We start from the raw sequence: 57671 nt of genomic DNA, 5'->3' as shown, positions 1-57671 counted from the left end.
CGGCCCCACCGCTCACCCGGGTGTGCTTCCAGCTGCAGGTCAAGCCAGAGCGCATGGCCGAGTACCGCGAACGCCATGCGGCCGTGTGGCCGGACATGCTCCGCGCGCTCAAGCGCACCGGATGGAACAACTACTCGCTCTTCCTCCGCGACGACGGCCTGCTCATCGGGTACGTCGAGACCCCGTCGATCCACGACGCGCAGGCCGCCATGGCCGAGACCGAGGTGAACGCCCGCTGGCAGGCCGAGATGGGCGAGTTCTTCGTCGACCTCGACGTGCCGCCCGACGAGGGCTTCGTGCGCCTCACCGAGGTGTTCCACCTCGAAGACCAGCTTGCGGCGCTCGACGCCGCGCCCGCGGCATCCGTCACGCAGACCACCACCGACCACGCGGCATCCGTCGCCCCCACCGCAGAAAGCAGCAACTCGTGAGCATCTTCACCGCAGACCAGCTCGCCCGGCTCGAGCAGCAGGCCATCGAACTCCCCAGCTGGGCGTTCGGCAACTCGGGCACCCGCTTCAAGGTGTTCGCCACGCCCGGCACGCCGCGCGATCCCTACGAGAAGATCGCGGATGCCGCGCAGGTGCACGCGCACACCGCGCTCGCGCCGACCGTCGCCCTGCACATCCCGTGGGACAAGGTCGACTCGTACGACGACCTGCGCCGCCACGCCGAAGACCTGGGCGTGCAGCTCGGCACCATCAACTCGAACACCTTCCAGGACGACGACTACAAGTTCGGCGCCCTCACCCACGAGGACGCGGCGGTGCGCCGCAAGGCGATCGACCACCACCTCGAGTGCATCGACATCATGCACGCCACCGGCTCGCGCGACCTCAAGATCTGGCTCGCCGAGGGTTCGAACTATCCCGGCCAGGCCGACCTGCGCGGCCGCCAGGACCGCCTGCACGAGTCGCTCGCCGAGATCTACGCGCGCCTCGGCGACGAGCAGCGCCTCGTGCTCGAGTACAAGTTCTTCGAGCCCGCGTTCTACCACACCGACGTTCCCGACTGGGGCACGAGCTACGCCCAGGTGGCCGCGCTCGGCGACAAGGCCATGGTCTGCCTCGACACGGGCCACCACGCGCCCGGCACGAACATCGAGTTCATCGTCATGCAGCTGCTGCGGCTCGGCAAGCTCGGCTCGTTCGACTTCAACTCGCGCTTCTATGCCGACGACGACCTCATCGTGGGCGCGGCCGACCCGTTCCAGCTGTTCCGCATCATCTACGAGGTGATCCGCGGCGGCGGCCTGAACAACCCGGATGTCGCGTTCATGCTCGACCAGTGCCACAACGTCGAGGACAAGGTGCCCGGCCAGATCCGGTCGGTGCTCAACGTGCAGGAGATGACGGCTCGCGCCCTGCTCGTCGACGGCGAGGCGCTGGTCGCCGCGCAGCGCTCCGGCGACGTGCTCGAGGCCAACCGCATCTTCATGGACGCCTTCTACACCGACGTGCGCCCCGCCCTCGCCGAATGGCGCGAGTCGCGCGGGCTGCCCGCCGACCCGATGCGCGCGTTCGCGGCATCCGGATACCTCGCGAAGATCGCCGCCGACCGCGTCGGCGGCGTGCAGGCCGGATGGGGTGCGTGATCATGACGAACCCCACCGCAGCCGACCTCATCGCGCGGTCGAACCGCCTCGGCGCCGACCCCAAGAACACGAACTACGCCGGCGGCAACACGTCGGCCAAGGGCACCGAGACCGACCCGGTCACGGGCGAGCCCGTCGAGCTCATGTGGGTCAAGGGCTCGGGCGGCGACCTCGGCACGCTCACCGAGCCGGGACTCGCGGTGCTGCGGCTCGACCGGCTGCGCGCGCTCGTCGACGTGTACCCGGGCCTCGAGCGCGAAGACGAGATGGTCGCCGCGTTCGACTACACCCTGCACGGCAAGGGCGGTGCGGCGCCCTCGATCGACACGGCCATGCACGGCCTCGTCGACGCGGCGCACGTCGACCACCTGCACCCCGACTCCGGCATCGCGATCGCGACCGCGGCCGACGGCGAGGAGCTGACCCGCAAGATCTTCTGCGACACGGTGGTGTGGGTGCCGTGGCGCCGCCCCGGATTCCAGCTGGGGCTCGACATCGCCGCGATCAAGGCCGCGAACCCGCAGGCCATCGGCTGCATCCTCGGCGGGCACGGCATCACCGCGTGGGGCGACACCTCGGACGAGGCCGAGGCGAACTCGCTGCGCATCATCGACACGGCCGCCGCGTACATCGCCGAGCACGGAGCGGCCGAGCCGTTCGGACCCGTGGTCGACGGCTTCGAGCCGCTCGAGCCCGGCGAGCGCCGGGCGAAGGCGGCGGCCCTCGCCGCGACGATCCGCGGGATCGCCTCGCACGACCGGCCCATGGTCGGTCACTTCACCGACGCTCCCGAGGTGCTCGACTTCCTCTCCCGCGCGAAGTCGGGCGAGCTCGCAGCCCTCGGTACGAGCTGCCCCGACCACTTCCTGCGCACCAAGGTCAAGCCCATGCTGCTCGACCTGCCCGCCTCGGCGTCGATCGAGGAGTCCGTGGCCCGCCTGGCCGAGCTGCACGAGGCCTACCGCGCCGACTACCGCGCCTACTACGACGCGCACGCGACGCCCGAGAGCCCCGCGATCCGCGGCGCCGACCCGCTCATCGTGCTCGTGCCGGGCGTCGGCATGTTCAGCTACGGCGCGAACAAGCAGACCGCGCGCGTCGCCGGCGAGTTCTACGTCAACGCGATCAACGTCATGCGCGGCGCCGAGGCGCTCTCGACCTACTCCCCCATCAGCGACGCCGAGAAGTTCGCGATCGAGTACTGGGCGCTCGAGGAGGCCAAGCTGCAGCGCATGCCGAAGCCCAAGCCGCACGCGGGCCGCATCGCGCTCGTGACCGGCGCGGCCTCCGGCATCGGCAAGGCCATCGCGACCCGGCTGGCTGCCGAGGGCGCGTGCGTCGTCATCGCCGATCTCGACCTCGACAAGGCCCAGGCGGCCGCTGCAGAACTCGGCGGCACGGATGTCGCGATCGGCGTGCAGGCGAACGTCACCGACGGTGCCGCGATCCAGCGCGCGATCGACGACGCCGTGCTCGCCTTCGGCGGCCTCGACCTGGTCGTGAACAACGCCGGGCTCAGCCTCTCGAAGCCGCTGCTCGAGACCACCGAGGCCGACTGGGACCTGCAGCACGACGTCATGGCCAAGGGCTCGTTCCTCGTGTCGAAGGCCGCCGCGCGCGTGCTCATCGACCAGGGCCTGGGCGGCGACATCATCTACATCTCCTCGAAGAACTCGGTCTTCGCGGGCCCCAACAACATCGCCTACTCGGCGACGAAGGCCGATCAGGCCCACCAGGTGCGCCTGCTCGCGGTCGAGCTCGGCGAGTACGGCATCAAGGTCAACGGCATCAACCCCGACGGCGTCGTGCGCGGCTCGGGCATCTTCGCTTCGGGATGGGGTGCGAACCGCGCCAAGACCTACGGCATCGAGGAGGAGGACCTCGGCAAGTTCTACGCGCAGCGCACGATCCTCAAGCGCGAGGTGCTGCCCGAGCACGTCGCGAACGCCGTCATCGTGCTCACCGGACCCGAGCTCAGCCACACCACGGGCCTGCACATCCCCGTCGACGCGGGCGTCGCGGCGGCCTTCCTGCGATGAGCACCGGTTCGGGAACCGTCGCGGCCGTCGACCTCGGTGCGACGAGCGGGCGCGTGATCCTCGGACGGGTCGACGGCCGCGCCGGCACGCTCGAGCTCGACCACGTCGCCCGGTTCCCGAACGGGCCGGTGCGGCTCGCCTCCGGACTGCACTGGGACGTCACCGGCCTCTACCGCGACCTCACGGCGGGCCTCGCCGAGGCGTTCCGGCGCGACCGCGCGGTCAGCTCGATCGGCATCGACTCGTGGGCCGTCGACTACGGGCTGCTGCGCGGAGAGCGCCTGCTCGGCGAGCCGTTCCACTACCGCGACGACCGCAACGCCGCCGCGGTCGACGGCGTGCACGCGGTCGTGCCGTTCGCCGAGCTCTACCGTCGCAACGGCCTGCAGTTCCTCCCGTTCAACACCCTGTACCAGTTGGCCGCCGAGCAGTCCGCGGCAGACGACGGCGTCGTCGGCGGCTGGCTCGGGCTCGCCGACTCGCTGCTGCTCGTGCCCGACCTCATCGCGTACCAGCTCACGGGACGCCGCGTCGCCGAGCGGACCAACGCCTCGACGACCGGGCTCGTCGGCGTGCGCACCGGGGAATGGGACGACGAGCTCATCGAGCAGCTCGGCCTGCCGGCTTCGGTCTTCGCCCCGATCGTGGCCCCCGGGGACTCGCTCGGGGAGCTGCGTCCCTCGGTCGCCGAGCAGCTGGGCGCGCCCGCGGGCGTCGAGGTCGTTGCGGTCGGTTCGCACGACACCGCCTCGGCGGTCGCCGCCGTGCCCATGCGCGCCCAGTCGGCGGCGTACATCTCGTGCGGCACGTGGGGGCTCGTGGGCGTCGAGCTCGAGCATCCCGTGACGACGGATGCCGCGCGCGAGGCGAACTTCACGAACGAGGCCGGGGTCGACGGGCGGGTGCGGTTCCTGCACAACGTCATGGGCCTCTGGCTGCTCTCGGAGTCGGTGCGGTGGTGGGAGCGGGACGGCACGGACATCGACCTCGCCGAGCTGCTCGCCGCCGCGGCATCCGTCACCGTGCCGGTCGCCGTCTTCGACGTGAACGACGCGCGCTTCAGCCCGCCAGGCGACCTGCCCAGCCGCATCGCGGAATGGTGCGCCGAGCACGGCGTGCCCGCACCGCAGAGCCGCGCCGAGTTCGCCCGGTCGATCATCGAATCGCTGGCCGAGGCCTTCGCGGGCGCGGTGCGGCAGGCGTCGGTGCTCTCGGGCGTCGACGTCGACACGATCCACGTCGTCGGCGGCGGCGCGCTGAACGAACTGCTCTGCCGGCGCACCGCCGACCGCTCGGGGCTGCCGGTGCTCGCCGGCCCCGTCGAGGCCACCGCGATCGGCAACGTGCTGGTGCAGGCGCGGGCGCAGGGCTTCGTCGGGGGCGACCTGGAATCGATGCGGGCGCTCGTCGCGAGGGCGTTCGCCCCGCGGCGGTACGAGCCCCGCACTCGGTGAGGCACACGGACCCGGCGCGCGCTGAGGGGCGGAATCATCCTCCGACCCGGCTCGGAGTTCAAGACTGTCTTGTCTCGCAGGTGATTCATAGACTCATGGGCATCGCCGGATCCGGCGTGTTGCATCACCCCACAAGAGGCTGAGGCGCCACCACCAGTGACGGGCTCGTGAGCTGCCTCAAATGCTGCACCGCCGCCGCCCTCAGCGGCTCCGGCACTCCTCCTGGAGGTATACGTGCGCAAGATGCTGTTGGGGGCCGCGACCGCGGCGCTCCTCACTGCGAGCATGATCGGGGCTCCGGCCGCGTTCGCAGCCCCACCCGCCGACGAACCCTCGGCGGTCGTTCCAAGCGACAACCTGCCCAACCCGCTCGAGGAGAAGCGCACCGCGCTCCGCGAGTCGGCGATCACGGGCGTGCTCAACGGAGAGCTCACGACCGAGCAGCGCGGTGACAGCACCGTCGTCAAGGTCGGCACCGACACCTCCGGCCCCGCGGCGGGCAGCAGCAGCCGCTACGGCAAGCCGGGCAAGGCGAAGGACCAGTACGTCGAGCTTGCGCGCGAGACGACGGACCGCGTCTTCGCGATCCTCGTCGAGTTCGGCGACGACGCGTCGCCGTACCCGCCCGCAGCCAACGCGCAGCGCACCACGGGTCCGCTGCACAACCAGATCCCCGCTCCCGACCGCACGGTCGACAACAGCACGGTCTGGCGTTCGGACTACTCGCAGAGCTACTTCCAGGACCTCTACTTCGGCAACGACGAATCGCTGCGCACCTACTACGAGAGCCAGTCCTCCGGCCGCTACAGCATCGGCGGCGAGGTCACCGACTGGGTAAAGGTGAACTACACCGAAGGACGTTACGGCGCGAACTACTGCGGATCGAACGTCTGCAACAACGCCAAGGCGCTCGTGCGCGATGCGGCGAACGTCTGGTACGCCGACCAGATCGCGAAGGGCCGCACGCCCGCCGAAGTGAAGGCCGAGCTGGCCACGTTCGACGTCTGGGACCGCTACGACCTCGACGGGGACGGCAACTTCAACGAGCCCGACGGCTTCATCGACCACTTCCAGATCGTGCACGCGGGCGGCGACGAGGCCGATGGCGACCCGATCTACGGTTCGGACGCCATCTGGAGCCACCGCTGGTACGCCAACCTCGCGTACGTGCCCGGCACCGGCAACTCGATCACCGGCACCCAGATCGGCGACTCGGGCATGTGGATCGGCGACTACACGATGCAGCCCGAGAACGGCGGTCGCAGCGTGTTCTACCACGAGTACGGACACGACCTCGGCCTGCCCGACGACTACAACGTGCTCTCCGGCGGTGACAACAACAACGAGCACTGGACCCTCATGGCGCAGAGCCGGCTCGGCGCCAAGTCCGACCAGGGCATCGGCGAGCGCGGCGGCGACCTCGGCGCGTGGAACAAGCTGCAGCTCGGATGGCTCGACTACACGCTCGTGGAGCCGGGCAAGAAGAAGATCGTGAACCTCGGCCCCGCCGAGTACAACTCGAAGAAGGCGCAGGCCATCGTCGTGCCGCTGCCGAAGAAGGAGGTCGTCTCCGAACTCGGCGCACCCGCCTCGGGCGCGAAGCAGTGGTACAGCGGCACGGGCGACGACCTCGACGTCTCGCTGAGCCGTCAGGTGACCGTGCCCGCCGGCGCGCAGCTGACCTTCAAGACCAGGTACGACATCGAGGCCGGGTACGACTACGCGTTCGTCGAGGTCGACACGGGCTCGGGGTACCTGCCGATCACCGGCAGCCTGCCGTTCGATCCCGCCACCAACGGAACCGACGGGTCGCAGGCCGACTGGGTGCAGGCCTCCTACGACCTGGGCGCCTATGCGGGCCAGACGGTCGGCCTCCGCATCCGGTACCTGACCGACGGCGGTGTCGCCGGCAACGGCGGCGACCTGATCCCGGGCCTCTTCGTCGACGACATCGCGATCGCCGGCGTGTTCGAGGACGGTGCCGAGTCGGGCGACAACGGCTGGACGGTCGACGGCTTCACGGCGGTCGGCGCGCAGACGACGAACCTGTTCGACAACTACTACATCGCTGCGAACCGCTCCTACGTGTCGTACGACAAGTACCTGCAGACGGGTCCGTACTTCTTCGGGTACAACCCGACGTACGTCGACAAGGTCGACCACTACGCCTACCAGCAGGGTCTGCTCATCTCGTACTGGGACACCTCGTATGGTGACAACGACACGTTCGCCCACCCGGGCAGCGGTCGCAACCTGTACGTCGACGCGCACCCGAAGCTGCTGAAGGACGTCAACGGCAACTACTGGCGTTCGCGGGTGCAGGTGTTCGACGCACCGTTCGGCCTGAAGCCGACCGACAAGACGGTGCTCCATGTGGGCGGCGTGCAGAGCGTCATCAAGGCGCAGCTGCCCAACCCGCTGTTCGACGACACGAAGACCTACTGGTACCCCGAGCTGCCGAACCACGGCGTCAAGCTCCCGGCCGTCGGGGTCAGGATGGCGGTGCTGAACCAGCAGGGCACGTCGATGACGGTCGCGGTCTTCTGACCTCGGCTCGACGCACGACGCACGACGGGCGGCGCCCGGGAGTTCCGACTCCCGGGCGCCGTCCCGCTTCCGGCGGACGCAGTGCCGGAGGAGAATGTGCCACGGCGATCGCGCCGAGGGACGCTCGGAAGGAAGCACGCATGCAGAAGATCCTGGGCCTCGCACTCGCGGCCGTCACCGTCGGGCTGCTCGCCGGCTGCGCGCCCGCGAGCCGGAATGCGGGCGGGCCCTCGGCATCCGGAGCCGCCGACTCGCCGTCGAGTTCGCCGACGCTGTCGTCGACGGACCTGCCGACGCTGAAGCCGCCCACGGCTCCGCCGACCGACCCGACCGACGTGCTGCCGAACGGCACGGTCGCCGGGCGGGTGTCCGCGACATCCGAAGGCTGCATCGACGTGACGACCGACGACGGCGACGTCTGGTCGCTCACGGGCGCGGTCGACGTCGTGATCGCCGTCGGCGACACGGTGCTCGCGAAGGTCGAGCCGCTCCCGACGGACGTCGACTCGTGCGGGTCGGGTGCGCCGGCGCGGATCGTCTCGATCAGCCTGGTCGGCTGAGCCGGAACGTCGCGCGCAACGGCGACGACGGCGACGGCGACGGCCCGATCAGTGCCCGTGCGCCGCGAGCTGGATGAGGATCACGCTGAGGCCGACCGCCATCAGGATGGCGAGCGCCGCGAGCTGCTTCCACCAGGGCGCGTTGGTCCGGCGGACGCCCAGGTAGGCGATCACGCCGAGCGTGACGAGGTACACCAGCGAGCCGAGGCGGAGCGCGGGCTCCAACTCCATGACGCCGAACGCGGCGAGCAGCAGCAGCAGCACCGGCACGCCGGCCGACGCGATCGCCGAGGCGGCGATGCGCAGCATGACGCGCACCTCGTGGGCGCGCGGGAATCGGCTGTGCACCGAGACGAACGAGATGACGTCGGCGGCGAGGCCTGCGGCGCTGATCGCGAGGATGCCGACCGCCAACTCGGCGGCCGTGCGGCCTGCGACGAGGTGGTCGACGTTCTGCAGCTGCACGAGCACGATCGCGAGCCCGGTGAACGTCGCGTAGACGCGCTCCTTCAGGGCTTCGCCGCGCACCTGCTCGGGTCGCACGCGGTCGTCGCCGACCACGGCGCCGACCGCACCCTGGCGCTCATCGCCCTGGTCGTTCGCCTGCTCGGATCCCGTGCCCCCGCCATCCATGAGCGCAACGGTACCAGCCTGCAGGCACCACGCTCAGGCGGTGACGGATGCCGCGCGCACGCGCCCTGCGGCCGCCTCGGTGTCGCGCATGCCGAGCGCCGAGACGCCGACGCCGTACGTGACGAAGTCGCCCCGCGGGCGCACGCTGACGCCGATGACGTGACCGTGGTCGCCACCGTCGGAGACGTCGATGTCGTCGAGCAGCGCGCTGCGCACGTGCTCGGGCATCTCGGCGACGGGCACGATCTCGGCGTCGCCCGAGAAGGTGACGGTCGCCGCCGGGATCTTGATCCACGGCATGAGCGGCACGCGCTTGGCGACGGGCACGGTGATCGACACGTTGCGGTTGGCCGAGATGTGCCTCGTCTTCCAGGCGAGGTCGTGCGAGGTGAACCAGATGCGCTCGTCGTGCACGGCGTGCATGACCCCGGCCGTGCGCGACTCGCCGCGCGCGGTCACCATGCCGATGACCATGAAGTTCTCTGCGGAGATCGCCTTCCAGACCTCTCCGTTCGTGACGTCGACCATGTTCCCGCTCCAATCGCTTTACAATGTAAAGCACACGGTACGCGCGCCCGCTTTACATTGTCAAGCGCTTGCCCGGAGCCGACGATGCGCCCACCATGGAAGTCACGATGCCAGACACGATCCCGACCGTTCCCGCCGCCGAACCAGTGGCGCCCGTCGCACCACTGGCGCCCGCCGCGGCCGGCAAGCCCGTCGCTTCCGCCGCCCCCGGCGCCCCCGGCCGCGCCGCGTTGCTGCGAGCCATGGAGGAGCTGGCCCGCGAGCACGGCGTGAACAGCGTCGGGCTCCGCGAGGTCGCCCGACGGGCCGGCCTCTCGCACGCAGCGCCCACCCACTTCTTCGGCAGCCGCGAGGGCATGATCCGCGCACTCGCCCTCGAGGGCCTGGCGCTGCTCGACGACGAGCTCTGCACCGCGCAGGAACGGGCGGCCCATCTGCCCGGACGCGAGCGGCTCGTCGCCGACTCGCTCGAATTCGTCGCGTTCGCCCAGCGCAACCCCGCGCACTTCGACGCGATGTTCCGCACCCCGAGCATCGCCCGCGGCGATGAGACGCTCGACCGCGCCAGGCTCGCCGCGCTCGGCGGCCTGCGCGCCCTCGTCGTCGAGGTGCACGCGAACGGCGACATCACCGGCGACGTCGAGAGCACGTTCCTCCAGCTCTGCGCCATGAGCCACGGCATCGCCTCGCTCGCGGTCGACGGCGTGCTGCACGGCTTCGACGAGATCGCGCCGAGCGACGAAGCCATGGGAGTGGCGGAACGCATCATCCGGGCCCAGGTCGAGCAGCTGCCGTGACCCGGGCCGCGGCCTCGACCGCGCCGAGCCGGGTCGAGCGGATGCCGCGCCGCGCTGCCGACCGGCACCTCGCCCCTGAGAGGATCGACGCATGACCGACCGCCTGCTCGTCTCCCTGCCCGATGCGGCCCTGCGCGACGCGATCGGGCAGCTGCCCGAAGGCGTCGACGTGGTGCTGTGGGATCTGGCCGACCCGGCCCCTGCCGCGCACCTCGACCTCGTCGTGCCGCCGTACATGGGCTCGGCCGAGCGGCTCGGTGCGCTCGGGGGCGTGTCGACGCGCCTCGTGCAGTCGCAGTCGATCGGCTACGACGACGTCGAGGCGGCCCTGCCGCCCGGGCACGTCTACGCGAACGCGGCATCCGTGCACGAGACCTCGACGGCCGAGCTGACGCTGGCCCTCGTACTGGCGGCCCAGCGCGGCATCGCCGACTTCGTGCGCGCCGCGGGCGAGGGCCGCTGGGCGCCGGCCATGCACACCAGCCTCGCCGACCGCCGCGTGCTGCTCGTCGGCTACGGAGGAGTCGGGCAGGCGATCGAGGCGCGCCTGCTGCCGTTCGAGGTCGAGCTCACGCGCGTCGCGAGCCGCCCGCGCGACGACGAGCGCGGCCGTGTCCACGGCATCGACGAACTGCCCGATCTGCTGCCGCTCGCCGAGATCGTCATCGTCGGCGTTCCGCTGACGGAGGCCACGACCGGCCTCGTCGACGCGGCGTTCCTGTCGGCGTTGCCCGACGGCGCCCTCGTCGTGAACATCGCCCGCGGCAAGGTGGCCGACACCGACGCGATCCTGTCCGAGGCGGCATCCGGTCGCCTCCGCTTCGCGCTCGACGTCACCGACCCCGAGCCGCTGCCCGCCGGGCACGCGCTGTTCGCCCTGCCGAACGTGCTCGTCTCGCCGCACGTCGGAGGTGCGTCGACCGCGATGACGCCGCGCATGGCGCGGCTCGTGCGCGATCAGGTCGAGCGGATGCTCCGGGGCGACGAGCCCCGCAACGTCGTGCTGCGCAGCTGAACCCGCCCTGCCCGCCACTCCGAGAGGACTGCGATGCCGCACTTCGACCACGCCTTCGACTGGGCACGTGACCACGTCGAGTCCGGACGCCTGCCGACCGCGGTGCTCGGCGTCGCGAGCGCCGACGGCGTCGTCGCACTCGACGCGTTCGGTGCGACCGGGTCGCACGAGGCATCCGTCGACGACCGCTACCCGCTGTTCTCGATCACGAAGCCGATCGTCGGACTGGCCGCGATGCACCTCATCGAGCAGGGCCGGCTGACGCTCGAGACGCCGCTGACCGCGGCGGTGCCCGAGTTCGGGGCCGGCCGCGACGACGTCGTGCGCCTGCGGCACCTCGTGAGCCACACCTCGGGAATCGTCGAGCCGGCGATGGATGCAGTCGAAGGGTTGCGTGCCGGGCTGCTCGCCCCGGGCCGCGACTTCGCCGCAGGCACCACGAGCCGGTACTCGACGATCGCCTACTCGGGCGTCGCCGCGCTCATCGAGCACGCGAGCGGCGAGCCGTGGGAGCGACGGGTCCTCGCCGTCGGCGAGCGCGTGGGGGCGAACGGCTTCACGTTCGACGCCGACAGCCCGCATGCGCCGATCGACGCCGCCGAGAACGGCCTCGACTTCGAACGCTTCGCCTCGATGCGCCACCCGGGTGCCGGGCTGTTCGGCCGCGCCCGCGACCTGCTCGCGGTCGGCAGCGCGCTGCTGCGCGACGACGGATCGCTGCTCTCGCCCATCGGCCTCGAGGCCATGCTGCGACCGCTCACCGCGGGACTTCCGAGACTCGATCCCTATCCCGCGTCGCGCGGCCAGGACTGGGGCGTCACGTGGAACCTGCGCAACGCGGCGCCCGCACTGCTCACGCGCGACACCTACGGGCACGGCGGATGGGCGGGCACCCAGTTCTGGGTGACCCCGTCGCTCGGGGTGTGCTTCGTGCTGCTCACCAACCGGGCCGACGCGCCGGGCGTCGACGGCGACCTGCTGCACAACGCGGTGGCCTCGGCCGCGTAGCCGCGCCATCGGTCACCACCCGATCAACACCCGATCATCGCGCGATCATCGCGCGATCATCGCGCGATGAAGCACCATCATCGCGTCCAGGTGCCGAGGCCGTTCGTGTCGAAGAACTGCAGCGTCATCGTGTCGGCACCGCCGCCGACCGCGAACGTCGCCGACGACTTCGAGCCCCACGGCGCGTTCTCACCGGTCGGCACGAACGCGAACTCGTCGCCGTCCCACGGTTCGAGCTCGAACTCGTAGCCGCCGTCGGGGCCGAGCCGGGCGACGAGCGAGTCGCCCTCCACGGTCACCACGGCATCGCCGTAGTACGGGTTCGACCACGTGCCCGAGTACTCCTGGAGCGGGCCGGGCGCCGTGGCATCCGCCGGCTGCTCCTCGTTCGCGAGATCGCCGGCGGGCTCGTAGTAGTGGGCGAACGCCTGCCCGTAGTCGGCGAGCCAGTCGCGGTGCACCTCGCCGAACTGCACCCGGTCGAGGAAGGTGCTGACGATCGCCTCGGGCACGCCGATCGGCCCGCCGTTCGTCAGCGCGACGACGCCGAGGCCGAGGCTCGGCACGATCTGGAAGTTCGTCGCCGCACCGAGGCAGAACGCGCCGGAGTGCGACGCGGTCGTGTGCCCCGACGGGTCGGTGCCGGTGTTGAAGCCGTACCCGTAGAACCCCGCGCGGAGGTCGGATGCGCCGGCCTGCCCCGACACGATCTCGGGCGTCATCGCGGGCACGAGCTCTGCCGCCGGCACGATCTCCTCGCCCGCGAAGGTGCCCTCGTCGAGCAGCAGCGACATCCACTTCGCCAGGTCGAGCACGTTCGAGCTGACCCCGCCGGCCGGGGTCTGCGCGTCGGCATCCCGCTCGTAGAGCGGCTGGAACTCGCCGTCCTCGAGCGCGTGCAGCGTGGCCCGGTCGTCCTGCGCGAGGAAGTCCTCGTAGCGCGAGCTCGTGGAGTCCATGCCGAGCGGCTCGTACAGGGCCTGCTCCGACAGGGTCTCCCAGTCGGTGCCGACGGCGTTCGCGACCGCCTCTGCGCCCGCGGTGAGCCCGAAGTTGGCGTAGTTGTACGTCGACCTGAACGGGTCGAGCGGCACCTGGTCGAGGTGCTCGAGGATGTAGTCGCGGTCGTACCCGATGTCCTCGAGCGAGTCGCCGGCGGCCATCAGCAGCCCCGACCGGTGCGCGAAGAGGTCGCCGACCGTGACGTGCTCGGTGACCCACGGGTCGGCGAGCCCGAACCCGGGCAGGTACTGCGCAGCCGGGGTGTCCCACGTGAGTCCGTCGCCCAGCTGCGAGGCCACCACGGTCGCTGCGATCGGCTTGGACATCGAGGCGATCTGGAACACCGTCTCCTCGTCGACCGGCTCGTCCTCACCGACCTCGCGAACGCCGAACCCCTTGGCGAAGAGCAGCTCGTCGCCGTGCACGACCGCGACGGCTGCGCCGGGCACGCCCGATTCGTCGAGGATCCCCTGGATGTCGCCCTCCAGCGCTTCGAGCGCGCCGTCGAGGCCGCCCTCCGCCACCTCGACCGCGTCACCGGGCGGCGGGCCGTCGGCCGAGACGCGTGGCGCGTACGGCTCGGGTTCGGGCGCGCAGCCTGCGAGCGTCACGAGCAGGATCACGGCCGCCGAGACGGCAGCACCCTTCACAATGCGCACGGCATTCCTCCCCCATCGCCCGGCTCGTCGGAGCCACGGCTCCCCCTCGAGCCGACGACCGAAGCCTAGCGTCCGTCGCGGGGCGGGGGCACGACCCCCGAACGCCCGGGCTCCTGCTTCGGGCGCGGCGCCGCTACTCGCTCACGCTGCCGACCGGCTGCACCTCCGCGTAGCCCTCGAGCACGCTCTGGACCCGCGCGAGCGCAGCGGCATCCAGTCCGCCGTCGCCCGTGACCGCCTGCCATCCGTCGAGCATGATGTCGCCGTAGTTGTGGCCGTAGCTGGCGGGCACGCCCGCGCTCACGAACATGTCGATCGCGACCTGGAGCGCGGTCACGGCCGGGATCCAACGCATCGAGTCGCTGACGTCGTCGGAACGCTCTTCGGGGGTCAGCCAGTCGGGCTCGGCCCAGATCAGCTCGAGTCCGAGCCACGTGACCGGGTCCGTCGCGTGCTGCAGGTAGGCGACCCGCGGCGCCTCCCATCCCGGGCCGAGTGCCTCGAAGTCGCCGGGCACCGACTGCCAGCGCACCTCGCGCCCGTCGTCGACGACCGGGAGCCATTGCGGGCTCCCCTCCTCGCGCGCCGCCGTGAGGGTGCGCCACATGGTCGAACCGTTCGGGCTGCCGACCAGGAGCGCCCCCTCGGTGCGGGCGCGCATCTCGTCGAGGCCGCCGAACGCCTCCTGCGTTCCGTGCGCGCCGAGGCTCAGCCCGTACACGACGAGCTGCGGTCGGGAGTCCTCCGGCAAGGTCTCCCATTTCGCGTGCACGGCATCGAACAGGGCGACGGATGACGCGACCGGGGCATCGGGGTCGAAGAGGAACGACACCCAGCTCGGCGTGTACGCGTACTGCGTCGACACGATCGCCGTGTCGCCGCCGTGCAGGTACTCGACGGCGTCGACGGCCTGCGGCTCGAGCCAGCCCGAACCGGTCGTCGTGGCGACCACGAGCAGGTCGCGGTCGAACGCGCCGGTGCGCTCGAGCTCGCGCACGGCGATCTCGGCGCGTTCCTCGACGGTCGGGGCGTTCGCCTGGCCGACGTAGACGCGAATCGGTTCGAGCGCGGGTCGCCCCGTGAGCTCCTCGATGTCCACGGCCTTCGGACCGCCGCCGAGGAAGGCGGTGCCATGGCGGCCGACCAGGTCCCACTCGACCTCGGAGTCGGGGCCGGCCGAGCGGAAGGCGCTCATCGGCTCGGTGACCCAGGGCGCCGCCGGGCCGTTGTTCGCCAGGTACAGCCGGTCGAGTCCGAACATCACGACGGAGACGACCGCAACGGTCGAGGCGACGATGATTGCCACGGTCGCGGTCACGCCCCACGCGCGCCCGAGGCGGGCCGAGAGCCGGATCCCCAGCCGTCGTTCGGCACGGGCGAGGGCGATGCCGATGAGCACCACCGGCACGAATCCGACGACGAAGAGCAGTCCGTCGAAGCCGTCGGTCTCGGGGAGCTCGACGGTGCGACGCACCTCGTTCTGCCATCCGACCGAGGCGATCGACAGCACGATCGCGAGCACCACGGCGGCCCCGAGGTACACCCACCAGGCGATGCGGCGCCACTTCTCCGTCGGGCGCCAGCGGACGAAGCGACGCACCAGCCACCACAGGAACGCCCCGATGCCGTAGCCGATGAGGAACGCGAACGCGGTGATGACGCCCTGGAGCAGCGCCGGGCGGGGCAGCAGCGACGGGGTCATCGAGAGTGCGGCCGCGAGCAGCCCGATCAGGGCTCCCCCGGGGTCGAGCCTCCACCAGCGAGCGCGCACACCGACCCCCTTCGACGTCGCCCCGGGCTGCGGCGTCACCGCATCATGGCACGACGCCCGCGCCGAACCGCGGCGACACGGGCATCCGGAGTCCGTGCCGCCGCGCGAGGGTCAGGCGGATGCCGCGGCGAGCGCGGCGAGCTCCTCGGCCGTCAGCTCCAGCTCGAGCGAGGCGAGCAGGTCGCCCAGCTGTTCGACGCTGCGCGCGCTCGCGATCGGGGCGACGACGGTCGGCTGCTGCCTGAGCCACGCGAGCGAGACCGAGGCGACGGATGCCGCGTGGGCGGCCGCGACCTCGTCGAGCACCGCGAGCACGCGGTCGCCGCGTTCGCCCACGTACGGTGCCGCGCCGCCGGCACGGACGCTCGCGCCGGCGGCGGTGACATCCGCCTCGGTGCGGTACTTGCCGGCGAGGAAGCCCTTCGCGAGCGAGAAGTACGGGAAGACCGCGAGCCCCTCGCGCTCGGCGCGCTCGCGCAGCCCGTTCGTCTCGAAGTCGCGCTCGACGAGGTTGTAGTGCGGCTGGAGGGCGACCGCGCGGTGCAGACCGTTCGCCTCGGTCACCCGGAACCACTCGTCGATGCGCTCCGGCGAGTAGTTCGAGATGCCGATCGCCCGGATCTTCCCGGCGTCAACGAGCTCCGAGAGGGCGCCGATCGTCTCGTCGAGCGGAACCTCGGCGTCGTCGAAGTGCGCGTAGTAGAGGTCGATGACGTCGGTGCCGAGGCGCTGGAGCGAAGCATCCGCCGCCGCCCGGATGTTCGCAGCCGAGAGGCCCGTGAAGTCGGGGTGGGTGCTCACCTTCGTCGCGATCACGACGTCGTCGCGCGGACCGCGCGAGGCGACCCACTCGCCGATCAGGCGCTCGCTGTCGCCGCCCGTGTTGCCCGGCACCCAGGCCGAGTAGCCGTCGGCAGTATCGAGGAAGTCGCCGCCGCCCGCGGTGAACGCGTCGAGCACGGCGAACGTCGCGTCGCGGTCGGCGGTCCAGCCGAACACGTTGGTGCCGAGCGACAGCGGCGTGATCTCGAGGTCGGATGCGCCGATGCGCACGCGGTCGGCGGTCTGGACGGATTCGGTCATGCTGGCTCCTCGCAGGGGTCGGAACGGTGGACGTCTCGCCGGCCTCGATGGCGCGAGCGCCCACGACCGACAGTGACCCCAACGACCAGCGGATGCCGGTATTCCCCCGTTGCCCCGTGTGACGCGCCCGCTCAGCCCGCGAGCCGCGCCGAGACCTGCCACGCGCCGCGGCGCACCGCGCGCTCGAGCTGGGTCGACCGGGCGGCGAAGTCCTTCGCCTGCACCGAGACCGAGACGGCTCCGACCGTGCGGCCGGCGGCCGAGCGCACGGGTGCGGCGATGCACGCGAGCTTCGGCAGGTACTCCTCGATCTCGACGGCGACCTGCTGGGCGCGGATCTCGTCGAGCTGGTCGTTCAGCGCCGCGGCATCCGTGATGCTCGATGCCGTGAGGCGAGCGGGCGCGTGCCGCTCGAGGAAGCGGGCGACCGCGGCGTCGTCGCGCGACGCGAGCATGAGCTTGCCGAACGCGGTCGTGTGCGAGGCCTCCGAGAAGCCGACGTGCAACTGGCCGATGCGCGGGTGCGCGGCGGAATCCTCGATGTGGGCCACCGCGATGTCGTCACCGCGGAAGACCGTGAGGTACGCGGGCGCCCCGACGGCGTCGTGCATCGCGCGCAGCACCTGCCGCACGGGGTCGGTGGCGACGAGCTGGTACTGGAGCGCCCGGCCGAGCTGGTCGACCGTGCGGCCGAGGATGTAGCGGTGCTCGCCCGCCTGCCGGGCCAGGTAGTCCTGCCGGTGCAGGGTGGCGAGCAGGCGGTAGGTGGTCGACTGGCCGAGCCCGAGCGAGCTTGCGATCTCGGCGGCCGTGAGCCCGGTCGGCGCCGCGCCGACGAGCTCGAGGATGCGCAGCACGCGCTCGGCCGACTGGATGCCCGCGCCGCCGTGGCGCTCCTCTGCGCTCATGTCCCCGATGGTACGCCGGGCGGCGGCGCGACCGACAGGCTCGTCCGCCGCCCGCCCGCACCGATCCGGGGCGTTTTCGCACATAGTGCGAACGCGGCGTGACGCGGGCCGCACGCGGGCGCAGAGTCGACCCGTCCGGTCGGAGCAGACCGGCCGATCCAGACCAATGGAGGTCCCCTCATGACCAAGATCCTCATCATCACCGGCGACGCGGCCGAGACGCTCGAGGTGCTCTACCCCTACGAGCGCCTCAAGGAGGAGGGCTTCGAGGTGCACATCGGCGCACCCGAGGCGCGCAAGCTCCAGTTCGTCGTGCACGACTTCGTCGACGGCTTCGACACCTACACCGAGAAGCTCGGCCACACCTGGCCCGCGGATGTCGCGCTCGCCGACGTCGATCCGGCCGACTACGCCGCCATCGTGATCCCGGGCGGCCGTGCGCCCGAGTACCTGCGCAACAACGAGGACGCGAAGCGCATCGTGCGCCACTTCTTCGAGGCGGATGCCCCGGTCGCGGCCACCTGCCACGGCCCGCTGCTGCTCGCGGCTGCCGGCGTGCTCGCCGGCCGCACCTCCTCGATCTACCCCGAGCTCGCGATCGACCTCGAGGTGGTCGGGGCCGCGTTCGAGAACGGCGGCGGCGTGGTCGACGGCAACCTCGTCACCTCGCGTGCGTGGCCCGACAACGGCACCTGGATGAAGGCGTTCCTCGGGGTGCTGGCCGCAGCCGGGGTTCGCGCCGAGGGCGAGCTCGCCGCGGCATCCGCCTGAAGCCCGCTGCGCCGACCTCGCACGGACGCGGATGGTCGCCATCGACGGGATGACGCGGCCATTCGCGTCCGCGCTGCGTGGAGCCGCAGGTCAGCGCGAAGGCGCGGGTCGCGGCAGGCGGGTCAGCGCCCGCGGCGCTCGTCGGCGCCGGGGCCGTAGATGACGATGCCCGCGATGGGCACGAGCAGCCACCACAGCCAGGCCCAGCCCCAGCCGCCCAGGAACCCGCTCAGCAGGAACAGGATGAGCGCGACGAACGGCACCAGCGCCATGATCGTGGCGCCCACCGCCCCGCCGAGTGCGCGCGTGCCCGAGCGTCCCGAACGCGACGGCTCGAGGTCGGGGTCGGTGAAGGTCGCCGGGCGGGCGACGGGATCGCCCGGGTCGACCGAACCGTACCGGGGGCCGGGCGACCCGGGTGCGGGCGGAGTCTCGGCCGGCAGGTCGGCGAACAGCGGGGCGAGGTCGCCGCGCGTGACGGCGGCGCGGGCGCTCGCGGCCCGCTCGCCGTACTCCGCGACGCTCAGGCGCCCGGCGGCGTGCGCGTCGGCGAGGCGCGCCACCGCACGCTCGCGCTCGGCGTCGCTGAGCCGCAGGTCGGGGCTGCCGGGGGTGGCGTAGTCGTCGCTCATAGGCCCAGTGTGGCCGAGCCGGTCGGGCACGCCAACCCCCGCGTCGCGTGGCGGCTCCGGAGCTTGCACAGGTCGGCGGCGTAGGCTCGGAGGCACACCCTCGATGGAAGGTCTCCATGCCCATCTCGGCAGAACCCCGCGTGGCGCTGTACTTCGACTTCGACAACATCGTCATCTCGCGATACGACCAGTTGCACGGCGACAGCCAGTACCGCCGCGACACCTCCCGCCGCAAGACCGTCTCACCCGAGACGGCCGACCGGCTCGCACAGGCGACGGTCGACGTCGACGCCGTGCTCGACTTCGCCGCCACGTTCGGCACGATCGCGATCGCCCGCGCCTACGCGGACTGGTCGACGCCCGTCAACGCGAGCTACCGCGGCCAGCTCATCGACCGCGCCGTCGACCTCGTGCAGCTGTTCCCGCTCTCGGCGACGAAGAACGGCGCCGACATCCGCCTCGCGGTCGACGCGATCGAGGACATGTTCCGCATCGACGACCTCACGCACATCGTGATCGTCGCGGGCGACTCCGACTACGTCGCCCTGGCGCAGAAGGCCAAGCGCCTCGGCCGCTACGTCGTCGGCATCGGCGTCGCGGGCGGCACCAGCCGCGCCCTCACCGCGGCGTGCGACGAGTACGCCGACTACGACGCCCTGCTCGACCTCGAAGAGGCCGCAGACCAGGCGACGGATGCCGCGACGACCACGGATGCCGCATCACAGCCGCCCGCGGCATCCGCTCGCCGTGGTCCGAAGAAGGCACCCGCCGCGAAGGACGCGACGGTCGCAGCGGATGCCGCACCGGCCGCCGATGCCGCAGCCGATGCCGCGCCCGAGGCCGCGGCTGCCGGCGGCGCGAAGACCGACGCGGGCACCGCCCCCGCGAAGCGCACGAACCGCCGCGCCAAGTCGGGCGTCACCTCGGCCAAGGCCGCAGCTGCCGCGATCGAGTCCGAGGAGCCCGACGACGTCTTCGTGCTCGAGACCTCCGGGCCGCGCGGCGTTCCGGTCGTCGCGTTCATGCCTCCGGGGGCCGAGGCGCCGACCCGCAACCCCGGGCGCCTGCTCGTGAAGGCACTCGAACTGCTGCGCGCGAAGAACGACGAGGAATGGCAGTCGTCGGGCGCTGTGAAGAACCAGATGCTGCGCATGGACCCGTCGTTCCAGGAGCGGCGGCTCGGGTTCGGCTCGTTCACGGACTTCCTGAAGTCGCGCGGCGGTGTCGTCGAGGTCGACGAGTCGGGCCGAGGGCGCGTGCGCATCCGCCCCGACAAGGACTAGCGCCGAGATCGGTGCCCGGCTGGCTCCGAACGGGGGCTACCCCGGCGGCTGCTCAGCCGTGACGATAGGCGCATGAGAGACACCGTCACCCGACGCGCTGCACTGTTCGTCGACTTCGACAACATCTTCCTCGGCCTCCAACGCCTGGATCGCGCCGCGGCCGAGGCGTTCGCGACCGAACCCGAGGCCTGGCTCGACGCGATCGCCCGGGGCGACGGCCGCGAGCGCCGGTTCCTGATCCGCAACTGCTACCTGAATCCGGCCGCATTCTCGAAGTACCGCTCGTACTGGGTTCGGGCCGGGTTCGGTGTGGTGGATTGCCCCTCGTTGACGCAGCAGGGCAAGAGCAGCGCCGACATCAACCTCGTGCTGGACGTGGTCGATGTCCTGGGTGGAGCCACACGAGTCGATGAATTCTTCATCGCGTCGGCCGACGCCGACTTCACCTCGCTGGTGCGGAAACTCCGGGCCGAGGACCGCTGGACGAGCGTGATCGTCGCCGGCCCGGTCGCGAGCGCGTACCGGGCGGTCGCCGACCAGGTGGTGCAGGCCGACGACCTCATCGAACTCATCACATCGCGCGCCGTCTCCGCCGCCGCAGGTACATCCGAAGATCGAATGCGCTCGGACGGCCGTGACGCCGTGCTCGCACACCTGCGCTCCGCCAAGGGCCCCGTCGAACTCGCCACGCTGGCCCACCGGGCGCGCCTCGCCGATCCGACGCTCACCCGCGACTGGGGTGAGTCCGGGTCGTTCCGCAGTTGGCTCGCGGCGTCCGGCGCAGCCATCGGCATCCACTCGGGCGCGGGAGGGTGGGCTTGGGATGCCGAACGCTTCCGCGAGGAAGATCTGCCGTTCGCCCAGGACGCGCCCCGGCCCGAGCCCGTGATCGTCCCGACCGAGGTCGGGGCATCCATCGTGGGCGACCTCACGCCGTTGCAACACCAGGTGACCCAGGTCACGGACATCCCCCGACTGACGGAAGACGCCTACCGACGTGTGCTGACGGCATTGCACGCCGACCTCGCCGAGCACCCGCTCGTGCTCAACGACACGTCGAAGCGGGTGCGCGACGCGTGCGCGAGCGCGGGTACGCCGGTCGGACGCGGGTCGATCAGTTTCGTCATCCGGGGCCTGCAGTACTCGGACCTCGGTGTGAGCCGCCAGCCCACGCTGCGCGAGGTCGCCTCCGGGTGGACGAGGAACGTGGAGTCCCTCTGCCGTGGCGCTCGGATCGAGCTCGACGACCGGGACCTCGCCGAGCTGCGGGCCTGGGTGAGCGGCGGACTCCTCGAGGATGTGGTCTGACCACATCTGCTACTGTGGTCAGACCACAGTGGCGGCGATGCGGCAGGGAGGCGACGTGGCGACCGAGATGCAGAGCGAGGCCGAGGGCGAGAGCCCGCGCGCGTGGCGCACCGTGCTCGAGCACGTCGAAGGGCGGCTGCTCGCGGGCGACCTCCGCGCCGGCGATCGCCTGCCGGGCGAACGCGCCCTCGCCGCCGACCTCGGCGTCGGACGGTCGAGCGTCCGCGAGGCGGTGCGCGTGCTCGAGGCCATGGGGCTGATCCGCACGGCGGCCGGCTCCGGGCCGAACGCCGGGGCGATCATCATCGCCACGCCCGGCGGGGCCATGAGCGCACTCATGCGGCTGCAGGTCGCCGCCCACGGGTTCCCGGTCGCCGACATCGTGCGCACGCGGCTCATCCTCGAGACGGCGGTCGCCGGCGAGCTCGCCGAGACGGCATCGGTGATCGCCCCCGACCTCTCCTCCGCCGACGCCCTGCTCGACGCCATGGACTCCCCCGACCTCGCGCCCGCGGAGTTCCTCGCGCTCGACGCCGCGTTCCACCTGGCGCTGGCCGAGGCATCCGGCAACCAGGTGGTCGCCGCGACCATGGCGGGCCTCCGCAGCGGCATCGAGGCCTACGCGCTCGACGGCCTCGCGCGCATCGACGACTGGCACGCGACATCCGCCCGACTTCGCAGCGAGCATCGCGGCATCGTCGAGGCGATCAGGGCGACGGATGCCGCGGCCGCCCGCACCCGGACCCACGACCACATCTCGGGGTACTACGCCGAGACCATGCCCGAACCGCAGAACGATCCGCGGCCAGAACCCCACGCCCTCGAGGAGACCAGCTCATGGTGAAGCGCCAGTTCCCGAACCCGAAGGAGCTCGCGCAGCTCATGAGGTTCAAGACGCCCACGCTCGACCCGACCGACCGCCGGCTCGAGAAGGCGCTCACGATCGCCGACCTGCGCGACATCGCCAAGCGCCGCACGCCGAAGGCCGCGTTCGACTACACCGAGGGCGCCGCCGAGGGCGAGCTCTCGCTCGCACGTGCGCGCCAGGCGTTCCAGGACGTCGAGTTCCACCCGTCGATCCTGCGCAGCGTGCCCGTGGTCGACACCACCCGCGAGGTGCTCGGCGGCACGAGCGCGCTGCCGTTCGGCATCGCACCCACCGGGTTCACGCGCCTCATGCAGACCGAAGGCGAGATCGCCGGCGCCGGTGCGGCCGGTGCGGCCGGCATCCCCTTCACCCTGTCTACCCTCGGCACCACGTCGATCGAAGACGTGAAGGCCGCGAACCCGACCGGGCGCAACTGGTTCCAGCTCTACGTCATGCGCGAGCGCGAGATCTCCTACGAGCTCACGCGTCGTGCCGCGGCTGCGGGCTTCGACACGATCTTCTTCACGGTCGACACCCCGGTCGCGGGTGCTCGCCTGCGCGACAAGCGCAACGGCTTCTCGATCCCGCCGCAGCTGACGCCGGGCACGATCATCAACGCGATCCCGCGGCCGGCCTGGTGGATCAACTTCCTCACGACCCCGCCGCTCGAGTTCGCCTCGCTCTCGACGACCGGCGGCACCGTCGGCGAGCTGCTCGACTCGGCCATGGACCCGACCATCTCGTTCGACGACCTCGACATCATCCGCTCGATGTGGCCGGGCAAGATCGTCGTCAAGGGCGTGCAGACCGTTGAAGACGCGCGCCTGCTCGCCGACCGCGGCGTCGACGGCGTCGTGCTCTCGAACCACGGCGGGCGCCAGCTCGACCGCGCGCCGATCCCGTTCCACCTGCTGCCGCACGTCGTGCGCGAGATCGGCTCCGACATGGAGGTGCACGTCGACACCGGCATCATGAACGGCGCCGACATCGTCGCCTCCGTCGCCCTCGGCGCGAACTTCACCCTCATCGGCCGCGCGTACCTCTACGGGCTGATGGCCGGCGGGCGCCGCGGCGTCGACAAGACCATCTCGATCCTCAAGGGCGAGGTCGAGCGCACCATGAAGCTGCTCGAGGTCGCCACCCTCGACGAGCTCGGCCCCCAGCACGTCACGCAGCTCACGCGCATGGTGCCCATCGCCAAGCCGCTGGCGGATGCCGCCGCGCAGGCCGTGGCGACCGCCAAGCCGAAGACGACGCGAAGCCCGCGCACGCCTTCGGCAGCGAAGCCCGCGACGAAGAAGCCGTCGGTCAAGCAGTGAGCACCCCGCCGGTCGAGTAGCGAAGCGTATCGAGACCAGCGCCAGCGCCCCGAACAGAGTCGGGTCTCGATACGGCGCTGGCGCGCCTACTCGACCGGCGGGTTGGCGCGCGGCGAGGTCTCGATACGGCGACGGGGCGCCTACTCGACCGTCGACTCTCCTCGACCGGCAGGGTTCGCGGGCGCCGCCGGTCGCCTACTCGGCCGTCGACTTCGCAGCTCGAGCGTCGGCGTTCTTCTGCCAGGCCTTGGCGGCCGAGTCGGCCCAGTGGTCGATCTTCTTGGCGGCGGCACGGCGCTGCTTGGCCTCGAGGGCGATCGCGAGCTGATTGAGCTTCGCCGCGGCATCCGCGTGCTTGCGATCGGCCGCATCGCCGGATGCCGCAGCCCGCGTCGATGCGCCGACCAGTCGACGCGTGGCTCGATGCGCGAGCCGAACCGATTCGTGCGGGCGGCTCTTGCGCAGTTCGCGTGCAAGGCGCACGTCGGCCTGCGCGTCGGCCGTCAGCGCGGCGAATCGCTCCGCGCCCGCCCGCGTGAGGCTCTCGCCGACCTTGCGCGCGTGCTTCGCCGCCCGCTTCGCCTCACGCACGGCACGCCTCGCCTCTGCGCGGGCCCGCTTGCGGGCGGCTTCTGCTGACTTCGTCACGGGCATTCGGCTCCCCCTCCGTCTGCTCCGGCCAGTCTGGCACTCAGCCGTGCCACCGCGACAGGGGTTGCGCCCTCGCACCCGTGCAGCCAGCGCACCCGCGCCGCCCGCCCCCCTCTCGCCCGTGGCCGCCATCGAGATGACGCCGGTTGCCGGGTGAATCGTCCACCGCCCGACAACTGGTGTCATCTCGACGAGGCGCGGGGCCAGCAGGCGCGAGGCGCGCGCAGGGCAACGGCGGATGCCGCGGGCCGACGTCGGCCCGCGGCATCCGCCGTCTTCACTGGGTACTACTGGCCGTTCGACGCGGCGATGAGCTGCTCGACCTGCTCCATCGAGACGGGCATGCCCGGGAACGACGCGAGCCGGCCGATCGGGAACGACGCCATCATCTTGAACATCGCCGGGTCGGCCATGAGCGCGCCGGCGGTGCCGCCGTCGCCGGCCGCGAAGGCCTGCATGACGATCGGGCCCGCGACGGGGTGGGCGATGAGCTCGCCGATCGACGAGTTCAGCGAGAGCGGCGCACTCACGGCGTCGCCCTCGACCCCGACGGTCGCGGTGGCGCGGATGTCGCGGCTCGACGAGCCGACCGACACCTCGTAGGCGCCGCCCTCGACGACCCACTCGTCGACGCGCGTGTCCCAGTGCGCGAGGTCCTTGCGGCGCACGAGCACCTCGACCTCGCGGGACTCGCCCGCGGCGAGCGAGACCTTCGCGAAGCCCTTGAGCTCGCGGGGCGCTCGCACGACCGTCGAGTCGGGCACCGAGGTGTACACCTGCACGATCTCGGCGCCGTCGCGGTCGCCCGTGTTCGTCACGGTGACCCGCACGGCGATGCCCTCGGGCGAGGCGGTCGCCGCGGCATCCGAGTATCCGAAGCTCGTGTACGAGAGGCCGTGGCCGAACGGGTAGGTGACCGCGAGGTCGCGCGCGTCGTACCAGCGGTAGCCCACGAAGAGGCCCTCGCCGTAGCGCACGTGCGAGTGCTCGCCCGGGAAGTCGAGGTACGCGGGGCTGTCGGCCAGGCGCACCGGGATCGTCTCGGTCAGGCGGCCCGACGGGTTGACCACGCCGTAGAGCACGTCGGCGACCGCGCCGCCGCCGGCCTGGCCGAGCAGCCAGCCCTCGACGATCGCGGGCACGCGGTCGGCGAAGCCCGAGAGGCGCACGACGCCGCCGTTCGAGAGCACGACGACGACGTTCGCGTTGGCCGCGAGCACCGCGTCGAGCAGCTCGAGCTGCGCCGCGGGGAGTTCGAGGTCCTCGCGGTCGAAGCCCTCGGACTCCTGCGCGGCGGGCACGCCGAGGAAGAGCAGCACGGTCGAGGCGGCGGATGCCGCGGCGACCGCCTCTGCGGTGAGCTCGGCCGAGCTCGACCCGTCGGCGCCGTAGCCAGCGGCGAACGCGACTCCGGCGTCGGAGCCGGTGCCGCCCGCGAGCACCCGGATCTCGTCGAGCGCGTTGTCGAGCTTCGTCGGGTTGATCTGCGACGAGCCCGCGCCCTGGTAGCGGGGCGTGCGGGCGAGCTCGCCGATGACGGCGACCGAGGCATCGGCCGCGAGGGGCAGCACGCCCTCGTTCTTCAGCAGCACGATCGAGGCGGCGGCGACCTCACGGGCGAGGCCGTGGTGCGCGGCGACGTCGTAGGTCGCATCGGCGCGGGCGTTGCGCACGGCCTTCTGCACGAGCTCGACGTTGCGGCGCGCCGCGAGGTCGAGGTCGGCCTCGGCGAGCGAGCCGTCCTGCACGGCGGCGACGAGCTGCGCATCGGTGCGGCCCGCGCTCGACGGCATCTCGAGGTCGAGGCCGGCGACGAGTCCGGTGACCCGGTGGTTCACGGCGCCCCAGTCGGAGACGACGAGGCCTTCGAAGCCCCACTCGTCGCGAAGCACCTTCGTGAGCAGCCACGGGTCCTCCGACGTGTAGACGCCGTTGAGCCGGTTGTACGAGCACATGACGGTCCACGGCTGGGCGTCCTCGACGACGCGCTGGAAGCCGCGCAGGTAGATCTCGCGCAGCGGGCGCTCGTCGATGTCGGCCGAGACGCGCATGCGGTCGGCCTCCTGGTTGTTGGCCGCGAAGTGCTTGAGCGACGCGCCGACGCCCTGCGACTGCAAGCCGCGCACGAGCGCCGAGCCGAGCACGCCCGAGACGAGCGGGTCCTCCGAGAGGTACTCGAAGTTGCGTCCGCAGAGCGGCGAGCGCTTGATGTTGATGCCGGGGCCGAGCAGCACGCCGACGCCCTCGGCCTGCGCCTCCTCGCCGAGCGCCGTGCCGACGCGCTCGAGCAGTTCGGGGTCGAACGACGACCCGAGCGCAACGGCGGGCGGGAAGCACGTGGCCGGCACGCTGTCGCCGATGCCGAGGTGGTCGCTGTCGGCGCGCTGCAGGCGCACGCCGTGCGGGCCGTCGGTCAGCACGATCGAGGGCAGGCCGACGCGGTCGACCGCCTTGGTGCTCCAGAAGTCGGCGCCGCTCGTGAGCGAGGCCTTCTCTTCCAGCGTCAGGTCGGCGACGACATCCGCCGCGGATGCCTCTACGGCACTGTTCAGGGTGTCGGTCATGGTGCTCCTTCACATTCGCCGGCGGGTGCCGGCTCGGGGTTGGGTCTAGGCGGCCGCGGCGGGCAGTGCCGGTTCGGCCGGCGCGGTCGCGGCTCGGGCGCGTCGGAACAGCGGCTTGCCGTAGTCCTTCGCGATGAGGGTCGAGAACAGCCACCAGATGACGAGCGTCATGCTGACGCCGCCGATGATGCCGAACACGGCATCCGAGAACCAGTGGGCGTTGATGAGCGTGCGCTGCCAGATCATGCCGAGCGCGAGGAACGGGGCGATGAACCACCAGATGCGACGCTTGGCCGGCGGCAGCACTGCTGCGACGGCGATGAGGAGGATTCCGGCCGTCACCGCGTGACCTGACGGGAACGAGCCGTGGTCGACCGAGAAGAGCGGTCCGTACAGGCCGTTCACGAGATCGTCGGCGGGCCGGGGGCGGTCGACGAGGTTCTTGGTCAGCTGGGAGACCCCGAAGTTGCCGACGAGCTGGGCGGTGATCCAGAACAGCGCCGAGCGCCACCGACGCACGATGAAGAGCCAGATCGGAACCAGCAGCAGCGCGAGCGTGAAGCCGGGCAGCTCGCCGAGGTACTGGAAGAACATCGGAACGGCCCAGGTGACGTGGTCGATGCTGCTCGCGCCGACCAGCGCGCGCCACGCGTCGTCCATCGGCTGCGTGAACGGCGCCTCCACGTTCTGGAACACCGCGATGCCGAACACGACGAACAGGGCGAGCCCGATGAGGCCGAGGACGAGCAGCACGCGAGGGCGCTTGCCCGGGGTCTGGTTCACGACGGGGTTCGTCGAGGTCGAGGCATCCGTCATCACTTCACCGCCTTGATGGGCCACACGGCGAACGCGCCCAGCACGGACAGCACGATGCCGACGGGGAACAGCGCGGTGTATCCGAACGAGAGCACGATCGCGCCGGCGACGCCCGGGGCGAGCGTCTGCGGCAGGGTCGCCGCGATGTTGACGACGCCGAGATCCTTCGCGAACGACTTCGCCGAGGGCAGCACCTCGCTCATGAGCGCGGTGTCGACGGCCTGGAACATGCCGAAGCCGAGGCCCGAGACGAACGTGAAGACCATCCACGCGGTGAGGTCGGGCCAGACCCACGGCACGACGAGCGCGAGTCCGGTGACGACCGACGAGATGAACACGAAGGGCTTGCGCCGGCCGACCTTGTCGGAGAGCGGACCCGACACGACCGTGGCGAGCAGGATGCCGACGAGGCTGATCAGGCCCAGCATGGGGATGACGGTCTCGGGGTTCTCGACGCCGAAGTAGTCGGTCAGCAGGAAGAGCTGGAACCCGGTGACGGCGAAGTAGCCCGTGTAGAGCAGCAGGCGACCGGTGAAGGCCCAGAAGAAGTCGGGGTGCTTGATCGGGTTCACCCAGAACGTGCGCAGGAAGTCGCCGAACCGGAACGGCTCGGGCGAGAGGTCCTTCGAGGAGTAGTCGGGGTTGAAGACGATGAAGAGGGTGAGGATCACGAGCGAGAACGCTGCGAAGGTCACGTAGCCGGCCGTGATGCTGTTGAAGAACAGCGAGCCGACGATCTGCCCGCCGAGGGCGCCGACCATGAGGCCGATGCCCGAGAGGGCGGCGAAGGTGCCGCGACGCTTGAGCGGCACCCGGTCGGGCATGATCGCGCTGAGCGGGCCCTGCGCGATGTTGTAGGTGATCTGCACGAGGCTCCACGCGATCACGACGCCGACCAGCGAGTTCGCGAACGCGAGCCCGACGAGCGAGAGGCCGCCCGCGAGCGCTCCGATGAAGATCCAGGGGGCACGTCGGCCGAAGCGCGAGCGGGTGCGGTCGGAGATCTGCCCGGCGATCGGCTGGGCGAGCATCGAGCAGAACGCGCCGATGGTCGCCACGAGCGTGAGGTTCGCGACCTTGTCGGCCTCGCCGAACAGCGCGGTGATCTGGGCCGGGAGCAGGATGCCGGGAACGGCGCCCCAGATGAGGAAGATCCCGAGGTTGGCCGGGATGATCCAGCCGAGCAGGCGGCGGACGCCCTTGATCGGGGCGGGCGGATCCTCGTTGCCTGCGGCCTCCTCGACGAAGGCGACGGCGTCGTCGACGGCCGTATCGGGTTCGGGCGATGGTTCGACGGGTGATGCTGGGGAGGACATCGTTGTCATTGGTCGGGGTCCTTTCGGGGCCTCGTCATCGAGGTGGATTGCAAAACCATACTTCGCTCGGTTTTGGAATGCAAGCAAGAAGATCCGTAGCATTCCCCTATGGCACGTAGAGGTTCATATGCGAAGGGCATCGCCAAGCGCGAGGAGATCCTGACGACCGCGCTCGAGGTGATCGCGCGCAACGGCTACCGCCGCACGAGCGTGAAGGAGCTCGCCGACGCCGTCGGGCTCAGCCAGGCCGGACTGCTGCACTACTTCAGTTCGAAGGACGAGCTGTTCCAGGAGATCCTCCGCAAGCGCGACGAGGCCGACCAGGTCGCGTGGGGCGGCGAGTCCGGCGCCCCGGCCCACGACGACACTGCCGCCGGGGGCACCCTCGCCTCCCGTCTCGAGCGGCTCGACCAGGCGCGATTCATCGAGGGCTTCATCGCGATCATGCGGCACAACGCCGACGTGCCCGGCCTCGTGCAGCTCTACGCGCGCCTCTCGGCCGACGCCACCGACCCCGAGCACCCCGCGCACGCGTTCTTCGTCGACCGCTCGAAGACCTTCCGCCGCTACGGCGCCGAGGCGCTGCGCCGCCTCCAGGAGGCCGGAGAACTGGCGGCCGACGTCGATCCCGACCTCACCGCGACGAGCCTCATCGCCCTCGCCGACGGCCTCCAGACGCAGTGGCTGCTCGACCCCGACGTCGACATGGCCGCGCACATCGAGGCGTTCGTCGACCAGCTCCGCGCACCGGCGGCGGCGGATCCCGCACCAGCACCCGCTTCGACGCCCGCACCGACGCCGACACCGTGAGCTCGCTCGCGAGCGCCGACGTCCGACGCCACAACCTCGCGCTCGTCGCGACGAAGCTGGCCGAGCTCGGCGAGGCCTCGCGGAGCGACCTCGCGGATGCCACGGGCCTCACCCGGGGCTCGCTGACCGCGCTCGTGCGCGAGCTCGAACGCGGCGGCCTCGTGCACGAGACCGAGTCCGTCGCGCCCGAGGGCCGCGGGCGTCCGCGTACCCTCCTCGCGCTCTCCGCCGACCACCTCGCCCTCGTGACCGTGCTCATCGACGCCGATCACGCGAGCGCCGTCGCGAGCACGCTCGGCGGCACGCGGCTCGCGCGGGTCGAACTGCGGCACGGACGCCCCATGGGCGATCCGGGTCGCGTACTCGACACCGCGGCCGAGGCGCTCGACGCCGTGCTCGATCGCCTCGACGGCCGGGCCGTGGCCGAGGCATCCGTCGTCGTCTGGGCGCCCATCGGCGGCGAACCCGCGCTGGTGCTCGCCGACACCGACCTCGGCTGGGGCACGGTCGACGTGCTGACCCTGCTCGGCGAGCGGTCGGCGCGGTTCGCCGCCCTCCGCGATGCCGGTGCCGCGCGCCTCGTCGCCGACACGGCCGTCGCCGCGCTGGCCGAGCACGCCGCGGCCGGCGGACCGGCCGAGCTCGTCTACCTCAAGAGCGACTCGGGCATCGGCGGCGCCGTCATCACGGGCGGCACGCCGCTCGACGGAACGCATCGGCTGGCGGCAGCACTGGGCCACCTGCCGATCGTGCCAGGCGGCGTGCGCTGCGAGTGCGGGCAGCACGGATGCCTCGTGACGGTGGCCGGACCCGATGTGCTGCTCGAGGCGGCGGGCCTGGGCGACCTCGCGCGCGACGAAGGCCTGGAGGCCGCGCTCGACGAGTTCGTCCGCCGGATCCACGCGGAGGAGCCGGCCGCGGCGGCGGCGTGGCGCGCGGGCTCGATCGAGCTCGCCAGGGCGATCCAGATCGTCGTGCTCACCGTCGACCCGGCGCTCGTCGTACTGGGCGGCTACCTCGCGCGGCTCGCCGACGACGTGGCGGAGCGGCTCGCCGAGATCCAGCCCGGTATCGCCGGCATCGCGGTCCTGCCGCCGCCCGTTGTCGGCAGCCGCCTCGGACGCGATGCCGCGCTCATCGGCGCCGAGCAGGCGGCCGTGGCGCGCTTGCTCGCCGACCCGGTGGCGCTCGCTCGCGGCTGATGCCGGAGGGCGATGGGTTCTCGCCCCCGAGCAGACATATAGTTCACGACTTGAAGTTATCCGTCCGACACAGCAGACTGAATCCCGAAGGCCGCTCGGGTTCCACTCGGGCAGCCACCCGACCCAGGCCGTCTCGACGATGAGGAGCCCCCGAATGTCCCTGCAACCGCCGCTGCCCGACCCCGCAGCCGAACTCGCACCCACCGGCGTGATCTCCGCGACCGAACCGGTTCCGGGCGAGGCGCCCGCGAGCCCGCCGCCCACGAAGCGCACTCTGCCCGGCCTCATGGGGGTCTCCCTCGCCCTCTTCGCCACCTACGCGGGTCTCATCGCGATCCTGCTGCCGATCCAGGTCGCCCTCATCGACGAGGCGAACAAGGTCGCGAACCTCGCGATCATCGTCACGACCTCGTTCGTCTTCACGCTCTTCGCGCAGCCGATCGTGGGCGCGATCAGCGACCGCACGCGATCGCGGTTCGGCCGTCGCGCACCCTGGATGGTCGGCGGCGCGCTCATCGGCGGGGTGCTGCTGTTCGGCATGGGCTACCTCGACTCGATCCTCTGGCTCACGGTCTTCTGGGTGCTCATCCAGGTGTCGCTGAACGCCCTGCAAGGGCCGATGTCGGCGATCACCCCCGACCGGTTCCCGCGCGACAGGCGCGGTGTCGCGAGCGCCGTGTTCGGCCTCGGCATGCAGATCGGCGCGACCCTCGGCATCGTCATCGCCGGCCAGTTCGCCACGAACTTCGGTGTCGGTTACTCGGTGTTCGGCGTCATCGTGATCGTCGTGACGATCGCCTACGTCGTCATCGACCGCGACTGGTCGTCGAAGGAGGCGACGGTCGCGCCATGGAGCTGGAAGCAGTTCCTCGGCGGCTTCTGGATCAACCCCAGGCGGCACCCCGACTTCGCGTGGGCGTTCACCGCACGCTTCCTCTTCATGCTCGGCTACTTCGTCATCTCGGCGTACGGGCTGTACATCCTCACCGACTACATCGGCATGTCGCTGACCGAGGCGGCCTCCTCCCAGGTCACCCTGACGCTCGCGGGCCTCGTTCCGACCCTCCTCGCGGTCGCCGTCTCGGGCTGGTGGAGCGACCGGGTCGGCCGGCGCAAGGTGTTCATCTACGCCTCTTCGGCGATCATGGTCGCGAGCCTCGCGTTCCCGTTGCTCATGCCGAACATGACCGGCATGCTGCTCATGAACGTCATCATCGGCTTCGGATTCGGGTTCTACATGTCGGTCGACACCGCCCTCATGACCGAGGTGCTGCCCGGCGGCGGCACGAACGCGGGCAAGGACCTCGGCATCCTGAACATCGCGACCAACATCCCGCAGGCCATGAGCGCGGCCGTCGCCGGCCTGATCATCAGCTCGCTCGGCGGGTACCCGATGCTGTTCGTCTTCGCCATGGTCTTCGTCCTCATCGCGGCGATCGCCGTGTCCCCCATCAAGAGCGTGCGTTAGGAGCACCGACATGTCGCACACCCCCGCCCAATCCTCCGCACCCGGAACGACGGATGCCGCCGAGCTCTCCGGCTTCGTCGAGGTCGACACCCTCGCAGGCCGCGTCCGCGGCCGGTGGCGCCCGACCATCCGCTCGGAGGGCGACGCCACCGGCGGCCGCGGCGCCGAGCGATCGGCGGCCTTCCTCGGCATCCCGTTCGCCGAGGCGCCCGTCGGCGAACTGCGCTTCGCCGCGCCCGTGCCGAAGGCGCCGTGGGCGGGGGTGCTCGACGCCCTCGAGTTCGCGCCGACCGCGCAGCGCGGCGACCCCGGCGTGACGCTCATCCCCGAGCCGAGCGTTCCCGGCGAGTCGACGCTCAACGTCAACGTGTTCACCCCTTCGCCCGAGGCTCCCGTCGAGGGCGAAGGCCTGCCCGTGCTGGTGTGGATCCACGGCGGCGGCTACTTCGCCGGCTCGCCCGCGAGCGCCTGGTACGACGGCCGCAACTTCAACCGCGACGGCGTCGTGACGGTGACGATCTCGTACCGACTCGGCTTCGACGGCTTCGGATGGATCTCGGATGCCCCTGGCAACCGTGGCGTGCGGGACTGGCTGCTCGCGCTCGAATGGGTGCAGCAGAACATCTCCGCCTTCGGCGGAGACCCCTCGCGCGTGACGATCGCCGGCCAGTCGGCCGGCGGCGGCGCCGTGCTCACCCTGCTCGGCATGGAGGCCGCACAGCACCTGTTCCACGGCGTCTACGCGATCTCGGGGGCGCTCGCCGACGTGACGCCGGCGCGCAGCGAGACGTTCGGGCGCGCCCTCGCGGCCTCCGCAGGCGTCGAGCCGACGCGTGCCGCACTCTCGGGCGTGAGCGAGGAGCGGATCCTCGAACTGCAGAAGCAGGCGACCGAACTCAACGGCCCCGACGCCCTGAACGCGATCATCGAGGAGGGGCTGCCGCTCGGCCCCACGATCGACGGCGAGCTCGTCCTGCGCCCGACGCTCGAGTCGATCGCCGCGGGCGTCGGCGCGTCGAAGCCGCTCGTGCTGGGCGCCACCGACGACGAGTTCACGATGGCGTTCGCCGAGGCCGAGAAGAAGCTCCGCTGGATCCCGAAGTCGTTCATGCTGAAGAAGCTCGGCATGCCGAAGGAGCGCCTGAGGCCGTACCTCGCGGCGAACGCCGAGGTGGTGGCGAAGGGCACGGCGCGCATCGCCGGGCGGTTCCTCAGCGATCGCATGTTCCGAGCCGCGATCCTCGACGTGGTCGGGGCACGCGGCGAGACGCCGACGTGGCTGTACCGCTTCTCGTGGCCCTCCGGCCGCTTCGGGTTCGCCGAGCACTGCCTCGACGTGCCGTTCTTCTTCGACTGCCTCGACGGGCCCGCGATGGAGCCGCTCGCGGGGCCCAACCCGCCGCAGTCACTGGCCGACGAGGTGCACGCCGCCGCCGTGGCGTTCATCGAGGTCGGCGACCCGGGCTGGTCGACCGCCCGCGGCACGTCACCGGTCGCGAAGGTGTGGGACACGCCCTCGTTCGAGGCGACCGGCGCGTACGATTCGGTGCTCCCGTTGCGATGACACCCGGTTGGGGTACGTGACCGTCGGGTCCGCCGGGTTCATGCTTGCGTCATGACACCCGGCGATCCGACCGTCCCGACCGTCCCCACCATCACCGGCCCACTCGATCTCCACCGCGAGCAGTCCGCCCTCGTCGTCGAGCATCTCGTCACCCACGGCTCGGCCACCCGCAGCGAGCTCGCGAACGCGACGGGTCTCGGCCGCGGCACCATCGCGGGCCTGACCGCGCGCCTGCTCGACGCCGGCGTGATCCGCCCGTCCGACGACTCGCACGGCGACGGGCGCTCGACGCCGCTCGCGCTCTCCGGCGGCGACCGGGTGCTCGTCACGGCCCGCCTCACGCTCGACGAGGCGGTGGCCACGGTCGCGAGCCTCGCCGGTGACGAGTCCGCGCGCTTCACCGAGCCGCTGCCCCCGACCCCGGCCGCCGCGCAGGCACAAGCCCAGGCCCAGGCCCAGGCCAGAGGCGCGAGGATGCCGACCGCACCCGGCGGGGCGGCGGCTGCGACGACCGCCGGACCGATGACCTCGCTCGCCACCGTGATCAGCCGCGCGATCGCGCGCGTCGACCGCGCCGGGCAGCGCATCGCAGACCTCACCGTGCTCGTCGACGGCGCGATCGTCGGATCCCCCGCCGTCGTGATCACCGACCCGCGCTTCGGCGCCGAGCCCGTCGACGTCCTCGGCGAACTGCGCGCCAGGGTGCCAGCGATGGAGTCCGTCGAGGCCGCACTCCCCATGCCGATGCAGCTCGTGCGAGCCGCGGCGGCCGCCGCGAGCGTCGAGCTCGAGGCGCTGCCCGGCATCGGCGACGTGCTCTACCTCGACGGCGACACGGGCGTCTCCGCGGCGGCCGTCGCCGCGCACCGCCCGCTGCACGGCGCGCACGGCCTGGGAGCGACCTTCGGCCACCTGCCGATCGTTCCCGGCGGGCTGCGGTGCCGATGCGGCCAGCAGGGCTGCCTCGCGACGATCGCCGCACCTGACGTCGTGCTCGAACGCGCGGGGCTCTCCACGTACGCCGAAACCGACGGCCGCGCTGCTGCGCTCGAGGAGCTGACGCTGCGCATCGCCGAGGCCGAGGACCGCGCACGCTGGTCATGGCTCGACGCCGCGCACTGGATCGGCCGCACCCTGCAGGTCGTCGTGCCGACGCTCGATCCGGCAGTCGTCGTCGTCGGCGGCTACTGGGGCGGCCACATCGGCGACATCCAGAGCGCACTGCAGGCCAACCGCCCGACGGTGGGCGGCGGGGCGATCAGCGCGATCCCGGCCTTCTCACGGGCGGTCGGAGGGCCGGATGCCGCATTCGTCGGCGCTCGTCGGCAGGCGCGCGAGCGACTCATCGCCGACCCGCTGCTGCTGGTCGGCTGATCGGGCCCGTCCTGCCGCCGCTCGCGGCGCCGGAATATCCTCGCGCCCGCGACGATTGCACCTCTCATGTGCACGATCGCGGAGCATCCTCAGGTCGGCCCGTCGTCGATCGATGACGCGCGCACGATCGAAGACCTCATCGAGCACCTGAGATGGTCGGTGCTGGACTTCACCCACCGCCGCCTCCGCGCCGGCGAGCTCCGTGATGAGGCGCACGAGTCGACGAGGTTCCACTTCGTGATCTCGGGCACGGTCGAGCTCGAGCACGACGGCAGCACCTCCGTCATCGGATGCGGCGACTTCGCGCTGCTGCCGCGGGGCGGACGCGTGCGGGTGCGGGCCACGCACGAGACGATCCTGCTGAGCACGTCGCTCGCGCTCCTCGGCGCCCGTCCGACCCTGACCCGGGCGATGCCCGCCCTGCTCTCGTCGTACGGGTTCCGGCGTCAGGAACCCGCATTCGCGGCACTGCTCGACACCATGCACCGCGAGGCGTCCGATGCGCGACCCGGCGCGGGCGCGGTCATCGCCGGCCTCACCGACGTGGTCGTCTCGGCCGCGGTCAGGTTCTGGCTCGAGCACGGCTGCGGCAGCGCGAGGCCGTGGCTCGCCGCGGCCGACGACCAGAGCGTCGGGCTGGCGCTCGCGGCCATCCACGACGACCCGGGTGCGGCCTGGACCCTCGAATCCCTGGCTCGCGTCGCCCACGCCTCGCGGTCCCAGTTCGCGGAGCAGTTCCGGCTGTCCGTCGGCGAGACGCCGGCGCGCTACGTCGCTCGCATCCGCATGGGCAGGGCCGAGCGGATGCTGCGCGACGGCCTGCCCGTGAGCGGCATCGCGTTCCAGCTGGGCTACGACAGCGAGGCGGGCTTCAGCCGGGCCTTCCGTCGCCACAACGGCGTCGCCCCGAGCCACTGGCGACGGACCGCGCTGCAGTCCGTCGCCTGATCCGCTCAGACATGCCCGGCGGCGATCGCCCGTCGTCGCGGCGACCGCCGAACCTCACACCCGGCGGTGACGCGCCGAGGCGAGCACGAGCCCGCCGAGCACGGCCGCGACCCCGCCGCCGAGGAACGCCGCCTGCACGCCGACCGAGTCCACGATCGCCCCGCCGACGGCTGCACCGACGGTGATCGCGACCTGGAAGGCGGCGACGACCAGGCCTCCGGCGCTCTCGAGCCGATCCGGGGCGACCCCGGCGATCCAGGTCTGCACCATGGTCGGCACGGCGCCGAACCCGAGGCCCCAGACGAGCATCGCCACGACCGCGACGGCGAGGCTCCCGCCGGCGAGCGCGAAGAGCACGGTCGCAGCGCCGATGGCGGTCGGCGCAGCCACGACGAGCACGATGAGCCGGCGGTCGGCCAGCGGGCCGGCGATCAGGTTGCCTGCGAACGATGCGAGCCCGAATGCGGCGAGGAGCGCCGCGAGCACGGCGGCGTCGAATCCCCCGATGCTCTCGAACGCCGGTCGCAGGTAGGTGAACCCGGTGAAGTGGCCGCCGGCGATGAGCACGATCGACAGGATGCCGAGGGCGACCACGGGGCGCGCGGCCGTCGAGATGAGCGTGCGGAATCCCGGTGCACCCGTCGGCGGGACGGACGGCAGCGTCGTCAGCTGCACGGCGAGCGCGATCACCCCTGCCGCAGCAGCGCCGAGGAACACGGCGCGCCACCCGAACAGCTCGCCGAGCAGTGCGCCCGCGGGGACGGCCGCGATCGTCGCGAGCGAGACGCCCATGTTCACGACGGTCATCGCCCGCCCGAGCCGCTCGGCCGGCACGAGTTGAGCCGTCACCGCGAGCGACATCGCCCAGAAGCCCGAGATGGCGAGGCCCAGCAGCAGGCGTGAGGCGAGCATGAGCCCGAACACCGGCGCCAGCGCGACGAGCACGTTCGAGATGACGGCGAGCGTGGTGAGGCCGGCCATCACCCAGCGACGGTCGAGCCTCGGCAGCCCGGAGACGACGAGCGGCCCGCCGATGATGCCGATGATGCTGGTCGCGGTCACGAGCTGCCCCGCCGTTCCCTCGGAGACGCCGAGGTCGGCCGCGATCGGGGAGAGCATGCTCGCAGGGAGGAATTCGCTGGCCACGAGCGTGAAGATGCCGAGGCCGAGCGATACGACCGCAGGCCACGCCGGTTTCGCCCGACCCGACGGCCCGCCGGGCAGGACCTCGGGCGCTCCGGGCGCTCCGCGTTCGAGTTCGGAACGACCTGCGGAACCGGTGATCGTGGCGGTGCTGGCGGTGTCGGTCGACATGGCGCTCCTTCGAGGTGGTACCTCAACCATCGCGAACCGGTGGGCCGTGCACCCGACCGATCGTCGGCGGTACGCGACCGTTCGTCCGTCGGCGGTACGCGACCGTTCGTCCGCCGGCGCGAGCGGCGCAAGCGGGAGCGGCGAGGGCGTCAGGCGGAGTGCGCCTCGACGTCGGCTCCGCGCGTTCGCCGGAACAGGTCGGCGATGCCCCACCCGGTGACCTTCACCATGGCCTCGACCACGATGAACGGGCTCATCTTGGAGCGTCCGTGCACCCGCTCGACGAACGTGATGGGCACCTCGACAACGACGAGTCCGGCCTGGCGAGCGTGCCAGAGCATGTCGACCTGGAACCCGTATCCGCGGGTGTGCACGTCGTCGAGGTGGATCGCGCGCAGCGCCGACGCGCGGAACACCCGGTATCCGGCGGTCGCGTCGCGCGTCGAGAGCCGAAGCATGGTGCGCGCGTACGCGCTGCCCCACCGGGAGAGCAGCTCGCGGTGGCGGGGCCAGTTCTCGATGGTGCCGCCCGGGATCCATCGCGAGCCGATCACGACGTCGACCGGCCTGCCCGCGGCATCCGGAACCGCGAGCGCGTCGAGCAGGCTCTGCAGCTGCTCGGGCAGGTGCGAGCCGTCGGCGTCCATCTGCACGATGGGATCGTGGCCGCGCTCGAGCGCCCACCCGAACGCCTCGAGGTAGGCGGCGCCGAGCCCCTCCTTCGCAGTGCGGTGCAGCACGCGCACGGCATCGTCGTCCGCGGCGAGCGCCTCGGCGATGTAGCCGGTGCCATCGGGCGACGAGTCGTCGACGACGAGCACGGATGCCGCGGGCACCGCAGCGCGCACGCGGGCCACGAGCGACGCGATGTTCTCCCGTTCGTTGTACGTCGGGATCACGACGAGGGCGTGCGACATCCTTGACTCCCCTCGGTTGCGCCCGCCCATCGTAACCGGCGGCGGCCGAAGGGCCGGAACGCGCTCAGCGGACGCCCGACATGAGCGAGAGCACGGGCTTGCGAGCAAGCCACAGCGCACCGCCCAGCACGATGGCGATCAGGCCGAGCACGCCGAAGTAGGTCGCCTCGTTGACGAGCGTGTAGAACGCGCCCAGTTGTCCGGCGATCGCGGTGCCCAGCGCGACCGACAGGAAGAACAGCGCGACCATCTGGGCGTGGAAGACCTTCGGAGCGAGCTTGGTCGTGACCGAGAGGCCGACGGGCGAGAGCAGCAGCTCGGCGATGGTGAACACGAACAGGATGAGCACCATCCAGAGCAGCGGCGTCGAACTCGCGCCCCCGTCGGCGAACGGCAGGAAGAGCAGGAATGCCAGGCCCATGATCGCCGTGCCGAGCGCGAACTTCACGGGGGTCGACGGCTGCCGGTCGCCGAGCTTCGTCCAGATCGCGGCGAACACGCCCGACAGGATGATGATGAAGATCGGGTTGATCGACTGCACCCACGAGACCGGCATCTCCCAGCCGAAGATCGTGCGGTTCAACTGCTCGTCGGAGTAGAGCGTCAGCACCGTGAACTGCTGCTGGTACAGCGACCAGAACGCCACGCTCGCGATGAACAGGGGGATGAACCCGTACACCCTGCGGCGCTCGACGTGCTCGATGTGCTTGCTCGTGAGGATCACGACGAACATCGAGATCGCGGCGACGACGGTGCCGGCGATCACCCAGGTCACGAGGTTCGCGGCGGTGACGAACCCGACGAGCACGAGCACCACGATGACGACGACGGATGCCGCGGCGATGCCGATCGCGATCCCGAATCGCGAGCGGGGCAGCGGGTTCGGGATCACGGATGCCCCTGGCGGGAGCCCCTTGCGCCCGATCGAGTACTGGATCAGGCCGAACGCCATGCCGACCGCAGCGAGCCCGAACCCGAGGTGGAACCCGAGCGCCGGCGGGTAGCCGTTCTCGGCGGTGAACGTGTTCTGCAGCAGGCCCGTCAGGATGGGTCCGAAGAACGCGCCCAGGTTGATGCCGAGGTAGAAGATCGAGAAGCCGGCGTCGCGCCGGGAGTCCTTTGCCGAGTAGAGGGTGCCGACCACCGTGGTCGCATTGGCCTTGAGCCCGCCCGACCCGAAGGCGACCAGCACGAGACCGATGCCGACGCCCCAGAACCCCGGGATCAGTGCGAGCCCGATGTGCCCGGCCATGATGACGATGGCGCTGAAGAACAGCACCCGCTCGGATCCGAGCAGGCGATCGGCGATCCACGCACCGAGCACGGTGGAGAGGTAGACCGCCCCGCCGTAGGCGCCGACGATGCCGGTCGCGACGGCCTTGTCCATTCCGAGGCCGCCCTGGTCGGCCGGGTAGAACAGGTAGAGCAGCAGGATGCCCTGCATGCCGTAGAAGCTGAAGCGCTCCCACATCTCGACCCCGAAGATGTGCACGAGCGGCCGTGGCTGCCCGAAGAAGCCATGATCGCCCCGGGTGTCGCGCTCGCCGCCGTCGTCTACCCACGGCTCTGGCGGGCCGTACTCCCCCGGGGCAGGTTCGGTCACCTTGCCCATGCGGGCCAGCCTAGACCTCAGGTCGTTGCGTCGACAGGACTTCGCGCGGGGCTGCCGGAGTCCGGACCCGGGGGCATGCCCCCGTGCGGGCGAGAGGCACGCCTCGTTATCGTCTGGGACAGGGCGACAGCCCGTGGGGGGAGAACCATGATCCACACAGCACGCACGATCGGGATCGGCGCCGTCGTCGCGGCCGCGGCGCTGGTGCTCAGCGGATGCGGGCTCCTGCAGCCGCCCGAGCGGTTCCGCGACGACGCGACCCTCGAGGGCACGGTGCACACGATCGAGATCGACGAGCCCGACGGGAGCGTCATCGTGCGCGGGGCGGCCGACGCCACCGGCATCGAGGTCTCGCGCACGGTCTCGTACCGGGGCGAGCGGACCGTCGGCGAGACCTTCGAGCTCGACGACGGCGTGCTCGTGCTGAGCGGATGCGGGCGCAACTGCACGGTCGACTACACCATCGACCTGCCGGCGGGCGTCGACGTGCGCGGCGCGACCACGAACGGCGCGATCGAACTCACCTCGGTGGGCGCGGTCGACGTCTCGACCGCCAACGGCGAGATCGAACTCGACGACGTGTCCGGTGCGATCGAAGCCGAGACGAGCAACGGGCGCGTCGAGGGGCGCGGCCTCGCCGGATCCGGCATCCGGGTGTCGACCTCGAACGGCGCGGTCGACCTGCGACTCGCGACCCCGCAGGACGTCGACGCGCGAACGTCGAACGGCGCGATCGACCTGGCGGTGCCGACCGAGGGCGCGGGCTACCGAGTCACGACCGACACGTCGAACGGCTCGGTCGACGTCGACATCGACGAGGACTCCGACGGCGAGTTCACGCTCGACCTCGCCACGTCGAACGGGTCGATCACCGTCACCGGGCGCTGACGCACCGACGCTGACGCTGACGCTGACGGTCGCGGGCCCCCACTGGAGCGGCGACGCGGGGGCCGCCGGGCGGACGGCCGATCACGAGGCTTGCCGCAGGCGGAGCCGTGAGGGATCCTGAATGGAGACCCGACGTCACGCCGAACGCCGCCCTCAGGCGATCGCGGCGACGGAGGGCGCCATGGTGGGCAACGAGGACCAGCACCGACTCGACCTCGCCCGCCTGCAGCGCATCGCCTACGGCTCCGGGGCGACGGATTCCGAGCGGGCCGCCGCCGCACGCGCGCTGGCCGAAGCGGACTCCGCGGCGCACCCGCCGAATGGGTCGGCGGCAGACCTCCCCGGGCCGTCGGACGTCGCGCCGCCGGCCCGACCGACCGGCGGCGGGCCGTTCCCCGGCGGCGCGGGCAATGCCGAGCGGGACCGCCGCACGCGGTCGCGCCTGCGCTGGACCATCGTCACCGGTGCGGCCGCGCTGGCCGCCGGGGTGCTCGTCGGGTGGATGCTCGGCGGCCGTGGGCCCGACCCCGGATCATCGCCCGGCGCGGCGCCGGCCCCGACCGACATCACCTACGCGGAGTACCTCGAGTCGCTGCCGCGCGTGTCGGACGCGGAGGCCTCGGCGGTGTTCACCCGCGAGTCGATCTCGGGTGACGCCCTGCCTCGCTCCTGGGCCCGCGACGGGTTCTTCCAGCAACGGCTCCTGCTCACCCTGCCCGACGGCACCGACGTCTTCGCGGCCCGCCGGGAAGGCGAGGCCTGCCTGGTCCTCGTGTTCCCGGCGACGGCGGGGGGCCAGAGCCGTTGCACCGAGCAGGGGCGGTTCCCCGAGACGGGCATCCACGTGGTCGCCTACCGAGACGCGGCCCGCTTCGAGGTGGTCTGGATGTCCGACGGCGCCGTGATCGTCACGACCGAGCCGCACTGATCCGAGCTGCTCTGATCCGTGCCGCACCGTTCTGGCGAGGTGGCGCGCTCAGGCGGCGGCGCGCGCGTTCTTCGCGTCGCGCCAGGCCAGGTACTCGCGCACGGCCGTGAGGTCGTAGTCGGGTCCGGTGATGCCGAGCGTGAACAGGCGCACGCCCGCGTCGTAGAGCGCGTCGGCGTGCTCGAGGTCTGCGGTGCCGCGCCCGAGCTCGTTCGACACGGTGATCTCCGAGACGTCGCGACCGACCTCGTCGCCCCATGCCTTCAGCACGTCGAGCTTGTGCCCGAGTTCGGCCGGCGCGACGAACGAGTGCCAGATGTCGGCGTGCTTCGCGACGATCTTGAGGGTCTTCTGCTCGCCCTTGCCGCCGATCATCACGGGGATCTTGCGCGTCGGCGCCGGGTTCAGCTTCGCCCAACGCGCCTCGATGCGAGGCAGCGCGCCGGCGAGGGCGTTCAGGCGACCCCCGACCGTGCCGAACTCGTAGCCGTACTCGTCGTAGTCGCGCTCGAACCAGCCCGACCCGGTGCCGAAGATGAAGCGGCCCTCGCCGCCCTTCGCGCTGATGTGGTCGAGCGTGCGGGCCATGTCGGCCTGCAGGTCGGCGTTGCGGTACGAGTTGCAGTTCACGAGGGTGCCGAACTCGAGGCGCTCGGTCTGCTCGGCCCAGGCGCCCAGCATGGTCCACGCCTCGAAGTGCAGGCCGTCGCGGTCGCCGTACAGCGGGAAGAAGTGGTCCCAGTTGAAGACGATGTCGGCACCGAGATCCTCGAGCCGCAGCACCGTGTCGCGGATCGCGGAGTATTCGGCGTGCTGGGGCTGCACCTGGATGCCGAGGCGCACGGTCGAGGTAGGGCTCATGATTCGAGCCTACGACCGTTCCGGAAGGCGATCGCCGGTCGCTCGACATCCGCGCGTGCGACGGCCGTGGTCTGCCGACACGGTCGTACTTCGGATTCGCGCGCACGATTCCCGCGTCGACACCTGTCGAGGCGCAACCGATCGTCGTACACTCCGAGGATGGACAACCTCGACCGCGCCATTCTCGACCTCCTCCGACAGAACGCTCGGGCGGGGTACGGCGACATCGGATCGTCGGTCGGGCTGTCGGCCTCGGCCGTCAAGCGGCGCGTCGACCGTCTCGTCGCCGACGGCGTCATCCGCTCGTTCACGATCCAGGTCGACCCCACCGTCGACGGCATGTCGACCGAGGCGTACGTCGAGCTGTTCTGCCGCGGCACCGTCGCCCCCGACGAGCTCCAGCGCATCCTGCAGGGAGTGCCCGAGGTCGTCTACGCGGGCACCGTCACGGGCAGCGCCGACGCGATCGTGCACATGCGCGCGCGCGACATCGCCTCGCTCGAAGACGCCCTCGAGCGCGTGCGCATCGCCCCGAACGTCGACCACACGCGCAGCGCGATCGTGCTCTCGCGCCTCGTCAACCGCAGCAGGGACTGACGATGACGGATGCCGCGAGCGGCCCGCTCGGGCTCACGATCGACCCCGCGGCATCCGCACCGCCGTTCGAGCAGTTGCGCCGGCAGATCGTCGAGGCCGTGACCGACGGAACGCTCGCCCCCGGAACCCGGATGCCGACCGTGCGCGCCCTCGCCGCCGACCTCGACCTCGCGGTGAACACCGTCGCGAAGGCGTACAAGGCGCTCGAGGCAGACGGCGTGCTCGAGGGCCGCGGTCGCTCGGGCACGTTCGTGTCGGCGACAGGCGACCCGGCGACGCAGCAGGCCCAGCTCGCCGCGATCGCGTTCGCCGACCGTGTGCACCGGCTCGGCCTCGACGACGCGACGGCCCTCGCACTCGTCGAGGCGGCGCTCCGCGCCCGGCCCTGACCGGACCTGCGTTCCCGCCTCAGCTCGTCGCGGCGAGCGCGAGCGTCGCAGCCACGACCACGAGCGGCGCCAGCAGCAGCCCGAGGAGCATGAACCGCGGCCAGGAGATCTCGACGCCCATCGACACGAGGCGCTGATGCCAGAGCAGCGTCGCGAGCGAACCCCACGGCGTGATGATCGCTCCCGCATTCACGCCGATGAGCAGGGCCACGAGCCGCACGGGATCGTCGGCGAACGGTTCGAGCGCCAGATACGCGGGCAGGTTGTTCACGAGGTTCGCCGATGCCGCGCCGACGCCCGCGAGCCGCAGCAGCTCGAGCGGGCCCTCGCCCGTGCCGGCCAGCGCGGCGAGCACGTCGGTCGCGCGGGCCGCGTGCAGCGCCTCGACCGAGAGGAACAGCCCCGACGCGAACACCACGAGCTGCCACGGCACGAGCGATCCCGTCAGCACGCCGGGCCGCCGAACCGCGAAGGCCACGACGAGCACCGCGGCCGCGACCGACGCCGGGATCCACACCTCGAGGCCCGAGACGAGCAGCGGCACGAGCGCCGCGAGCGTGATCGCCGCGATGCGGAAGAGCACGGGGTCGTCGGGCGGCCCGGCCTGCTCGGGCTCGAAGCGCGCCAGCAACTGCCTCGGCCTCGTCGCGAAGAGCACGACGGCGGTCACGAGCACCGCGACCAGCGCCGGCGCCGCGGTGATGGCGGCGAACTGCAGGGGGTGCAGGCCGAGGTGCTCCGCGGCGAGCAGGTTGGTGAGGTTCGACACGGGCAACAGCAGCGAGCCCGTGTTCGCGATCCACACGGTCGTCAGCGCGAACGGGATCGGCGAGATGCGCGCATGCGCCGCGAGCGCGACGACCACGGGCGTCAGCAGCACCGCCGTCGTGTCGAGCGAGAGGAACACGGTCGACGCCGTCGCGAGCACCAGCACGAGCAGCCAGAGCACGATCGCCCGCCCGCGGGCCATCGCCGCGAGCCGCTCGGCGAGCACGCGGAACACGCCGGCCTCGGACGCCAGCTCGGCCACGACCGTGACCGCGACGACGAACGCGAGGATCGGCAGCACGCGCCCCGCGAGCTCGGCGACCGCCTCGGGCGGGAGCACGCCGAACACCGCGGCCGCGACTCCGACGAGCAGCAGCACTCCGCCGACGATCGCGATGCGCACCGCACGACGTTACCCCGCCGGCGTCCGCCCGACGACCCGTTGCGGATGCGGCCGAATCGAGGACAGGCCGTATGGCGCTGCCCTTGACCGCCGCGGGCGGACAAGCCTAGCTTCTGAACATGGCTGCAGGAACCCCGACCACACCGATCGACATGTCCCGGTCCGACGGCAAGGGACTCGCCGTCGGCACGCTCGGGCTCTGGGGGTCGACCGTCATCGGTCTGGCCTCGACCGCGCCCGTCTACTCGCTCGTCGCGACCCTCGGGTTCGTCGTGCTCGCCGCGGGCGCCCAGGCGCCCGTCGTCTTCGTCATCGCCTTCATCCCGATGCTGTTCATCGCCTTCGCCTACCGCGAGCTCAACCACGAGATCCCCGATTGCGGCACCACGTTCACGTGGGGCACCAAGGCGTTCGGCCCGTGGGTCGGCTGGATGGGCGGCTGGGGCGTCGCTGTGGCCGGCATGGTCGTGCTCGCCAACCTGGCGCAGATCGCCGGCATCTACTTCTGGTCGCTCATCGGCGACGGCTCGCTCGCCGAGAACGCGGTCGTCGTCACGGCGACGGGTGTCGCCTTCATCGCGGCGATGACCTGGGTCAGCTGGCGCGGCGTCGAACTCGGCGAGCGCATCCAGAACATCCTGCTCGGCATCCAGTACGTCGCACTCGCGATCTTCGTCGTCGCCGCCCTCTGGCAGTACTTCTCGGGCGAGGCCCCCGGCGCGACCGCGTTCGACTGGCAGTGGTTCAACCCGTTCGCCCTGACCGACTGGCACGGCTTCGTGGAGGCCACGCTGCTCGCGCTCTTCATCTACTGGGGCTGGGACACGTGCCTCGCGCTCAACGAGGAGACCAAGGACCCGAAGCGCATCCCGGGCCGCGCCGCGCTGCTCACGACCGTCATCCTGCTCGTCACCTACGTCGGCGTGACCGTCGCCGCCATGATGTACGCGGGTCTCGGCTCGTCGGGTTCGGGGCTCGGCAACGAGGCGAACGCCGACGACTTCTTCCTCGCGATCAAGGACGGCCTGCTCGGACCGTTCGGGTGGATGCTCGTGGTCGCCGTGCTCATCTCGGCCGTGTCGTCGACGCAGACGACCATCCTGCCGACCGCACGCGGCACGCTCGCGATGGCCGCCTACAAGGCGCTCCCCCGCCGGTTCGCCACGGTGCACCCCCGGTACAAGACCCCGTCGTTCTCCACGCTCGTCATGGGCGTCGTCGCGACCGTGTTCTTCGTCGGCATGGCGCTCATCAGCGACTCGCTGCTGCAGGACAGCATCCTGTCGCTCGGCCTTGCGATCGCCTTCTACTACGCCATCACCGGGTACGCGTGCGTCTGGTACTACCGCCGCGAGCTCTTCACGTCGGCGCGCAACTTCTTCTACAAGGGCCTGCTCCCGCTGCTCGGGGCGCTCCTGCTGACCTACGCGTTCGTGCAGTCGGCGATCGACATGTTCGACGTCGACTACGGCTACACCGTGCTGCTCGGCATCGGCGGAACGTTCGTGATCGGCATCGGGTCGCTCGCGCTCGGCGTCGTGCTCATGGTGATCTGGTTCATGTTCCCGCGCGCGAAGGCGTTCTTCCGCGGCGAGAGCCTCAACCGCGAGACGCCCGTGCTCGTGCCCGAGGAGCCCTCCGACTACCAGCGATCCATCGACGGCGGGATCTGAGCAGCGACTCGGGCCCCGTGCGGCTGCGGCACGACCGCGCGGCGGCACGACGCCGGCGTGCGAGGCCGGCCACCGGCATCCGCTCGCTCACCCCTCGGGGATGGGCTCCTTCGGCAGGCGGCGCACCTTGGCGCGGCGCTTGCGGCGCTCGGGGATCATCGACCGCATCTCCTCGAGGCGGCCGAAGCAGAGCAGGCGGTCGCCCGACTCGAGCAGCACGCCCTTTCGCGGGTTCGGGATCACGTTCGTGCCTCGGTGCAGCGTGAGCACCGTGATGTCGCGCTCCCAGAGGCCCGATTCGCCGAGCGTCTTGCCCACGAGGTCGGCGTTGCCGTGCACGAGCAGTTCGGCCACGCCGTAGCCCGTCGAGACGGTGAGGCGCTGGCGCACGTCGATCTCGGGGAACGCGACCTGATTGGCCATGTAGTCGATGATCGCGCCCGCGACGTCGAGGTTCGTGGCCGTCTCGATGCCCTGCAGGCCGGGCGACGAGTTGACCTCCATGACGAGCGGGCCGTCGTTGCCCTCGAGCATGTCGACGCCCGCGACCTTGAGCCCCATGATCTGCGCCGACCGCACGGCTGCGAGCTCGTACTCGGGCGTCAGTTCGACCGGCTCGACGCTGCCGCCGCGGTGCACGTTCGAGCGGAACTCGTCGCCGTTCGCGACCCGTCGCATGGCCGCGACCACGCGGTCGCCGACGACGAGCGCACGGATGTCTCGGCCGCGGCTCTCGGCGATGAACTTCTGGATCAGCACGTTCTGCTTCGTGGAGTGCAGCGTCTCGATGATGGCCTCGGCGACCTTGACCTGGGGAGCGAGGATCACGCCGATGCCCTGCGTGCCCTCGAGCAGCTTGATGACGACGGGCGCACCGCCGACGAGCTCGATCGCCTGGCGAACGTCGGCGCGATTGCGCACGAACGACGTAGGCGGCAGCGCGATGTTGTGACGCGACAGGATCTGGTTCGCGCGCAGCTTGTCGCGCGCGTTCGAGATGCCGTTGGCGGTGTTCGGCGTGTAGACGTCCATCTGCTCGAACTGGCGCACCACGGCCGTGCCGAAGTACGTGATCGAGTTGCCGATGCGCGGCAGGATCGCGTCGTAGTCGCTCAGCGGACGACCGCGGTACTGCAGGTCGGGCTCTGCGCCGGCGAGGTCGATCGCGAACCGCAGGGTGTTCAGCACCTTGACCTGGTGACCGCGCTGGAGCGCCGCCGCACGGAGTCGTTGGGTGGAGTACGCCTGCGGGGCACGCGAGAGAATCGCCAGTTTCAAAGTGAGCCCCTGCCATGATGGGTCGAGATGAGAGAGCCAGACCATTCAAGCACCATCGCCGGATGGCGCGAGTGGGCGAGCCTTCCCGAGATCGGCGTCGAGTGGATCAAGGTGAAGCTCGACACCGGAGCACGGTCGTCGTCGCTGCACGCGTTCGACGTCGAGGAGTTCGAGCGCGACGGCGAGCCATGGGTCCGCTTCGGGGTGCAGCCGTGGCAGAACTCCGACGAAGACGCCGTCGTCGTCGAGTCGCGCGTGCACGACCGTCGGGCCGTGCGCAGCTCGTCGGGCCACTCCGAGGAGCGCATCGTGGTGCTGCTCGACATCGTGCTGCTCGGCCGCGAGATGCAGGCGGAGGTCACGCTGAGCAACCGCGACGAGATGGGATTCCGCATGCTCATCGGGCGCGAGGCGCTGCGCAACGGGTTCCTCGTGGCATCCGGGGAGTCGTTCCTCGGCGGGCGGGCGCCGCGCGGCGTCCGTCGCCAGAACCGCGGGCGCTGACCCCCACCGGCCGACCGCGTGGCGGCGACACGAGAACGGCCGCGCGCGACATCCGATCGACGGATGCCGCGCGCAGGCGCCTCAGGCGACGGTCAGATGACGCCGTCGGTGATCGTCGTCGGGTTGCCGAACCGGTGGTTCGTGATCGAGATCGCCTGCTCGTGCAGGAACGGCAGCAGCTCGACGCGACCCGACGGGGTGGCCCGGTGCGACCAGACCGCGACATCCGGAGTGCCCTCGAGCGCGACCGCGAGCGCGACCGGGTTACCGCCGACCATGCGCACGCGCGAGGCGCCGACGCCCTTCTTCGAGACCCGTGAGAGCCACGCGGCGTCGCCCTCGCGGGTGATGTCGACGTTCTTCGCGCCGAGCAGCTGCGCGACGCCCTTCGGCAGGTCGTGCGCGGTCGAGACGCGCAGGGCCGAACCGGCGAGCACGCCGGCCGCGATCACCCGGAGGCCCTCGCCGAGTGTCGCGGCCTCGCCGATGCGGATCGTGACGGGCAGCGAGCGGTAGCGGAAGAGGTTGCGCTCGACGCCGACGCCCGAGACGTCCTTGACGGTCGCGTACTCCTCGGTCCACGCGATCTGGTCGGACAGCGCCGAGCGGCGGAGCACCTCGAACGACTCGAAGTCGAGCGAGGACTGCGAGGCCTCGATGACCTCGGAGACGCGCTTCTCGAGCCCGCGCAGGTGCAGCGAGCCCGACGTGGCGTCGTGCTGGGGCACCCAGTCGCCGAGGCCGAACAGGTAGTTCGGGCCGCCGGCCTTGGAGCCGGCACCCACGGCCGAGCGCTTCCAGCCGCCGAACGGCTGGCGCTGCACGATCGCGCCCGTGATGCCGCGGTTGACGTAGAGGTTGCCGGCCTCGACCCGGTCGAGCCAGGTCGCGACCTCTTCGGAGTCGAGCGAGTGCAGGCCCGCGGTGAGGCCGTAGTCGACGGCGTTCTGCATGCGGATCGCCTCGTCGAGGTTCTTCGCGTGCATGACGCCGAGCACCGGGCCGAAGAACTCGGTGAGGTGGAAGTACGAGCCGGGCGCGACGCCGGTGCGCACGCCCGGAGACCAGAGCCGGCCCGTGCCGTCCAGACGCTTGGGCTCGACGAGCCACTCCTCGCCGATGCCGAGCTGCGTGAGCGCGTGCTCGAGCTTGCCGTTCGCGGGCTCGACGAGCGGGCCCATCTGGCTGGTCGCGTGCTCGGGCCAGCCGACCTTGAGCGACATCGTCGCGTCGACGAGCTGGCGCATGAAGCGCTCCGACTTCGCGACCGAACCGACGAGGATCACGAGCGACGCGGCCGAGCACTTCTGGCCCGCGTGGCCGAAGGCGCTCTTCACGACATCGGATGCCGCGAGGTCGAGGTCTGCCGACGGGGTCACGATGATGGCGTTCTTGCCGCTCGTCTCGGCGAGCAGCGGCAGGTCGGGCCGGAACGAGCGGAACAGCTTCGCCGTCTCGTACGCGCCGGTGAGGATCACCCGGTCGACGGAGCGGTGGCTGACGAGTCGGCTGCCGAGATCGCGCTGGGCGAGGTCGACGAGCACGAGCAGGTCGCGCGGGATGCCGGCCTCCCACAGCGCCTCGACCATGACGGCGCCCGAGCGCTGCGCGAGCTTCGCGGGCTTGATGACGACGGCCGAGCCGGCGGCGAGCGCGGCGAGCACGCCGCCGGCCGCGATCGCGACCGGGAAGTTCCACGGCGGGGTCACCACGGTGACCTTCGACGGCACGAACTCGGCGCCCTGCACGTGGTCGAGCTCGCGGGCTCGCTCGGCGTAGTAGTGCGCGAAGTCGATCGCCTCGCTGATCTCGGGGTCGGCCTCGGCGATGGTCTTGCCGGTCTCCGCGGCCATGACCTCGATGAGGCGGTCGCGGTTCGCGGCGAGCGAGAGTCCCGCGCGGTGCAGTACGGCTGCGCGCTCGTCGCCCGAGAGCTGCCCCCACGCACGGCCGCGCTCGGCGGCGACGGCGACGACGTGGTCGAGGGTGGCGGCGTCGTCGACGCGCGCGGCGGCGATCGTGTCGATGCCCAGACGCGACTCGGGAACCCGCGCGAGGATGCGGCGACCCCAGTCGCGGTTCGCAGCGAGCGCAGGGTCGGTGTCGGGCTCGTTCGTGAATCCGGGCGTCACGCCGGACCCCTGAGGCGCCGGGACGCCGTCGAGTGCCGTCGCGCCGTCGAACGCGTCGAGACCGTCGCCCAGGCTGCCGCGACGGATGCCGAGCACCACGCTCGTGAGCGACTCATCGCCCTCGTGCTCGGCGCCGGGCGCGGGTGCGTCCTTCGGCGCCATGGCCGCGGCGAAGGACTCCTCGGTCCACTCGGTGCGCCGGTTCTGCACGCGGTTCGGGGCGGGCGCCGCCGACGGGTCGACATCGGCCTCGAGCGCCGCGAGCGAGGCGAGGTAGCGCGCCTGCTCGCGGTCGAAGAGCCGGGCGTTCGACGCGAGGTCGAACACGGCCGACATGAAGTTCTCCTGGCTCGCGTTCTCTTCGAGGCGGCGCACGAGGTAGGCGATCGCGACGTCGAACTCGCTCGGGTTCACGACGGGCGTGTAGAGGAGCAGGTTGCCGACGTCGCCGCGAACGGCCTCGGCCTGTCCGGTCGCCATGCCGAGCAGCATCTCGAACTCGACGCGGGAGGTGACGCCGCGGTCGACGGCGGTGACCCAGGCGTCGGCCACGTCGAACAGGTTGTGGCCGGCGATGCCGAGCTTGACGGCATCCGTGCGCTCGGGGGTCATCGACCAGCGCAGCACGCGCTTGTAGTTGGTATCGGAGTCCTGCTTGGTGCTGTAGGTGGCGACCGGCCAGCCGTGCACCGCGGCGTCGACGTGCTCCATGGCGAGGTTGGCGCCCTTGACGACGCGCACCTTGATGGGCGCCCCGCCCTCGGCGCGGCGACGCGTCGCCCACTCGTTCAGCTGCTGCATGGCGCCGAGCGCGTCGGGCAGGTAGGTCTGGAGCACGATGCCGGCCTCGAGCTGCTTCAGCTGCGGCTGGTCGAGCAGCGCCGTGAAGACCGCGATCGTCAGGTCGAGGTCGCGGTACTCCTCCATGTCGAGGTTGATGAACTTGGCCTTGCCACGGGCCTCGTTCTTCGCGGCGAGCTCGTAGAGCGGGGTGAGCTTGGCGACGACCTTCGCGACGGCCTCGTCGAACGACCACATCGAGAGCTGGCTGACGACGCTCGAGACCTTGATCGAGACGTAGTCGACGTCGTCGCGCGCGAGGAACTCGGTGGTTCCCTTGAGACGGCGGTCGGCCTCGTCTTCACCGAGCACGGCCTCGCCGAGGAGGTTCAGGTTCAGGCGGTTGCCCGACTCGCGCAGGTGCGCGATGGCCGGGCCGAGCTTGACGGGCGTGGCGTCGAGCACGAGGTGGCCGACCATGGCACGAAGCACCCGGCGGGCGATGGGCACGACGACCCAGGGCAGCACGGGCGCGAACACGCCGCCGAGGCGGATCGCCGCGCGCAGGTACCACGGCAGGAACTTCGGGGTCAGCCTCGCGACCTGCGCGAGGTTGCGCCCGGCGACCCCGAGGTCCTCGGGGCGCATGACGCCGTCGACGAAGCCGACCGTGAAGGCGAGCCCGTTGGGGTCCTTCAGCACGCCGGCGAGGCGCTCGGCGGAGACTTCGGCGGGGTACTCGGCGCTCTCGGCGAGCCAGCGGCGCACCAGTGCGACGACGCGTTCGGTGCTCTGGGTGGCGAGCGTGGCGGGGTCCGACATGGTCACGAGGGTAGTGTCCTTTGCTTCGGGCGCCCTGGGGTTCGCTGCGCCTGTCGGGTTAAGTGTGCGCCGTGACATCCGTTCGGTAAAGCGAATGAATCCGATGGATACTGTTCAGCAGAACCGAATGGTTCGATGACGGAAGATCGGATGCCGGAGGCCGCCCATGCTCGACGTGCGACGCCTGCGCCTGCTGGTCGAGCTGAGCGACCGCGGCACGCTCTCCGCGGTCGCCGAGGCGCTCTCGTACAGCCCGTCTTCGGTCTCGCAGCAGCTCAGCCTGCTCGAGCGCGAGGCCGGCGTGCCGCTGCTCGTGCAGGTCGGCCGCCGCGTGCAGCTCACGCCGCAGGCCGAACTGCTCGTCGGCCACGCGCGCGCCGTGCTCGACCGGCTCGAGGAGGCCGAGGCGGATGTCGCGCGGTCGCTCACCGACGTCGGCGGCACGGTGCGCATCGCCGTGTTCCAGTCGGCGGCCCACGCCATGGTGCCGCAGGCGCTCACGCTGCTGCGCGCCGAGCACCCGAACCTGCGCGTCGAGGTCACCGAGCGCGAGCCGGAGGCCGGGCTCTTCGAGGTCGCCGCCCGCGACTTCGACCTCGTCATCGCCGAGCAGTACCCCGCCCACACGCGCGCGCACCGCGACGAGCTCGACCGCGTGCGGCTGGCGCGCGACGCCATCCGCCTCGCGCTGCCGCCGCACCCGACCCGGCTGATGCCGCGCGGCGACCCCGACCCGAGCCGCATGCTCGCGGCCGCGAGCGGCATGCCGTGGGTGCTCGAACCACGCGGCACGGCATCGCGCGAATGGGCCGAGCAGCTCTGCCGCGACGCCGGGTTCGAGCCCGACGTGCGGTTCGAGTCGGCCGACCTGATGGCGCACATCCGCCTCATCCGCACGGGCAACGCCGTCGGGCTGCTGCCCGACCTCGTGTGGGCCGGCGAGGCGCCGAGCGTGGCGCTCGTCGACCTGCCGGGGCATCCGCAGCGCGAGATCTTCACCTCGACGCGCCTCGCCGCGGCCACCCGCCCGGCCGTGGTCGCATGCCGCGACGCGCTCGCCCGCGCGGCCGCCGCGACGGCCACGCCTGCGGGCGACGGGCTGTCGTAGCGCACGCTCCGCTCGTGAACGCCCCATGCGACGACGCTCTGGCGGTCCACCACCGAACGGGGATAGCCTGCGACCATGAGTGGACTTCGGGGAGTCGCATTCGCTGCTGTCGCCGTCTTGACGGTGCTCACGCTGTCGGGATGCCTCGGCGAAGAGGGCGATGATCGGGGCGGATCGGTCGATCCGACCGGCACGTGGGGCGACACGTCCGACACGACCGCGCCCTCGCTCGTGCTCGCCGACGGGGGCGGCCTCACCGGCACCGACGGGTGCAACCGGCTGACGGGCAGCTGGACGGTCGATGAGTCCGACCACGTGGAGTTCCACGACGTCGCCTCGACGCGCATGGCCTGCGAGGGTGTCGACACCTGGCTCGAGGGACTGAGCCAGGCGACCATCGCCGACGACACGATGACCGTGATCGACCAGGACGGCTCGGAGATCGGCACGCTCGAGCGCCAGGACTGACGCTCGAGCGCTCTGCCCGGGGCGGGCGGCGAACGAGTCAGCCCTGCTCGTGCATCCAGGGCGTGTAGCTGACGCCCACGAGCAGCCCCTCGGGGCTCATCAGGCGCGAGGTCGTCTGCCCCCACGGCTCCTCGTGCGCGCCGACGAGGATCTCGTGGCCGGCCGCGCGCAGCTCCTCGACCGCATCGGCGACCGCTGCCGGGGTCGCGACGTCGAACTCGACCCACGCCTGCGGGCGCAGCCGGTCGGCGGGCCACACGGGAGTGCCGAACGTCGCCTCGGCGGCCTGGCTCAGCGGCCAGATGGCGAACGCCTTGGCGCCTTCGACGTCTTCGGTGTGGAAGTACCCAGGCGCGTTCTCGTGGAACGGGATGCCGAGCGCCCCCGCCCAGAAGTCGTGCGATGCGGAGTCGGCCGTGCCGATCGGCCCGAACCCGGCGATGAAGGCGATGTCCATGCGTCCATGGAACGCCCGCCCACCGACATCCGCTCGCTCACGCGCCGGCGCCGCCAGCACCGCCAGCACCGCCGGCACGGCCGACGCCCGATGCCGCCGCGAACCGCTCTCCCTGCTCGGCGAGGAACGCCTGCACCTCGGGCGGGCCCTCGACCCGGTACTCGATGCCGCGCGGCATCCACATCAGCGCCATGACGAGGTTCTCGACCTGATCGGCCTCGAGCGGCCAGGCGCAGTGCCCGTCGTCGATCGCGACGACGTCGCGACCCCACCAGCCGAGATGCGCGACGAGCTCCTCGCGCGGCACGGCCGCGACGACCCGCATCGACACGCTGCGTTCGCGCCAGCGCAGCGCGCGCTCGACGCGCGATCGCGCCTCCTCGTCGGTCATCGGGCGCGGCTCGAAGTTCACGCGCGTCTGGAACGGCTCGCTCATGCGGTCGAGGCGGAACGTGCGCCAGTCGTCGCGGTCGCGATCGAACGCGAGCAGGTACCAGCGGCGGGCGACGGGCACCAGCCGGTGCGGCTCGACCGAGCGCGCGGACGACTCGCCCGAGGCATCCGTGTACCGGAACCGCAGCCGCTCGGAGTCGCGGCAGGCGAGCGCGAGCAGGCCGAGCAGCTCGGAGTCGACCTCTGGGGCCGGCACGCCGGAACCGCCGGCACCTCCCGCCCCGCCCCCCGACCGCCCGACGCCGATGCCCGGGCCGACCGCCGCGTGCGACTGCAGGGCCTCGATGCGCCGGCGCAGGGCGGCGGGCAGCACCTGCTCGATCTTCGCGAGCGCGCTCAGCGTGGTGTGCTCGGCTCCGCGCAGCCCGGCGGTCGCCTGGCTGCGCAGCCCGATCGCGATGGCGACGCCCTCGTCGTCGGTGAGCAGCAACGGCGGCAGACCGGTGCCGGCCTCGAGCCGGTAGCCGCCGGCGCTCCCCCGCAACGACTCGATGCCGTAGCCGAGCTCGCGCAGCCGCTCGACGTCGCGTCGCAGCGTGCGCTCGCTGACGTCGAGCCGGTCGACGAGCTCGCGCGCCGTCCAGTGCCGGTGACTCTGCAGCAGCGACAGCAGTTCGAGGGTTCTCGTGGTGGTTGCGGCCATAGTCGAATTCTCTCGTGAAACCGGACAGAAGCTGACCGCAATGCCGAGCAGAGTGCAGGTATGAGCACATCGACCAACCACATGATCACCGCCCGAGGCCTCACGAAGACGTTCCGCTCCAAGGGGCAGGTCGTCGAGGCCGTCCGCCCGCTCGACCTCTCGGTCGGCGAGGGCGAGCTCGTCGCGTTCCTCGGCCCGAACGGCGCCGGCAAGTCGACGACCCTCCGCATGCTCACGACCCTGCTGCCGCCGACCGCGGGCGAGGCGATCGTCGCCGGCTGCGACATCCGATCGGATGCCGCGGGCGTGCGTCGTCGCATCGGCTACGTCGGCCAGGGCAACTCGGGCGGCCACACCCAGCGCGTGCGCGACGAGCTGCACGCGCAGGGCGCGTTCTACGGCCTGGGCCGTCGCGAGACCCGCACGCGTGCCGACGAGCTCATCGAGTCGCTCGAGCTCGGGCAGGTCGCCACCCGCACGGTGCAGCAGCTCTCCGGCGGCCAGAAGCGTCGGCTCGACATCGCGCTCGGCCTCATCCACCGGCCCGAGCTGCTGTTCCTCGACGAGCCGTCGACCGGGCTCGACCCGCACAGCCGCGCGAACCTGTGGGAGCACATCGTCGAGCTGCGCCGCTCGACCGGCACGACGATCTTCCTCACCACGCACTACCTCGACGAGGCAGACCAGCTCGCCGAGCGCGTCATGGTCATGGACCACGGCACGGTCATCGCCGACGACACGGCCGACGCGCTCAAGTCCTCGCTCGCGGGCGACCGGGTGACGCTGACGTTCGATGCGACGACGGATGCCGCGGCCGCCGCAGCGCGCATCGGCGGCACGATCGTGGCGGGCGACCCGCACGTGGTCGCCGTCACCGCGCAGGGCGGCGACCGCGCGCTGCCGACGTGGATCCGCGAGCTCGACGAGGCCGGGCTGGGCGTCGTCGCGGCGACCCACCGCCAGCCCACGCTCGACGACGTGTTCCTCGCCCTCACCGGCCGGAGCCTCCGCGAGGAGGCCGCGCACGCCGGGCCCGCCGACGACAACGCCGACGCCGACCGCACGGCCCAGCCCGCGGCATCCGTCGCCGCCTGACCCTCACGCATCATCGAAAGGACCGGATCATGACCACCACCGACACCACCGCCCGCCCAACGGGATTCGTCCGCGACACCGCAGCCGTGTACGTGCGCGAGACCCGCCCGCTCGTGCGCGACCCGTTCAGCGTGATCTTCTCGCTCGTGCAGCCGCTCGTGTTCCTCGGCCTGTTCGGCCCGCTGCTCGTCGGCGCCTCGGGTGGCGACGTCGCCGGCACGCTGCAGTGGTTCGTGCCGGGCATCCTCGTGATGGTCGCCCTGTTCGGCACCGCGAGCACGGGCGCGAACCTGCTGTTCGAGATGCAGACCGGGTCGCACGAGCGCACGCTCGTCGCTCCCCTCTCGCGCAGCGCCCTGCTCGTCGGCCGAGCGCTGAAGGAGGTCGTACCGCTCGTGATCCAGGGCACGATCGTCGTCGTCGTGGCCGTGCCGTTCGGCTTCAGCGTCGACGTGCCGGGGCTCATCGCCGGACTCGGCGTGCTCGCGATCTTCGGCATCGGCTTCGGCGCGCTGAGCTACGCGCTGGCACTCGCCTGCCGCAACCGCGACTGGATGTTCTGGATGGTGCACCAGACGCTGCTCTTCCCGCTCATGATCCTGTCGGGCATGCTGCTGCCGCTCGAAGACGGCCCCGCCTGGATGCAGGTCGCCGCCGCCGTGAACCCGCTGAGCTACCTCGTCGATGCCGAGCGGGCGCTGCTCGCGGGCGACTTCGCCGACCCGAACGTGATCGGCGGCCTGATCGCGGCGGTCGTCACGTGCGCGATCGGCGTGTTCGTGGGCGTGCGCTCGATGCGCAAGGCGCGCTGAGCCGCGGGCGCGTCGGCGCCGGGTCGGCTCGGCCGGTACCCCGCGAACGGGCGAGCGGATGCGACATCCGCTCGCCCGTTCTTCGGCGCCCGACCCCGCACCCGCCCGCAGACTCGCTCGACGAGACCCGCCGCGGGACCTACTCCATCGGCGTCGCCCAGGCGGGCGCGACGATCTTCGCGCCGCCGAACATCGGGTACTCGACGAGCGCGCACTGGTCGGCGAGCTGCGCCCACGGCCGGTTCAGGCCGAACGTGCCGTACTCGCGCACCTGCGA

51 protein-coding genes (2 of these 51 only partly in view) are annotated in these 57671 nt (G+C 71.5%); 30 read left to right on the top strand and 21 right to left on the bottom strand.

Annotation, left to right across the window (positions count from 1 at the left end):
* The 6 genes from BM342_RS02285 to BM342_RS02260 form a co-directional block, all read left to right on the top strand.
* Positions 1–431: the 3' portion of an L-rhamnose mutarotase gene (locus tag BM342_RS02285; RefSeq protein WP_092963907.1), read on the top strand. The gene continues 16 nt to the left of window position 1, outside the view; the window shows 431 of its 447 coding nt (coding positions 17–447); its start codon lies beyond the left edge, outside the window; the stop codon is at positions 429–431.
* Positions 428–1594, top strand: coding sequence for an L-rhamnose isomerase (rhaI, locus tag BM342_RS02280; protein ID WP_092963906.1), 1167 nt, complete (start codon positions 428–430; stop codon positions 1592–1594). Before BM342_RS02285 ends, rhaI begins: the two co-directional genes overlap by 4 nt.
* A gap of 2 nt (positions 1595–1596) precedes the next feature.
* Positions 1597–3633, top strand: a complete 2037-nt coding sequence (locus BM342_RS02275; RefSeq protein ID WP_092966393.1) for a bifunctional aldolase/short-chain dehydrogenase — start codon at positions 1597–1599, stop codon at positions 3631–3633.
* Positions 3630–5087: a rhamnulokinase gene (locus tag BM342_RS02270; RefSeq protein WP_092963905.1), complete on the top strand. Its 1458-nt coding sequence runs from the start codon at positions 3630–3632 to the stop codon at positions 5085–5087. Before BM342_RS02275 ends, BM342_RS02270 begins: the two co-directional genes overlap by 4 nt.
* Positions 5088–5330: 243 nt before the next feature.
* Positions 5331–7634 (top strand): immune inhibitor A domain-containing protein, encoded by a 2304-nt coding sequence (locus BM342_RS02265; protein ID WP_092966391.1) that lies wholly within the window; start codon positions 5331–5333, stop codon positions 7632–7634.
* A gap of 140 nt (positions 7635–7774) precedes the next feature.
* Entirely contained in the window at positions 7775–8194 is a 420-nt protein-coding gene (locus tag BM342_RS02260) for a hypothetical protein (protein WP_092963904.1), read from the top strand.
* 48 nt (positions 8195–8242) lie between these two features.
* On the opposite strand, the gene BM342_RS02255 is transcribed toward BM342_RS02260, so the two are convergent.
* Together BM342_RS02255 and BM342_RS02250 are read right to left on the bottom strand one after the other, a co-directional pair.
* Entirely contained in the window at positions 8243–8827 is a 585-nt protein-coding gene (locus BM342_RS02255) for a hypothetical protein (RefSeq protein WP_092963903.1), read from the bottom strand.
* Between the two features lie 33 nt (positions 8828–8860).
* Complete coding sequence (locus BM342_RS02250) at positions 8861–9355, bottom strand: pyridoxamine 5'-phosphate oxidase family protein (protein WP_092963902.1); 495 nt, start codon at positions 9353–9355, stop codon at positions 8861–8863.
* A gap of 107 nt (positions 9356–9462) precedes the next feature.
* On the opposite strand from BM342_RS02250, the gene BM342_RS02245 reads away from it, so the two are divergent.
* The 3 genes from BM342_RS02245 (at position 9463) to BM342_RS02235 (ending at position 12175) form a co-directional block, all read left to right on the top strand.
* Entirely contained in the window at positions 9463–10152 is a 690-nt protein-coding gene (locus BM342_RS02245) for a TetR/AcrR family transcriptional regulator (protein WP_177232021.1), read from the top strand.
* Positions 10153–10243: 91 nt separating this feature from the next.
* Positions 10244–11167, top strand: a complete 924-nt coding sequence (locus tag BM342_RS02240) for a 2-hydroxyacid dehydrogenase (RefSeq protein WP_092963900.1) — start codon at positions 10244–10246, stop codon at positions 11165–11167.
* A gap of 33 nt (positions 11168–11200) precedes the next feature.
* The gene (locus tag BM342_RS02235) at positions 11201–12175 is read left to right on the top strand and encodes a serine hydrolase domain-containing protein (RefSeq protein ID WP_092963899.1); all 975 of its coding nucleotides are present in this window, start codon (positions 11201–11203) and stop codon (positions 12173–12175) included.
* A 77-nt stretch (positions 12176–12252) separates the two neighbouring features.
* On the opposite strand, the gene BM342_RS02230 is transcribed toward BM342_RS02235, so the two are convergent.
* From BM342_RS02230 to BM342_RS02215, 4 genes are all read right to left on the bottom strand, one after another.
* Positions 12253–13836: a serine hydrolase gene (locus tag BM342_RS02230; RefSeq protein WP_218154883.1), complete on the bottom strand. Its 1584-nt coding sequence runs from the start codon at positions 13834–13836 to the stop codon at positions 12253–12255.
* Positions 13837–13969: 133 nt separating this feature from the next.
* A complete protein-coding gene (locus BM342_RS02225; protein ID WP_092963897.1) occupies positions 13970–15607 on the bottom strand; it encodes an alpha/beta hydrolase in 1638 nt (545 codons plus the stop codon).
* 111 nt (positions 15608–15718) lie between these two features.
* Positions 15719–16690, bottom strand: coding sequence for an aldo/keto reductase (locus BM342_RS02220; RefSeq protein ID WP_092963896.1), 972 nt, complete (start codon positions 16688–16690; stop codon positions 15719–15721).
* A gap of 131 nt (positions 16691–16821) precedes the next feature.
* Entirely contained in the window at positions 16822–17598 is a 777-nt protein-coding gene (locus tag BM342_RS02215; protein WP_177232020.1) for an IclR family transcriptional regulator, read from the bottom strand.
* A 180-nt stretch (positions 17599–17778) separates the two neighbouring features.
* Between BM342_RS02215 and BM342_RS02210 the strand changes: the two genes are divergently transcribed.
* On the top strand, positions 17779–18369 hold the full coding sequence (locus BM342_RS02210; RefSeq protein WP_092963894.1) for a DJ-1/PfpI family protein: 591 nt from the start codon (positions 17779–17781) through the stop codon (positions 18367–18369).
* A gap of 122 nt (positions 18370–18491) precedes the next feature.
* Here BM342_RS02210 and BM342_RS02205 read toward each other — a convergent pair whose 3' ends face one another.
* Positions 18492–19001 (bottom strand): DUF1707 SHOCT-like domain-containing protein, encoded by a 510-nt coding sequence (locus BM342_RS02205; RefSeq protein WP_092963893.1) that lies wholly within the window; start codon positions 18999–19001, stop codon positions 18492–18494.
* 116 nt (positions 19002–19117) lie between these two features.
* On the opposite strand from BM342_RS02205, the gene BM342_RS02200 reads away from it, so the two are divergent.
* The 4 genes from BM342_RS02200 to BM342_RS02185 all read left to right on the top strand — a co-directional run bounded on the left by BM342_RS02200 (position 19118) and on the right by BM342_RS02185 (position 23779).
* Positions 19118–20284 carry an NYN domain-containing protein gene (locus BM342_RS02200; RefSeq protein WP_092963892.1) on the top strand — a complete coding sequence of 389 codons (1167 nt, stop codon included), beginning with the start codon at positions 19118–19120 and terminating at the stop codon, positions 20282–20284.
* Between the two features lie 72 nt (positions 20285–20356).
* Positions 20357–21592 (top strand): NYN domain-containing protein, encoded by a 1236-nt coding sequence (locus BM342_RS02195; RefSeq protein ID WP_092963891.1) that lies wholly within the window; start codon positions 20357–20359, stop codon positions 21590–21592.
* A gap of 37 nt (positions 21593–21629) precedes the next feature.
* Positions 21630–22436, top strand: coding sequence for a FadR/GntR family transcriptional regulator (locus BM342_RS02190; RefSeq protein WP_255368464.1), 807 nt, complete (start codon positions 21630–21632; stop codon positions 22434–22436).
* Entirely contained in the window at positions 22430–23779 is a 1350-nt protein-coding gene (locus BM342_RS02185; protein WP_092963890.1) for an alpha-hydroxy acid oxidase, read from the top strand. The genes BM342_RS02190 and BM342_RS02185 overlap by 7 nt, the downstream gene beginning before the upstream one ends.
* A gap of 195 nt (positions 23780–23974) precedes the next feature.
* Here BM342_RS02185 and BM342_RS02180 read toward each other — a convergent pair whose 3' ends face one another.
* From BM342_RS02180 to BM342_RS02165, 4 genes are all read right to left on the bottom strand, one after another.
* Positions 23975–24427 carry a hypothetical protein gene (locus tag BM342_RS02180; RefSeq protein ID WP_143109730.1) on the bottom strand — a complete coding sequence of 151 codons (453 nt, stop codon included), beginning with the start codon at positions 24425–24427 and terminating at the stop codon, positions 23975–23977.
* Between the two features lie 290 nt (positions 24428–24717).
* Positions 24718–26994, bottom strand: a complete 2277-nt coding sequence (locus BM342_RS02175; RefSeq protein ID WP_092963888.1) for a glycoside hydrolase family 3 C-terminal domain-containing protein — start codon at positions 26992–26994, stop codon at positions 24718–24720.
* A gap of 45 nt (positions 26995–27039) precedes the next feature.
* Positions 27040–27810: a phosphatase PAP2 family protein gene (locus BM342_RS02170; protein WP_092963887.1), complete on the bottom strand. Its 771-nt coding sequence runs from the start codon at positions 27808–27810 to the stop codon at positions 27040–27042.
* Entirely contained in the window at positions 27810–29126 is a 1317-nt protein-coding gene (locus BM342_RS02165) for an MFS transporter (protein ID WP_092963886.1), read from the bottom strand. Before BM342_RS02165 ends, BM342_RS02170 begins: the two co-directional genes overlap by 1 nt.
* 108 nt (positions 29127–29234) lie before the next feature.
* On the opposite strand from BM342_RS02165, the gene BM342_RS02160 reads away from it, so the two are divergent.
* The 6 genes from BM342_RS02160 (at position 29235) to BM342_RS02135 (ending at position 36492) form a co-directional block, all read left to right on the top strand.
* Positions 29235–29936: a TetR/AcrR family transcriptional regulator gene (locus BM342_RS02160; RefSeq protein ID WP_092963885.1), complete on the top strand. Its 702-nt coding sequence runs from the start codon at positions 29235–29237 to the stop codon at positions 29934–29936.
* Entirely contained in the window at positions 29933–31138 is a 1206-nt protein-coding gene (locus BM342_RS02155; RefSeq protein ID WP_092963884.1) for an ROK family transcriptional regulator, read from the top strand. The genes BM342_RS02160 and BM342_RS02155 overlap by 4 nt, the downstream gene beginning before the upstream one ends.
* Positions 31139–31292: 154 nt before the next feature.
* Positions 31293–32606 (top strand): MFS transporter, encoded by a 1314-nt coding sequence (locus BM342_RS02150; protein WP_092963883.1) that lies wholly within the window; start codon positions 31293–31295, stop codon positions 32604–32606.
* 10 nt (positions 32607–32616) lie between these two features.
* A complete protein-coding gene (locus BM342_RS02145; RefSeq protein WP_092963882.1) occupies positions 32617–34170 on the top strand; it encodes a carboxylesterase/lipase family protein in 1554 nt (517 codons plus the stop codon).
* A gap of 51 nt (positions 34171–34221) precedes the next feature.
* Positions 34222–35544 carry an ROK family transcriptional regulator gene (locus tag BM342_RS02140; protein WP_092963881.1) on the top strand — a complete coding sequence of 441 codons (1323 nt, stop codon included), beginning with the start codon at positions 34222–34224 and terminating at the stop codon, positions 35542–35544.
* Between the two features lie 66 nt (positions 35545–35610).
* Positions 35611–36492 carry an AraC family transcriptional regulator gene (locus BM342_RS02135; RefSeq protein ID WP_092963880.1) on the top strand — a complete coding sequence of 294 codons (882 nt, stop codon included), beginning with the start codon at positions 35611–35613 and terminating at the stop codon, positions 36490–36492.
* Between the two features lie 54 nt (positions 36493–36546).
* On the opposite strand, the gene BM342_RS02130 is transcribed toward BM342_RS02135, so the two are convergent.
* The 3 genes from BM342_RS02130 to BM342_RS02120 form a co-directional block, all read right to left on the bottom strand.
* Positions 36547–37806, bottom strand: coding sequence for an MFS transporter (locus BM342_RS02130; RefSeq protein ID WP_177232019.1), 1260 nt, complete (start codon positions 37804–37806; stop codon positions 36547–36549).
* Positions 37807–37955: 149 nt separating this feature from the next.
* Positions 37956–38723, bottom strand: a complete 768-nt coding sequence (locus BM342_RS02125; RefSeq protein WP_218154882.1) for a polyprenol monophosphomannose synthase — start codon at positions 38721–38723, stop codon at positions 37956–37958.
* A 64-nt stretch (positions 38724–38787) separates the two neighbouring features.
* Positions 38788–40335, bottom strand: coding sequence for a peptide MFS transporter (locus BM342_RS02120; protein ID WP_092963877.1), 1548 nt, complete (start codon positions 40333–40335; stop codon positions 38788–38790).
* A gap of 147 nt (positions 40336–40482) precedes the next feature.
* Here BM342_RS02120 and BM342_RS02115 point away from each other — a divergent pair, with 147 nt between their 5' ends.
* Positions 40483–41223, top strand: coding sequence for a DUF4097 family beta strand repeat-containing protein (locus BM342_RS02115; protein WP_092963876.1), 741 nt, complete (start codon positions 40483–40485; stop codon positions 41221–41223).
* Positions 41224–41344: 121 nt separating this feature from the next.
* On the top strand, positions 41345–42151 hold the full coding sequence (locus BM342_RS02110; RefSeq protein WP_092963875.1) for a hypothetical protein: 807 nt from the start codon (positions 41345–41347) through the stop codon (positions 42149–42151).
* A 48-nt stretch (positions 42152–42199) separates the two neighbouring features.
* Here the strand turns inward: BM342_RS02110 and BM342_RS02105 are convergent, their stop codons facing one another.
* A complete protein-coding gene (locus tag BM342_RS02105; RefSeq protein ID WP_092963874.1) occupies positions 42200–43012 on the bottom strand; it encodes an LLM class F420-dependent oxidoreductase in 813 nt (270 codons plus the stop codon).
* A gap of 159 nt (positions 43013–43171) precedes the next feature.
* On the opposite strand from BM342_RS02105, the gene BM342_RS02100 reads away from it, so the two are divergent.
* Both BM342_RS02100 and BM342_RS02095 read left to right on the top strand, forming a co-directional pair.
* Positions 43172–43609 (top strand): Lrp/AsnC family transcriptional regulator, encoded by a 438-nt coding sequence (locus tag BM342_RS02100; protein ID WP_092963873.1) that lies wholly within the window; start codon positions 43172–43174, stop codon positions 43607–43609.
* Positions 43610–43611: 2 nt separating this feature from the next.
* Positions 43612–43998, top strand: coding sequence for a GntR family transcriptional regulator (locus BM342_RS02095; protein WP_092963872.1), 387 nt, complete (start codon positions 43612–43614; stop codon positions 43996–43998).
* Positions 43999–44017: 19 nt separating this feature from the next.
* On the opposite strand, the gene BM342_RS02090 is transcribed toward BM342_RS02095, so the two are convergent.
* Positions 44018–45169: an SLC13 family permease gene (locus BM342_RS02090; RefSeq protein ID WP_092963871.1), complete on the bottom strand. Its 1152-nt coding sequence runs from the start codon at positions 45167–45169 to the stop codon at positions 44018–44020.
* 119 nt (positions 45170–45288) lie between these two features.
* Between BM342_RS02090 and BM342_RS02085 the strand changes: the two genes are divergently transcribed.
* Positions 45289–46842, top strand: a complete 1554-nt coding sequence (locus tag BM342_RS02085; protein WP_092963870.1) for an APC family permease — start codon at positions 45289–45291, stop codon at positions 46840–46842.
* An 87-nt stretch (positions 46843–46929) separates the two neighbouring features.
* Here the strand turns inward: BM342_RS02085 and BM342_RS02080 are convergent, their stop codons facing one another.
* The gene (locus tag BM342_RS02080) at positions 46930–48120 is read right to left on the bottom strand and encodes a RimK family alpha-L-glutamate ligase (protein WP_092963869.1); all 1191 of its coding nucleotides are present in this window, start codon (positions 48118–48120) and stop codon (positions 46930–46932) included.
* A 27-nt stretch (positions 48121–48147) separates the two neighbouring features.
* On the opposite strand from BM342_RS02080, the gene BM342_RS02075 reads away from it, so the two are divergent.
* Entirely contained in the window at positions 48148–48624 is a 477-nt protein-coding gene (locus BM342_RS02075) for an ATP-dependent zinc protease family protein (protein ID WP_092963868.1), read from the top strand.
* Positions 48625–48716: 92 nt separating this feature from the next.
* On the opposite strand, the gene BM342_RS02070 is transcribed toward BM342_RS02075, so the two are convergent.
* A complete protein-coding gene (locus tag BM342_RS02070; RefSeq protein ID WP_092963867.1) occupies positions 48717–52358 on the bottom strand; it encodes a proline dehydrogenase family protein in 3642 nt (1213 codons plus the stop codon).
* A gap of 166 nt (positions 52359–52524) precedes the next feature.
* Here BM342_RS02070 and BM342_RS02065 point away from each other — a divergent pair, with 166 nt between their 5' ends.
* Both BM342_RS02065 and BM342_RS02060 read left to right on the top strand, forming a co-directional pair.
* Positions 52525–53466 carry a LysR family transcriptional regulator gene (locus tag BM342_RS02065; protein WP_092963866.1) on the top strand — a complete coding sequence of 314 codons (942 nt, stop codon included), beginning with the start codon at positions 52525–52527 and terminating at the stop codon, positions 53464–53466.
* 75 nt (positions 53467–53541) lie between these two features.
* Entirely contained in the window at positions 53542–53934 is a 393-nt protein-coding gene (locus BM342_RS02060) for an META domain-containing protein (protein WP_092963865.1), read from the top strand.
* Positions 53935–53971: 37 nt separating this feature from the next.
* Here BM342_RS02060 and BM342_RS02055 read toward each other — a convergent pair whose 3' ends face one another.
* Positions 53972–54391 (bottom strand): VOC family protein, encoded by a 420-nt coding sequence (locus BM342_RS02055; protein WP_092963864.1) that lies wholly within the window; start codon positions 54389–54391, stop codon positions 53972–53974.
* 37 nt (positions 54392–54428) lie between these two features.
* A complete protein-coding gene (locus tag BM342_RS02050; RefSeq protein ID WP_092963863.1) occupies positions 54429–55487 on the bottom strand; it encodes a helix-turn-helix transcriptional regulator in 1059 nt (352 codons plus the stop codon).
* Between the two features lie 60 nt (positions 55488–55547).
* Between BM342_RS02050 and BM342_RS02045 the strand changes: the two genes are divergently transcribed.
* On the top strand, positions 55548–56582 hold the full coding sequence (locus tag BM342_RS02045) for an ATP-binding cassette domain-containing protein (RefSeq protein WP_255368463.1): 1035 nt from the start codon (positions 55548–55550) through the stop codon (positions 56580–56582).
* A 29-nt stretch (positions 56583–56611) separates the two neighbouring features.
* Positions 56612–57394 carry an ABC transporter permease gene (locus tag BM342_RS02040; RefSeq protein WP_092963862.1) on the top strand — a complete coding sequence of 261 codons (783 nt, stop codon included), beginning with the start codon at positions 56612–56614 and terminating at the stop codon, positions 57392–57394.
* 139 nt (positions 57395–57533) lie between these two features.
* Here the strand turns inward: BM342_RS02040 and BM342_RS02035 are convergent, their stop codons facing one another.
* A protein-coding gene (locus BM342_RS02035; RefSeq protein ID WP_092963861.1) for a carbon-nitrogen hydrolase family protein crosses the window boundary here: on the bottom strand, positions 57534–57671 show its 3' portion. Its footprint extends 738 nt past the window's final position; the window shows 138 of its 876 coding nt (coding positions 739–876); its start codon lies off the right edge, out of view; it ends in the stop codon at positions 57534–57536.

This window comes from Agromyces sp. CF514, assembly GCF_900113185.1.
Lineage (GTDB): Bacteria > Actinomycetota > Actinomycetes > Actinomycetales > Microbacteriaceae > Agromyces.
This window is presented reverse-complemented; position numbering and strand designations above follow the sequence as displayed.

Bases quoted from the DNA above. Each gene is read 5' to 3' on its own strand.
- BM342_RS02275 (WP_092966393.1), top strand. From the start codon at position 1,597: ATGACGAACCCCACCGCAGCCGACCTCATCGCGCGGTCGAACCGCCTC.
- BM342_RS02270 (WP_092963905.1), top strand. From the start codon at position 3,630: ATGAGCACCGGTTCGGGAACCGTCGCGGCCGTCGACCTCGGTGCGACG.
- BM342_RS02265 (WP_092966391.1), top strand. From the start codon at position 5,331: ATGCTGTTGGGGGCCGCGACCGCGGCGCTCCTCACTGCGAGCATGATC.
- BM342_RS02260 (WP_092963904.1), top strand. From the start codon at position 7,775: ATGCAGAAGATCCTGGGCCTCGCACTCGCGGCCGTCACCGTCGGGCTG.
- BM342_RS02255 (WP_092963903.1), bottom strand. From the start codon at position 8,827: ATGGATGGCGGGGGCACGGGATCCGAGCAGGCGAACGACCAGGGCGAT.
- BM342_RS02250 (WP_092963902.1), bottom strand. From the start codon at position 9,355: ATGGTCGACGTCACGAACGGAGAGGTCTGGAAGGCGATCTCCGCAGAG.
- BM342_RS02245 (WP_177232021.1), top strand. From the start codon at position 9,463: ATGCCAGACACGATCCCGACCGTTCCCGCCGCCGAACCAGTGGCGCCC.
- BM342_RS02240 (WP_092963900.1), top strand. From the start codon at position 10,244: ATGACCGACCGCCTGCTCGTCTCCCTGCCCGATGCGGCCCTGCGCGAC.
- BM342_RS02235 (WP_092963899.1), top strand. From the start codon at position 11,201: ATGCCGCACTTCGACCACGCCTTCGACTGGGCACGTGACCACGTCGAG.
- BM342_RS02220 (WP_092963896.1), bottom strand. From the start codon at position 16,690: ATGACCGAATCCGTCCAGACCGCCGACCGCGTGCGCATCGGCGCATCC.
- BM342_RS02215 (WP_177232020.1), bottom strand. From the start codon at position 17,598: ATGAGCGCAGAGGAGCGCCACGGCGGCGCGGGCATCCAGTCGGCCGAG.
- BM342_RS02210 (WP_092963894.1), top strand. From the start codon at position 17,779: ATGACCAAGATCCTCATCATCACCGGCGACGCGGCCGAGACGCTCGAG.
- BM342_RS02205 (WP_092963893.1), bottom strand. From the start codon at position 19,001: ATGAGCGACGACTACGCCACCCCCGGCAGCCCCGACCTGCGGCTCAGC.
- BM342_RS02200 (WP_092963892.1), top strand. From the start codon at position 19,118: ATGCCCATCTCGGCAGAACCCCGCGTGGCGCTGTACTTCGACTTCGAC.
- BM342_RS02195 (WP_092963891.1), top strand. From the start codon at position 20,357: ATGAGAGACACCGTCACCCGACGCGCTGCACTGTTCGTCGACTTCGAC.
- BM342_RS02190 (WP_255368464.1), top strand. From the start codon at position 21,630: ATGCGGCAGGGAGGCGACGTGGCGACCGAGATGCAGAGCGAGGCCGAG.
- BM342_RS02185 (WP_092963890.1), top strand. From the start codon at position 22,430: ATGGTGAAGCGCCAGTTCCCGAACCCGAAGGAGCTCGCGCAGCTCATG.
- BM342_RS02175 (WP_092963888.1), bottom strand. From the start codon at position 26,994: ATGACCGACACCCTGAACAGTGCCGTAGAGGCATCCGCGGCGGATGTC.
- BM342_RS02170 (WP_092963887.1), bottom strand. From the start codon at position 27,810: ATGACGGATGCCTCGACCTCGACGAACCCCGTCGTGAACCAGACCCCG.
- BM342_RS02165 (WP_092963886.1), bottom strand. From the start codon at position 29,126: ATGTCCTCCCCAGCATCACCCGTCGAACCATCGCCCGAACCCGATACG.
- BM342_RS02160 (WP_092963885.1), top strand. From the start codon at position 29,235: ATGGCACGTAGAGGTTCATATGCGAAGGGCATCGCCAAGCGCGAGGAG.
- BM342_RS02150 (WP_092963883.1), top strand. From the start codon at position 31,293: ATGTCCCTGCAACCGCCGCTGCCCGACCCCGCAGCCGAACTCGCACCC.
- BM342_RS02145 (WP_092963882.1), top strand. From the start codon at position 32,617: ATGTCGCACACCCCCGCCCAATCCTCCGCACCCGGAACGACGGATGCC.
- BM342_RS02140 (WP_092963881.1), top strand. From the start codon at position 34,222: ATGACACCCGGCGATCCGACCGTCCCGACCGTCCCCACCATCACCGGC.
- BM342_RS02135 (WP_092963880.1), top strand. From the start codon at position 35,611: ATGTGCACGATCGCGGAGCATCCTCAGGTCGGCCCGTCGTCGATCGAT.
- BM342_RS02130 (WP_177232019.1), bottom strand. From the start codon at position 37,806: ATGTCGACCGACACCGCCAGCACCGCCACGATCACCGGTTCCGCAGGT.
- BM342_RS02125 (WP_218154882.1), bottom strand. From the start codon at position 38,723: ATGTCGCACGCCCTCGTCGTGATCCCGACGTACAACGAACGGGAGAAC.
- BM342_RS02120 (WP_092963877.1), bottom strand. From the start codon at position 40,335: ATGGGCAAGGTGACCGAACCTGCCCCGGGGGAGTACGGCCCGCCAGAG.
- BM342_RS02115 (WP_092963876.1), top strand. From the start codon at position 40,483: ATGATCCACACAGCACGCACGATCGGGATCGGCGCCGTCGTCGCGGCC.
- BM342_RS02110 (WP_092963875.1), top strand. From the start codon at position 41,345: ATGGAGACCCGACGTCACGCCGAACGCCGCCCTCAGGCGATCGCGGCG.
- BM342_RS02105 (WP_092963874.1), bottom strand. From the start codon at position 43,012: ATGAGCCCTACCTCGACCGTGCGCCTCGGCATCCAGGTGCAGCCCCAG.
- BM342_RS02100 (WP_092963873.1), top strand. From the start codon at position 43,172: ATGGACAACCTCGACCGCGCCATTCTCGACCTCCTCCGACAGAACGCT.
- BM342_RS02095 (WP_092963872.1), top strand. From the start codon at position 43,612: ATGACGGATGCCGCGAGCGGCCCGCTCGGGCTCACGATCGACCCCGCG.
- BM342_RS02085 (WP_092963870.1), top strand. From the start codon at position 45,289: ATGGCTGCAGGAACCCCGACCACACCGATCGACATGTCCCGGTCCGAC.
- BM342_RS02075 (WP_092963868.1), top strand. From the start codon at position 48,148: ATGAGAGAGCCAGACCATTCAAGCACCATCGCCGGATGGCGCGAGTGG.
- BM342_RS02070 (WP_092963867.1), bottom strand. From the start codon at position 52,358: ATGTCGGACCCCGCCACGCTCGCCACCCAGAGCACCGAACGCGTCGTC.
- BM342_RS02065 (WP_092963866.1), top strand. From the start codon at position 52,525: ATGCTCGACGTGCGACGCCTGCGCCTGCTGGTCGAGCTGAGCGACCGC.
- BM342_RS02060 (WP_092963865.1), top strand. From the start codon at position 53,542: ATGAGTGGACTTCGGGGAGTCGCATTCGCTGCTGTCGCCGTCTTGACG.
- BM342_RS02055 (WP_092963864.1), bottom strand. From the start codon at position 54,391: ATGGACATCGCCTTCATCGCCGGGTTCGGGCCGATCGGCACGGCCGAC.
- BM342_RS02050 (WP_092963863.1), bottom strand. From the start codon at position 55,487: ATGGCCGCAACCACCACGAGAACCCTCGAACTGCTGTCGCTGCTGCAG.
- BM342_RS02045 (WP_255368463.1), top strand. From the start codon at position 55,548: ATGAGCACATCGACCAACCACATGATCACCGCCCGAGGCCTCACGAAG.
- BM342_RS02040 (WP_092963862.1), top strand. From the start codon at position 56,612: ATGACCACCACCGACACCACCGCCCGCCCAACGGGATTCGTCCGCGAC.